59 protein-coding genes (1 of these 59 running past the window's edge) are annotated in these 55,067 nt (G+C 67.3%); 33 read left to right on the top strand and 26 right to left on the bottom strand.

Annotation, left to right across the window (positions count from 1 at the left end; all coding sequences use genetic code 11):
* The 9 genes from VGK20_19290 to VGK20_19250 form a co-directional block, all read left to right on the top strand.
* Positions 1-265, top strand: partial view of a cytochrome P450 gene (locus VGK20_19290; GenBank protein ID HEY2776194.1) — the 3' portion only. The gene continues 956 nt to the left of window position 1, outside the view; 265 of the gene's 1,221 nt are visible here — the last part of the coding sequence; the start codon falls outside the window, past its left edge; its stop codon occupies positions 263-265.
* A 138-nt stretch (positions 266-403) separates the two neighbouring features.
* Positions 404-877, top strand: a complete 474-nt coding sequence (locus VGK20_19285) for a nitroreductase family deazaflavin-dependent oxidoreductase (protein HEY2776193.1) — start codon at positions 404-406, stop codon at positions 875-877.
* Positions 878-966: 89 nt separating this feature from the next.
* Entirely contained in the window at positions 967-1,689 is a 723-nt protein-coding gene (locus VGK20_19280; protein HEY2776192.1) for a hypothetical protein, read from the top strand.
* 183 nt (positions 1,690-1,872) lie between these two features.
* The gene (locus VGK20_19275) at positions 1,873-2,463 is read left to right on the top strand and encodes a thioredoxin family protein (GenBank protein HEY2776191.1); all 591 of its coding nucleotides are present in this window, start codon (positions 1,873-1,875) and stop codon (positions 2,461-2,463) included.
* Between the two features lie 9 nt (positions 2,464-2,472).
* Complete coding sequence (locus VGK20_19270) at positions 2,473-3,132, top strand: DUF6064 family protein (GenBank protein HEY2776190.1); 660 nt, start codon at positions 2,473-2,475, stop codon at positions 3,130-3,132.
* A gap of 243 nt (positions 3,133-3,375) precedes the next feature.
* A complete protein-coding gene (locus VGK20_19265) occupies positions 3,376-3,957 on the top strand; it encodes a Spy/CpxP family protein refolding chaperone (protein ID HEY2776189.1) in 582 nt (193 codons plus the stop codon).
* Positions 3,958-3,988: 31 nt separating this feature from the next.
* A complete protein-coding gene (locus tag VGK20_19260) occupies positions 3,989-4,693 on the top strand; it encodes a response regulator transcription factor (protein ID HEY2776188.1) in 705 nt (234 codons plus the stop codon).
* The gene (locus VGK20_19255) at positions 4,690-5,997 is read left to right on the top strand and encodes a HAMP domain-containing sensor histidine kinase (protein ID HEY2776187.1); all 1,308 of its coding nucleotides are present in this window, start codon (positions 4,690-4,692) and stop codon (positions 5,995-5,997) included. The genes VGK20_19260 and VGK20_19255 overlap by 4 nt, the downstream gene beginning before the upstream one ends.
* A 108-nt stretch (positions 5,998-6,105) precedes the next feature.
* The gene (locus tag VGK20_19250; GenBank protein ID HEY2776186.1) at positions 6,106-6,540 is read left to right on the top strand and encodes an SRPBCC family protein; all 435 of its coding nucleotides are present in this window, start codon (positions 6,106-6,108) and stop codon (positions 6,538-6,540) included.
* A 4-nt stretch (positions 6,541-6,544) separates the two neighbouring features.
* Here VGK20_19250 and VGK20_19245 read toward each other — a convergent pair whose 3' ends face one another.
* On the bottom strand, positions 6,545-6,964 hold the full coding sequence (locus VGK20_19245) for a secondary thiamine-phosphate synthase enzyme YjbQ (GenBank protein ID HEY2776185.1): 420 nt from the start codon (positions 6,962-6,964) through the stop codon (positions 6,545-6,547).
* Between the two features lie 241 nt (positions 6,965-7,205).
* Here VGK20_19245 and VGK20_19240 point away from each other — a divergent pair, with 241 nt between their 5' ends.
* From VGK20_19240 to VGK20_19225, 4 genes are all read left to right on the top strand, one after another.
* Complete coding sequence (locus VGK20_19240) at positions 7,206-8,339, top strand: ABC transporter permease (protein HEY2776184.1); 1,134 nt, start codon at positions 7,206-7,208, stop codon at positions 8,337-8,339.
* Positions 8,340-8,445: 106 nt separating this feature from the next.
* Complete coding sequence (locus tag VGK20_19235; protein ID HEY2776183.1) at positions 8,446-9,189, top strand: ATP-binding cassette domain-containing protein; 744 nt, start codon at positions 8,446-8,448, stop codon at positions 9,187-9,189.
* Positions 9,173-10,150: an MlaD family protein gene (locus tag VGK20_19230; protein HEY2776182.1), complete on the top strand. Its 978-nt coding sequence runs from the start codon at positions 9,173-9,175 to the stop codon at positions 10,148-10,150. Before VGK20_19235 ends, VGK20_19230 begins: the two co-directional genes overlap by 17 nt.
* A complete protein-coding gene (locus VGK20_19225) occupies positions 10,147-10,818 on the top strand; it encodes a PqiC family protein (GenBank protein ID HEY2776181.1) in 672 nt (223 codons plus the stop codon). The genes VGK20_19230 and VGK20_19225 overlap by 4 nt, the downstream gene beginning before the upstream one ends.
* A gap of 71 nt (positions 10,819-10,889) precedes the next feature.
* Here VGK20_19225 and VGK20_19220 read toward each other — a convergent pair whose 3' ends face one another.
* The 4 genes from VGK20_19220 to VGK20_19205 form a co-directional block, all read right to left on the bottom strand.
* Positions 10,890-12,071, bottom strand: a complete 1,182-nt coding sequence (locus VGK20_19220) for a heparan-alpha-glucosaminide N-acetyltransferase domain-containing protein (protein HEY2776180.1) — start codon at positions 12,069-12,071, stop codon at positions 10,890-10,892.
* 8 nt (positions 12,072-12,079) lie between these two features.
* Positions 12,080-13,489 (bottom strand): M20/M25/M40 family metallo-hydrolase, encoded by a 1,410-nt coding sequence (locus VGK20_19215; protein HEY2776179.1) that lies wholly within the window; start codon positions 13,487-13,489, stop codon positions 12,080-12,082.
* A gap of 123 nt (positions 13,490-13,612) precedes the next feature.
* A complete protein-coding gene (locus tag VGK20_19210; protein ID HEY2776178.1) occupies positions 13,613-14,074 on the bottom strand; it encodes a hypothetical protein in 462 nt (153 codons plus the stop codon).
* A gap of 176 nt (positions 14,075-14,250) precedes the next feature.
* The gene (locus tag VGK20_19205; protein ID HEY2776177.1) at positions 14,251-14,883 is read right to left on the bottom strand and encodes a hypothetical protein; all 633 of its coding nucleotides are present in this window, start codon (positions 14,881-14,883) and stop codon (positions 14,251-14,253) included.
* A 259-nt stretch (positions 14,884-15,142) separates the two neighbouring features.
* On the opposite strand from VGK20_19205, the gene VGK20_19200 reads away from it, so the two are divergent.
* Together VGK20_19200 and VGK20_19195 are read left to right on the top strand one after the other, a co-directional pair.
* Complete coding sequence (locus VGK20_19200) at positions 15,143-15,574, top strand: phosphoribosyl-AMP cyclohydrolase (GenBank protein HEY2776176.1); 432 nt, start codon at positions 15,143-15,145, stop codon at positions 15,572-15,574.
* Between the two features lie 16 nt (positions 15,575-15,590).
* Entirely contained in the window at positions 15,591-17,804 is a 2,214-nt protein-coding gene (locus VGK20_19195; protein HEY2776175.1) for a molybdopterin-dependent oxidoreductase, read from the top strand.
* Positions 17,805-17,810: 6 nt separating this feature from the next.
* Here VGK20_19195 and VGK20_19190 read toward each other — a convergent pair whose 3' ends face one another.
* Positions 17,811-18,557, bottom strand: a complete 747-nt coding sequence (locus VGK20_19190; GenBank protein HEY2776174.1) for an isoprenylcysteine carboxylmethyltransferase family protein — start codon at positions 18,555-18,557, stop codon at positions 17,811-17,813.
* A gap of 144 nt (positions 18,558-18,701) precedes the next feature.
* Here VGK20_19190 and VGK20_19185 point away from each other — a divergent pair, with 144 nt between their 5' ends.
* Positions 18,702-19,487, top strand: a complete 786-nt coding sequence (locus tag VGK20_19185) for a hypothetical protein (protein ID HEY2776173.1) — start codon at positions 18,702-18,704, stop codon at positions 19,485-19,487.
* Here VGK20_19185 and VGK20_19180 read toward each other — a convergent pair.
* Positions 19,456-20,172 (bottom strand): hypothetical protein, encoded by a 717-nt coding sequence (locus VGK20_19180; GenBank protein HEY2776172.1) that lies wholly within the window; start codon positions 20,170-20,172, stop codon positions 19,456-19,458. The genes VGK20_19185 and VGK20_19180 overlap by 32 nt on opposite strands.
* Positions 20,173-20,463: 291 nt before the next feature.
* On the opposite strand from VGK20_19180, the gene recQ reads away from it, so the two are divergent.
* Positions 20,464-22,365, top strand: coding sequence for a DNA helicase RecQ (gene recQ / locus VGK20_19175; protein HEY2776171.1), 1,902 nt, complete (start codon positions 20,464-20,466; stop codon positions 22,363-22,365).
* Positions 22,366-22,381: 16 nt separating this feature from the next.
* On the opposite strand, the gene VGK20_19170 is transcribed toward recQ, so the two are convergent.
* Together VGK20_19170 and VGK20_19165 are read right to left on the bottom strand one after the other, a co-directional pair.
* Positions 22,382-22,849, bottom strand: a complete 468-nt coding sequence (locus VGK20_19170; GenBank protein ID HEY2776170.1) for a PaaI family thioesterase — start codon at positions 22,847-22,849, stop codon at positions 22,382-22,384.
* 196 nt (positions 22,850-23,045) lie between these two features.
* Positions 23,046-24,398: a M20/M25/M40 family metallo-hydrolase gene (locus VGK20_19165; protein HEY2776169.1), complete on the bottom strand. Its 1,353-nt coding sequence runs from the start codon at positions 24,396-24,398 to the stop codon at positions 23,046-23,048.
* A gap of 491 nt (positions 24,399-24,889) precedes the next feature.
* Here VGK20_19165 and VGK20_19160 point away from each other — a divergent pair, with 491 nt between their 5' ends.
* The gene (locus VGK20_19160; GenBank protein HEY2776168.1) at positions 24,890-25,282 is read left to right on the top strand and encodes a hypothetical protein; all 393 of its coding nucleotides are present in this window, start codon (positions 24,890-24,892) and stop codon (positions 25,280-25,282) included.
* A 48-nt stretch (positions 25,283-25,330) separates the two neighbouring features.
* On the opposite strand, the gene VGK20_19155 is transcribed toward VGK20_19160, so the two are convergent.
* Positions 25,331-25,927: a thermonuclease family protein gene (locus VGK20_19155; protein ID HEY2776167.1), complete on the bottom strand. Its 597-nt coding sequence runs from the start codon at positions 25,925-25,927 to the stop codon at positions 25,331-25,333.
* Between the two features lie 158 nt (positions 25,928-26,085).
* On the opposite strand from VGK20_19155, the gene VGK20_19150 reads away from it, so the two are divergent.
* Complete coding sequence (locus VGK20_19150) at positions 26,086-27,090, top strand: LLM class flavin-dependent oxidoreductase (protein HEY2776166.1); 1,005 nt, start codon at positions 26,086-26,088, stop codon at positions 27,088-27,090.
* A gap of 7 nt (positions 27,091-27,097) precedes the next feature.
* Positions 27,098-29,386 carry a DUF6077 domain-containing protein gene (locus VGK20_19145; GenBank protein ID HEY2776165.1) on the top strand — a complete coding sequence of 763 codons (2,289 nt, stop codon included), beginning with the start codon at positions 27,098-27,100 and terminating at the stop codon, positions 29,384-29,386.
* Between the two features lie 41 nt (positions 29,387-29,427).
* On the opposite strand, the gene VGK20_19140 is transcribed toward VGK20_19145, so the two are convergent.
* Both VGK20_19140 and VGK20_19135 read right to left on the bottom strand, forming a co-directional pair.
* Positions 29,428-29,688 carry a hypothetical protein gene (locus tag VGK20_19140; GenBank protein ID HEY2776164.1) on the bottom strand — a complete coding sequence of 87 codons (261 nt, stop codon included), beginning with the start codon at positions 29,686-29,688 and terminating at the stop codon, positions 29,428-29,430.
* Complete coding sequence (locus VGK20_19135) at positions 29,654-30,274, bottom strand: ferritin-like domain-containing protein (protein HEY2776163.1); 621 nt, start codon at positions 30,272-30,274, stop codon at positions 29,654-29,656. Before VGK20_19135 ends, VGK20_19140 begins: the two co-directional genes overlap by 35 nt.
* A 272-nt stretch (positions 30,275-30,546) precedes the next feature.
* On the opposite strand from VGK20_19135, the gene VGK20_19130 reads away from it, so the two are divergent.
* The 3 genes from VGK20_19130 (at position 30,547) to VGK20_19120 (ending at position 32,506) form a co-directional block, all read left to right on the top strand.
* Positions 30,547-31,194 (top strand): TetR family transcriptional regulator, encoded by a 648-nt coding sequence (locus tag VGK20_19130; protein HEY2776162.1) that lies wholly within the window; start codon positions 30,547-30,549, stop codon positions 31,192-31,194.
* A 124-nt stretch (positions 31,195-31,318) separates the two neighbouring features.
* On the top strand, positions 31,319-31,639 hold the full coding sequence (locus VGK20_19125) for a GYD domain-containing protein (GenBank protein HEY2776161.1): 321 nt from the start codon (positions 31,319-31,321) through the stop codon (positions 31,637-31,639).
* A gap of 234 nt (positions 31,640-31,873) precedes the next feature.
* Positions 31,874-32,506, top strand: a complete 633-nt coding sequence (locus tag VGK20_19120) for a hypothetical protein (protein ID HEY2776160.1) — start codon at positions 31,874-31,876, stop codon at positions 32,504-32,506.
* 66 nt (positions 32,507-32,572) lie between these two features.
* On the opposite strand, the gene VGK20_19115 is transcribed toward VGK20_19120, so the two are convergent.
* The 3 genes from VGK20_19115 to VGK20_19105 all read right to left on the bottom strand — a co-directional run bounded on the left by VGK20_19115 (position 32,573) and on the right by VGK20_19105 (position 35,246).
* Entirely contained in the window at positions 32,573-34,054 is a 1,482-nt protein-coding gene (locus VGK20_19115) for an aldehyde dehydrogenase family protein (GenBank protein ID HEY2776159.1), read from the bottom strand.
* Positions 34,055-34,221: 167 nt separating this feature from the next.
* The gene (locus tag VGK20_19110) at positions 34,222-34,410 is read right to left on the bottom strand and encodes a hypothetical protein (protein HEY2776158.1); all 189 of its coding nucleotides are present in this window, start codon (positions 34,408-34,410) and stop codon (positions 34,222-34,224) included.
* Between the two features lie 26 nt (positions 34,411-34,436).
* On the bottom strand, positions 34,437-35,246 hold the full coding sequence (locus VGK20_19105; protein HEY2776157.1) for an SDR family oxidoreductase: 810 nt from the start codon (positions 35,244-35,246) through the stop codon (positions 34,437-34,439).
* A gap of 156 nt (positions 35,247-35,402) precedes the next feature.
* On the opposite strand from VGK20_19105, the gene VGK20_19100 reads away from it, so the two are divergent.
* Both VGK20_19100 and VGK20_19095 read left to right on the top strand, forming a co-directional pair.
* Positions 35,403-36,314 (top strand): haloalkane dehalogenase, encoded by a 912-nt coding sequence (locus VGK20_19100; GenBank protein HEY2776156.1) that lies wholly within the window; start codon positions 35,403-35,405, stop codon positions 36,312-36,314.
* A 13-nt stretch (positions 36,315-36,327) separates the two neighbouring features.
* On the top strand, positions 36,328-37,377 hold the full coding sequence (locus VGK20_19095) for an SDR family NAD(P)-dependent oxidoreductase (GenBank protein ID HEY2776155.1): 1,050 nt from the start codon (positions 36,328-36,330) through the stop codon (positions 37,375-37,377).
* A 1-nt stretch (position 37,378) separates the two neighbouring features.
* Here VGK20_19095 and VGK20_19090 read toward each other — a convergent pair whose 3' ends face one another.
* The 8 genes from VGK20_19090 to VGK20_19055 all read right to left on the bottom strand — a co-directional run bounded on the left by VGK20_19090 (position 37,379) and on the right by VGK20_19055 (position 44,196).
* A complete protein-coding gene (locus VGK20_19090; GenBank protein ID HEY2776154.1) occupies positions 37,379-37,903 on the bottom strand; it encodes a TerB family tellurite resistance protein in 525 nt (174 codons plus the stop codon).
* Positions 37,904-37,923: 20 nt separating this feature from the next.
* On the bottom strand, positions 37,924-38,268 hold the full coding sequence (locus tag VGK20_19085; protein ID HEY2776153.1) for a DUF59 domain-containing protein: 345 nt from the start codon (positions 38,266-38,268) through the stop codon (positions 37,924-37,926).
* A 92-nt stretch (positions 38,269-38,360) separates the two neighbouring features.
* On the bottom strand, positions 38,361-38,822 hold the full coding sequence (locus VGK20_19080) for an SUF system NifU family Fe-S cluster assembly protein (protein HEY2776152.1): 462 nt from the start codon (positions 38,820-38,822) through the stop codon (positions 38,361-38,363).
* Entirely contained in the window at positions 38,822-40,075 is a 1,254-nt protein-coding gene (locus VGK20_19075) for a cysteine desulfurase (protein ID HEY2776151.1), read from the bottom strand. The genes VGK20_19080 and VGK20_19075 overlap by 1 nt, the downstream gene beginning before the upstream one ends.
* Positions 40,072-41,490, bottom strand: coding sequence for a Fe-S cluster assembly protein SufD (sufD, locus tag VGK20_19070; protein ID HEY2776150.1), 1,419 nt, complete (start codon positions 41,488-41,490; stop codon positions 40,072-40,074). The genes VGK20_19075 and sufD overlap by 4 nt, the downstream gene beginning before the upstream one ends.
* The gene (sufC, locus tag VGK20_19065; GenBank protein HEY2776149.1) at positions 41,457-42,215 is read right to left on the bottom strand and encodes a Fe-S cluster assembly ATPase SufC; all 759 of its coding nucleotides are present in this window, start codon (positions 42,213-42,215) and stop codon (positions 41,457-41,459) included. Before sufC ends, sufD begins: the two co-directional genes overlap by 34 nt.
* An 11-nt stretch (positions 42,216-42,226) precedes the next feature.
* Positions 42,227-43,687: a Fe-S cluster assembly protein SufB gene (gene sufB, locus VGK20_19060; GenBank protein ID HEY2776148.1), complete on the bottom strand. Its 1,461-nt coding sequence runs from the start codon at positions 43,685-43,687 to the stop codon at positions 42,227-42,229.
* On the bottom strand, positions 43,684-44,196 hold the full coding sequence (locus VGK20_19055; GenBank protein HEY2776147.1) for an Rrf2 family transcriptional regulator: 513 nt from the start codon (positions 44,194-44,196) through the stop codon (positions 43,684-43,686). Before VGK20_19055 ends, sufB begins: the two co-directional genes overlap by 4 nt.
* A 329-nt stretch (positions 44,197-44,525) precedes the next feature.
* Here VGK20_19055 and VGK20_19050 point away from each other — a divergent pair, with 329 nt between their 5' ends.
* The 4 genes from VGK20_19050 (at position 44,526) to VGK20_19035 (ending at position 47,200) form a co-directional block, all read left to right on the top strand.
* Positions 44,526-44,909: a nuclear transport factor 2 family protein gene (locus VGK20_19050; protein ID HEY2776146.1), complete on the top strand. Its 384-nt coding sequence runs from the start codon at positions 44,526-44,528 to the stop codon at positions 44,907-44,909.
* Positions 44,910-44,977: 68 nt separating this feature from the next.
* Positions 44,978-45,445, top strand: coding sequence for a PaaI family thioesterase (locus VGK20_19045; GenBank protein HEY2776145.1), 468 nt, complete (start codon positions 44,978-44,980; stop codon positions 45,443-45,445).
* A 13-nt stretch (positions 45,446-45,458) separates the two neighbouring features.
* Entirely contained in the window at positions 45,459-46,553 is a 1,095-nt protein-coding gene (locus tag VGK20_19040) for an alcohol dehydrogenase catalytic domain-containing protein (protein ID HEY2776144.1), read from the top strand.
* Between the two features lie 110 nt (positions 46,554-46,663).
* On the top strand, positions 46,664-47,200 hold the full coding sequence (locus VGK20_19035) for a gamma-glutamylcyclotransferase (protein HEY2776143.1): 537 nt from the start codon (positions 46,664-46,666) through the stop codon (positions 47,198-47,200).
* A gap of 18 nt (positions 47,201-47,218) precedes the next feature.
* Here the strand turns inward: VGK20_19035 and VGK20_19030 are convergent, their stop codons facing one another.
* From VGK20_19030 to VGK20_19020, 3 genes are all read right to left on the bottom strand, one after another.
* The gene (locus VGK20_19030) at positions 47,219-47,758 is read right to left on the bottom strand and encodes an inorganic diphosphatase (protein HEY2776142.1); all 540 of its coding nucleotides are present in this window, start codon (positions 47,756-47,758) and stop codon (positions 47,219-47,221) included.
* A gap of 139 nt (positions 47,759-47,897) precedes the next feature.
* The gene (gene eutC / locus VGK20_19025; protein HEY2776141.1) at positions 47,898-48,665 is read right to left on the bottom strand and encodes an ethanolamine ammonia-lyase subunit EutC; all 768 of its coding nucleotides are present in this window, start codon (positions 48,663-48,665) and stop codon (positions 47,898-47,900) included.
* Positions 48,662-50,056, bottom strand: coding sequence for an ethanolamine ammonia-lyase subunit EutB (locus VGK20_19020; GenBank protein HEY2776140.1), 1,395 nt, complete (start codon positions 50,054-50,056; stop codon positions 48,662-48,664). Before VGK20_19020 ends, eutC begins: the two co-directional genes overlap by 4 nt.
* 228 nt (positions 50,057-50,284) lie before the next feature.
* Here VGK20_19020 and egtB point away from each other — a divergent pair, with 228 nt between their 5' ends.
* The 4 genes from egtB to VGK20_19000 are packed head-to-tail and all read left to right on the top strand — an operon-like array spanning position 50,285 to position 55,038.
* Positions 50,285-52,606 (top strand): ergothioneine biosynthesis protein EgtB, encoded by a 2,322-nt coding sequence (egtB, locus tag VGK20_19015; GenBank protein HEY2776139.1) that lies wholly within the window; start codon positions 50,285-50,287, stop codon positions 52,604-52,606.
* A 44-nt stretch (positions 52,607-52,650) separates the two neighbouring features.
* Positions 52,651-53,631: a hypothetical protein gene (locus tag VGK20_19010; GenBank protein ID HEY2776138.1), complete on the top strand. Its 981-nt coding sequence runs from the start codon at positions 52,651-52,653 to the stop codon at positions 53,629-53,631.
* Complete coding sequence (locus VGK20_19005) at positions 53,628-54,419, top strand: ATP-binding cassette domain-containing protein (GenBank protein HEY2776137.1); 792 nt, start codon at positions 53,628-53,630, stop codon at positions 54,417-54,419. The genes VGK20_19010 and VGK20_19005 overlap by 4 nt, the downstream gene beginning before the upstream one ends.
* Positions 54,420-54,429: 10 nt before the next feature.
* Positions 54,430-55,038, top strand: a complete 609-nt coding sequence (locus tag VGK20_19000) for an ABC transporter permease (protein ID HEY2776136.1) — start codon at positions 54,430-54,432, stop codon at positions 55,036-55,038.
* Positions 55,039-55,067 lie beyond the last annotated feature (29 nt).

Here is a 55,067-nt window from a genome sequence, read left to right as displayed (position 1 = left end):
GACCATCCTCGGAGCTGCCAATCGCGACCCCGCACGCTTTGCCGAGCCGGACCGACTCGACGTCCGCAGGCAGGGCATCGAGCCGCTTTCGTTCGGCAGCGGAATTCATTTCTGCCTCGGCGCCAGCCTCGCCCGCGGCGAAGCCGTCGCGACGCTTTCGCGCCTTCTCGAACGTTTCTCCCGCATCGAGGCCGCCGGCCCGGCGCGTTTTCGCGACCAGTTCGTGTTTCGCGGGCTCGAGTCCCTCGAGATCTCCTGCTGCTGAGCGCTTCAGCGCCCGCGGCGCTGCTGAGCGCACCGGCGCCTGCGGCGCCTCGATATCGGCCGCCCGCCGCATGGCCGTTGCCCGAAGGAGGGGCCGCGGCGTTTGCGGCAGCAGCGGCCGGCAGTAAAGAGGAACACAATGACCCAGGCCACAAAAATGCCGCGTCCGTTTACCGCCAGTGAGGAGAGGATCGCCAAGCCGCTGATCCACGTGATGTCGGCCGTCAACGCCTGGATTTACCGCCTGAGCGGCGGGCGCATCGGCGGGCGCTGGATGTACAACGCGCCGATCCTGCTGCTGGTGACTACCGGCCGGAAGTCGGGACAGAAGCGAACGGCGCCACTTCTCTACCTCGAGGACGGACCCCGCGTCGTGGTCGTCGGCTCCCAGGGCGGAATGGCCGGGGACCCTCAGTGGGTGAAGAACGTCGAAGCGGACGCCAACGTCGAGATCGAGATCGGGGCCACACGGCGTCCGATGACGGCGCGACGGGGGACAAACGAAGAAAAAGAGCGCTACTGGCCGTTGCTGTGCAGGATGTATCCGGACTATTCCGATTACCAGGCGCGTACGACGCGGGACATCCCTGTGCTGATCCTCGACCCGCGCTGAGCCAGCCGCCGCATGAACCAACTCCGTCCCCAATGATCGAACGAAAGCGGTCGCGCCGTCCGAGGACGCGTACCGACCCGGAGGTCCCAATGCTCCACCGTCGCTCGAAAACCGAATCCCGCATGATTGCCGCGCTCCTCGTCGCGGCTCTCGTCGTCGTCCCGTCTGCCCGTGCGGTCGCACAGACCTGCGATCCCAACACCGAAGCGCGACTGAAGTTCCTCGAGTCCCGCCTCGACGAAGGAAAGCGCGCGATGGACTGGTGGTGGGGAAGCTGGATGAGCGTCTTCTCGATCGGCGTCGGCTACGAGACCTATAAAGCGATCACGCAGCACGACGACGGCCGCCAGGCTGCAGCCGGCTTCCAGGCGGGAAAGAGCGCCGTCGGAATCGCTCAGCTGCTTTTGCGGCCACATGCCGCGATCTACGGCTCCGCACCGATGCGCTCGATCTCGAAGGCCACGCCGCAGGGGTGCGCCGAGCGCCTCGCGCTGGCCGAGAAAACCCTTCGCGAACAGGCGCAGATCAGCCACATGCGGTATTCGTGGAAGCAGCACCTGACGAGCCTCACGCTCAATCTCGGCGTCGGCCTCGGAGTGGCGTACGGTTTCGGCGAAAGGAAAATCGGATGGAGGGACTTCGGCATCAGCGAAGTTTCGGCCGAGGCGCACATCTGGACGCACCCGACGCGGGCGATCTCGGACTGGGACGACTACCAGAGCCAGTTCGACGGACGGCCGGCCGCGATGGATCCGCCCGAGTTTCACCTGGCGGCAGTCCCCGGCGGCATTGGCTTCGAGTACGTTTTCTAGCGGGACGCAGGGGACCGGCACGGATGTCGCGAAGCGGGCTCGCGCCAGCGCGCGAGTTGCCATGAACTTCCGTACCGGTCCTCGTCGCCGCCTCCCGCGAAAAATCCCTTTCTGTCGCACACCGCGACCGCGCGCCGGTTGCGGGTTGTGCCTGTCCCCAATTTCCGCTTTGGGATAGGCACGATGGTGCAGACGGCGTCCGACATGCTCGAGCTCGGGACGGCGGCGCCGGATTTCCGCCTCGTCGATGCCGTCGGCGGCCGCACGTTCTCGCTGGCCGATTTGCCGCAGCGGCTTCCGCTGCTCGTGATGTTCCTCTGCAACCACTGTCCGTTCGTCGTGCACGTGCGCGACCAGTTCGCCGAGCTGCAGCGCGACTACGAAGGGCGCATCTCGATCGTTGCGATCAACTCGAACAGCATCGCCAGCCATCCGCAGGACGGGCCGGAGCACATGCGCGACCTGGCCACCCGTCTCGGCTGGAAATTCCCGTTCCTGTTCGATTCCACGCAGGAGGTAGCCAAGGCGTACCACGCGGCGTGCACTCCCGATTTCTTCCTGTTCGAGAGCTCCGGCGGTCAGTGGCGCAGCCTCGTCTACCGCGGGCGCCTCGACGCCAGCCGCCCTGGCAGTGGCGTCCCGGTCACCGGCAACGAGCTTCGCGCCGCAATCGACGCGGTGCTCGACGGGCGCCACGTCGATTCGGACCAGCACCCGAGCATTGGCTGCAACATCAAGTGGGCGCCCGGCAACGAGCCCGACTACTTCGGCTGAGGCGGCACGATGCCGCTGCCACTGAACGTCGGACGCGACGAATTCCTCGGCGTCTTCACCGCGTACAACCAGGCGCTGTGGCCGGCGCCCGAAATCCTGAGCCTCATCGCGTTCGGCACCGTCTGCCTCGCGCTGTTCCCCGGACCTCGCCGCGACCGCGTTGCCGCCGCGCTGATGTCGCTGCTGTGGGCATGGTCGGGGCTGATCTACAGCAGCGGGTTCCTGAGCCGCATCACTCCGCTCGGCTATCTCTTCGGAGGGATCTTCGCGCTCCAGGCCGCATTCCTGCTGCATTTCGGCGTGCTGCGCCATGACGTGCGCTTCTGGGCCCACAACGGTCCGCGCCACCTTGCCGGCATCATGCTGATCTTCTATGCGCTCGTCGCCTATCCTTCGCTGGCGGCGCTGCTCGGTCACGCGCATCCGACGTCGCCGAGCTTCGGCGTGCCGACGCCCGTCACGATCTTCACGTTCGGAATGTTGTTGCTCACGCGTGCGCCTTACGCGCGCGTGCTTTTCGTCGTGCCGCTGTTCTGGACCATCATCGGCACCTGGCTCGCGTTCGAGCTGAGGATTCGCGAAGACATCGGGCTGATCGTCGCGGCCGCGCTGGTGCTGACGATGACTCCGACCGAGGACGACCCGGACTCGATCCAGACGGTCCAATGAGTCCCACAGCTCGCTGCGGCACCTTTTCGCGGCAGCCTGGATCCCCGGCGACGGTCGTGCTCCCCAAGCCGGCCGTGCCCCCCAAGCCGGCTCGACAGTCGTGCAACTGGCGGTGATTTCCCGTCACCTGTGGCGCCCACCACTGCGCTTCACGAAACTTTACCTTTGCGACGAACTCGAGAAGCCAGGCTCCGCCACGATGCGCTCGCCTGTGAGGGCATCGACGAGAAAGGAGACGCAGCAATGAACGACACGACGATTCCCGCTCTTCCCCCTGCTTCCCATACGCCCGCGGACGACGAAGCCCCGCCCTGCACGATCCGCCAGAAGCGCCGCGGCTTTGCCGCCGGTGTCGTGCTCGGCATCCTCGGTGCCGGCCTCATCGGTTTCGCGATCGGCGCGACGATGCCGGCGGCCGAGGCCGCTTTCGGTGCCCTGGCAGGGCCGCGCTCCGGCGGCGACGGCCCGGTGAGCGCCGAGGACGCCCGCGACCGCGCCGACTTCGTCGTCTCGTTCGCGCTGCGCCACCTCGACGCATCGACCGGCCAGCAGGAGAAAGTCCAGAAGATCGTCGACGGGGCCGTGAGCGACCTGTTTCCGGTCGTCGAAAGGCACCGCGCCGCGCGCGAAGAGCTGCGCTCGGTGCTCTCGGCGGCCTCGATCGACCGCACCGCCATCGAGAACATCCGCACGCAGGAGATTTCGCTCGCCGACAACATGTCGAAAATCGTCGCGTCGGCGATCGCCGACAGCGCCGACGTCCTGACGCCCGCGCAGCGCAGCGAGCTGCTCGAAAGGCTGGACCGCTTCCGCCGCCGCTCCTGAGCAAGTACGCTGGCCCCGGACGGAGACCGACGTGGCCGAGCGAATCCTGATGATCGAAGACGACCGTGCGCTTTCGGCGATGGTCGCCGAGTACCTGGCAAAAAGCGGCATGGAAGTCACTGCGCGCGGCGACGCGGCTTCCGGCCAGGCCACGCTCGCCCGTTCGGAGTTCGACGCCGTGATCCTCGACGTGATGCTGCCCGACGGCGACGGGCTCGACGTGTGCCGCGCGATCCGCGCGAAATCGTCGGTGCCGATCCTGATGCTGACCGCGCGCGGTGAAGAGACCGACCGCATCGTCGGACTGGAGCTCGGGGCGGACGACTACCTGCCCAAGCCGTTCAATCCCCGCGAGCTGCTCGCGCGCCTGAAGGCGGTGCTTCGCCGCGCAGGCGCAGCGGGGCGCGCACCGGATTCGGTGTTGCGGTTCGGCCGCCTCGAGATCGACCGTGACGCCCGCGTCGTGCGCATCGACGGCGCCGAAAAGACGATGACCGGCTACCAGTTCGATCTTCTGTGTGCGCTGGCGGAAAACGCCGGACGCGTGATGACGCGCGATACCATCATGAACCGCGTGCGCGGCAGCGAGCACGAGGCCTTCGATCGCAGCATCGACGTGCACGTCTCGCGCATCCGCGCCGCCATCGAGGACGACCCGCAAAGCCCGCGCCGGCTGCTGACGATCCGCGGCACCGGCTACCTGTTCGCAAGACGCCAGGACGAGGACTCGCGGTGAGCCTTGCCGCGGCTGCCGGCCGCCACGGCATGCGTCACCGGCTCCACCTGCAGATCTATTTCGCGCTCGTGATGGCGCTCGGCCTGTTCGCGCTCGCAACCTGCGTCGTGTGGTGGATCGCGCCGCGCGACCGCGAGGCCGACATGTTCCTGGCCGGCGTGGCCCAGCTCGTCGGCGATGCGCTTCCCGGTGCGGACCATCCTGCTGCCGAGCAGCAGGACGCGCTCTCGCGGCTGGCGACCAAGTTCGGTGCGGACCTTACCCTGCTCGACCGCGGCGGCGCCGCTGTCGCCAGCATCGGCGAAAAGCTGGAGGCCCCCCGCCTGCCGCTGCGCGGCGGCGACGACGGCAGCGGCATCGGCCACTCACCCGGACATGGAATGGTGGCCGTGCTGGCATTGCCCGACGGGCGCCGCCTGCTGGCCGCCCGCGACAGCGAGCACCCGTACCGCCCGTTCCGCGCGCTGCTGATGATCGTGATGCTCGCGGGCGCGCTCGCGCTCGCAAGCCTGCCGGTCGCGCACCGACTGACGCACCGGCTGGAAAGGCTTCGCAGCGGCGTCGACGATCTCGGACGCGGCGACCTCAAGGCGCGAGTGCCGGTCGAAGGCCGCGACGAAATCGCCGACCTCGCGCGCAGCTTCAACCGTGCTGCCGAGCGGATCGAGAAGCTCGTCCACGCGCAGAAAGACGCGCTGGCCATGGCATCCCACGAGCTGCGTTCGCCGCTGGCACGGATGCGCGTGGCCATCGAGCTGGCCGGTGAGAGCACCAGGCCCGAGGTGCGCGAACGCATTGCGCACGACATCGACGAGCTCGACGAGCTGATCGGCGAGATCCTGCTGGCAAGTCGGCTCGATGCGTCGCCGCAGCTCGAGCGTCGCGACGAGGTGGACCTGCTTGCGCTCGTTGCCGAAGAAGGAGCGCGTGTCGGCGCCGACGTCGGGGGGAGCGCCGTGTCGCTTCGCGGTGACGCGCGACTGCTGCGACGCCTTGCACGAAACCTGTTCGAGAACGCGCGCCGTTACGGCGGCGGCTCGGTGATCGAAGCCGAAGTGCACACAACGGACGGCATCGCGACTCTTCGCGTGCTCGACCGGGGACCGGGAATTCCCGTCGAAGAGCGAGAGCGGGTATTCGACGCGTTCTACCGGCGAAGCGGCACCAGCGAAGGCGAAGGCGGAGGAGTCGGCCTCGGCCTGGCGCTGGTGCAACGCATCGCGCTCGGGCACGGCGGCTCGGCGCGCGCGTTGCCGCGCGACGGCGGCGGAACCATCATCGAAGTGGCCTTGGCAATGGCGTGACGATCGTCGCGAAGCTGGGTCAAGACTCGTCCCCGGCCGGGCCGGAGCCGTGGCACCCGTCGCAGGCGCCGTTCCGAAGACCCGCGCGCGTTTGCTAGAGTCCGCGCCGTGACTTTCGACGAACGCTTCGAAACCAGCGCGTCACCCGAGCTGGCGTTTCCTTACCTGGCCAACCTCAACAACGCCCCCGCCTGGGACCCGAGCATTCCCAAGGTGGAACAGATCATTCCGGGTCCCGTCGGCCTCGGGACACGGTTCTTCGTGACCGTGCGCATGTTCGGGATCACGAATGTCTTCGAGTACCACGTCGAGACCTGGGAGCCCGACCGTCGCGCCGTGCTGTTGGGCCGCGGCACCACGGCCACGGCCACCGACACCATCGTCGTGACGCACCACGGCGGCGGCTCGCGCGTGCAGTGGACCGTCGAGGTTCACCTGCGCGGCCCCTTGCACCTCGTCGAGCCGGTTGCCGCGGTGTTTTTCAAATTCAACGTCCGGCGAGCGATCGCGAACCTGAAGCAGAAGCTCGACCAGCTCGCGTAGCCATTCACTCGCCGATCACGTGCAGGTCGACGCTGCGGCGAAAACGACCGCGCCGGTGCTCGAACACGTAGATGCCCTGCCACGTTCCGAGCCGCAGCTCTCCGGCGACGAGCGGAATCGAAAGCTGGGTTGCAGTCAGTGCGGCGCGGATGTGCGCCGGCATGTCGTCGTCGCCTTCGGCGGTGTGACGGTAAAGACGAGAGTCCTCCGGGACGAGCCGCCGCAGAAACGCGTCGAGGTCGCTGCATACGTCCGGATCGGCGTTCTCCTGGATGAGCAGCGAAGCCGAGGTGTGGCGGATGAACACCGTCACGATGCCTTCGTCGATCCCGGTTCCCTCGAGCCACGCCAGCACGCGACCGGTGATCTCGACGAGCCCCGGCTGCCGTGTCTCGACGTCGATCGTCGTAAAATCCTGGCGCACGGATGGAGGACATAGCTGCGCCGCTGCCAGGGACAAGCGGGCGAAACCCGGGTCGGGTGAGCAGGAACGGCATGCAGCGCCGTGGCGATGCAGCTGTCGGAGGGTTTGCCCGAATCCGGGCGCGGCTGCGCATCCACGGGCCCGATGCTTGCCGCCTCCGCGCCGGTCCGGCGGCAGCCCGGCTTGCCAGTCGGTCTGACGGCCGATATCTCGTGGAGCGGGTGCGCAAGCGCCCTCCCCCATGGAAAATCCCGCTTCCGCGATCCAGGTTTCCACTGCCGGCGACGATGCCGCCCTCGTCACGCTGACGGGCGCCTGGTCGATCCAGGGCAGCCTGCCCGCGCCCGAGCCGTCCGCGGACGAGGTCACGCGACTGGGGCGCCGCAGCGCGCGCTACGATGCTTCGCACATCGGTCGCTGGGACTCCGGCCTGCTCGTGTTCCTGCTGCGTTTCGAGCAGCTGCTCAAGGACAAGGGGATCGCGATCGATCGCGGCGGCCTGCCCGAGGGCGTGCGCGGCATGCTGCACCTGGCCGAAATCGTCCCCGAGCGCGAGGGGGCGCGGGCGACCGCCGACGAAGAGAACCTCGTCGCACGCTTGGGCGTACGCGTGACTGCCGTTGCCGAAGGAGGCTTCGAAGCGCTCGAGTTCCTCGGCACCGTCGTCCTCGCATTCGGCAACCTTCTGCGCGGCCGCGCGCGCGTGCGCCGCTCCGACATCGCACTGTTCATGCAGGAGGCCGGCGCAGAGGCCCTGCCGATCGTGACGCTGATCAGCTTTCTCGTCGGCACCATCCTCGCGTTCGTCGGCGCCGTCCAGCTGCAGCAGTTCGGCGCGACGATCTACGTGGCCAACCTCGTCGGCGTGGCGATGGTCCGCGAGATGGGCGCGATGATGACCGGCATCGTGATGGCCGGCCGCACCGGGGCGTCTTACGCTGCGCAGCTCGGCAGCATGAAGGTGAACCAGGAAGTCGACGCGTTGTCGACGATGGGGATCTCGGCGCTGGAGTTCCTCGTGCTGCCGCGCATGATCGCGCTGGCCCTGATGATGCCGCTCCTGTGCCTCTACTCCGATGCGGTCGGGATCGTCGGAGGTGCCTTCGTCGGCGTACTGGGCCTCGGGCTGTCGCCCGTGACCTACTACCAGTACACACAGTGGGCCGTGTCGCTGAACGATCTCTTCGGAGGTATCGTCAAGGCCAGCGTCTACGGGATCCTCATTGCGCTGTTCGGTTGCCTGCGCGGCATGCAGTCGGGCACCAGCTCGTCGGCCGTCGGCGACGCGACCACCAGGGCCGTCGTCAGCAGCATCGTCGCGATCATTTCGGCCTGCGGCCTGTTCGCCGTGGTATTTTATGCCCTCGACATCTGAAGTGCCGGCCTCCGCGACCGAAAACGCACCGGCCAACGGGGCGGCTCCCGCACCGAAGAAACCGGATATTGCCGAAGACGCGCGCATCACCGTCGTCGACCTGACGATGGCGTTCGGCGATTTCGTGCTGATGCACGACCTCAATTTCACGGTCCGGCGTGGCGACGTCTTCGTCGTGATGGGAGCGAGCGGCTGCGGCAAGAGCACGCTTCTGCGACACATGATCGGGCTGCTCGAACCGGCCAAAGGCGAGGTCTACTACGGGGACCGCAGTTTCACTCGTGCATCGGCCGAAGAGCGCGAGCAGATGCTGCGCGGCTTCGGCGTGCTCTACCAGAGCGGCGGCCTGTGGAGCTCGATGACGCTGGCGGAGAACGTCTCGCTGCCGCTGACCGAGTTCACGACGCTCGGCCCGGCGCAGATCCGCGAAGTCGCCTCGCTCAAGCTCGCGCTGGTCGGGCTGGCCGGATTCGAGGACTACTATCCTTCGCAGATCAGCGGCGGCATGCAGAAGCGCGCCGGGCTGGCCCGCGCAATGGCGCTCGACCCCGACATCCTGTTCTTCGACGAGCCGTCGGCGGGGCTCGATCCGATCAGCTCGCGGCTTCTCGACGAGCTCATCCTCCAGCTGCGCGAAAGCCTCGGCGCCACCGTCGTCGCCGTCACCCACGAGCTGGCGAGCATTTTCACGATCGCGACCAACAGTATTTTCCTCGACCCGGAGACGCGCACGATGATCGCAGAGGGCAATCCCCGCGAGCTGCGCGATTCGTCTCCCGATCCGAAGGTGCGCCGTTTCCTCAATCGCGGCGACGGCAGCGAGGAGGCCGGACATGTCCAAGAAAAGTAATCCGGCGGCCATCGGCGCTTTCGTCATCGGCGCCATCGCGCTCGGCATCATCGGACTGACGGTCTTCGGCTCCGGTCGCTACTTCCGCGAGACCTACAAGTACATCCTCTACTTCGAGAGCGACGTCAGCGGGCTCTCGGTAGGCGCGAACGTCAAGCTGAAGGGCGTCCAGATCGGCACCGTCACCAGCGTGCTGCTCGGCGTCGGCGACATGGCCCAGCTTTCGGGCCCCCGCGAGAAGTTCTACGTCCCGGTGATCATCGAGCTCGACGCCGAGAAGACCGCGAGCCTCGGTGCGCAAGCCAAACCGAACCCGGAGACGATCAACGCGCTGGTGATGCGCGGGCTGAGGGCCCAGCTCGCTTCCGAGAGCCTCGTCACCGGTGTGCTCTACGTCAAGCTCGACCTGTTCCCGCTGACCAAGGGCCTGCGCCTCGGCGACGAGCTCGGCGCGCCGTACCCGGAAATCCCGACGCTGCCCACCCCGTTCGAGGAAGTGCAGCTCAAGGCCGCGCAGTTCTTCGCGGACCTGCAGAGGATCGACGTCGAAGGTCTCGTGGAGAATTTCAAAGCGACGCTGGCATCGGCCAACGATATCCTGCAATCCCAGGACCTGAAGGCTGCCATCGCCCACCTCGACGAGACGATGAATACGCTCGACCAGGCCCTCGCCAGTTTCCGCGACACCTCCGATACCGCGCGCGCGGTGCTCGACCCGTTGCGCAAGGACCTCGAACCGACCTTGGCCGACCTGAGATCGACGCTGGTCGAGCTGCGAGGGGCGGCCAAGAATACCGGAAGCGTGCTGCAGCCCGATTCTCCGCTCGTCGTCGCGCTGCAGAAGACCCTCGACGATGCGCAGACGACTGCGAAGACCGTCAAGGACCTGGCGGCGCTTCTCGAGCGCCAGCCCGACGCCCTCCTCAAGGGCAAGGGAGAACCCAAGGTGAAGCCGCAATGAAACACCGCACGAGGCTCCGGTACCTGCGCTCCTGCGTCGTGCTGCTCGCCGTCCTGGCTGCCGGCGGCTGCACGCTGCTCAAGCCCGCGCCGGACAAGTCGCGGTACTTCGTGTTGTCGTCGCTGCAGGCGAACGCCGGCGCGCCCGCGGCCACGCATCCGGAAGTGCGCATCGGACTCGGACCGGTCAACCTGCCCGGCTACCTCGATTCGCAGGGGCTGGTGCGCACCGGCGACGGCACCGTCGAGTACGTGCACGATGCATTCTGGGCCGAGCCGCTGGCGTCGGCCTTTCCGCGCGCTCTCCTGTATCGAACCGCAGCGCGCATCGGCACGACCAACGCGGTGGCATATCCGTGGTACTCGACGACGCGCGTCGACTGGAAAATCCCCGTCGACGTGCTGCGCTTCGACGCGCTGGCCGACGGGCGCGGCGTGCTCGTCGCGCGCTGGCGCGTCGAGCGTACTTCCGACGGCGCGGTCGTCGCGGGATCGCAGTCTTCGTTCGAGGAGGCGGGCGGCAGCGATGCGGCCCAGGTAGTCGACGCCCTCAGTCGCTGCGTCGACCACCTCGCCGACACAATCGCCGGGGCCGTCATCGGCGCGGCGTCGGCGCCAGCGGCAACCTCACCGAAGAAAACCGCGAGGCCGACGACGAAAAAACCCTAGCGAGATTGTCGGAGCGGCAGGTTCGACTCCCTCCACGCCTCACTCCCGGCTCGACCGCTGCCATCGCGCCATCAAATGTAGCGCGCCCACCCCTGCTTGTGGGCCGCCTTGTAGCGCCCGTACGCGCGACAGGCCGGATACAGTACCGCGACGACGGTAGTCGCACCGAGGAAGGCAGCCGGGATGCCGAGCTTGTGCTCGACGCCGAGAAGCTGCGCGGCAGTGACGAGCAGCGGGAAGTGCAGCAGATAGAAGAACATCGGCGTGCGTCCGAGCACCAGCAGCAGGCTGGCCGGCCGCGGCGCGCGCGTGGCCGAAAGCGCGAAGAGGAGGGACAGCAGCACGAAGCAGATGCCCAACTCGAGAGTGTCGAACGCGAGGCTCGGCGGATACTTGCTGACGTGCAGCCACTGCACGACGGACGCGTCGTCGCGGTAGAGCGCCATGTTGCCGTAGCCATCGAGACCGCGGACGACGGCGAAACACAGCAGCAACGCGCCTCCGGCCGCAAGCAGTTTGCGCGCCAGGTCGACCGCGGTCTGCGGATTCCGGATCAGGTAGCTGCCGAAGCACCAGCCGAGCAGCATCAGCGCCAACCAGTGCAAGGTCGGATAGCCGATGAACAGATGCGGAGGATTGCCGGGAACGAAGAGCAACATCGCCCACAGTGGCGGCCGTCCGCCGTACGAGCCGAGCAGAACCCCGCAGACGAGCTCGAGGCCGAGCATCATCGAGACTGCCAGCACCAGGGCGAGACGGTCGCCGAGCCTTCGCAGCGGGATCATCAGCAGGTAGCTCGTGCCGATCGCGTACAGGACCTGGAAAAGGTACTGGCCCTTCGGCATCACGAAGTACGAGATCCACAGCTCGAACGCGGCGATCACCACGCCGCGTGTCAGCATGTAGCGGTCGACGTCGCGCTGGGTTTTTCCGCTCGAGAGCTCCTTTCTGACGGAGAACGCGAGGCCGGTGCCCGCGAGAAATACGAAAGTCGGCGCACACAGGTGCGTCACCCAGCGCACGAAGAACTGGTCGGCCGCGATCGGCGTACCCGCATGCCAGGAACCTGCGCTGTCGCCGAATACCCTGCCGGCGTTGAACGCGTCGGAGCTGTGGTCGAGCGCCATCAGCACCATCACCAGCCCGCGCATCCAGTCGAGAGCGACGAGGCGGCCGAGTGGAGACGGGGCCGCACTCGCCCGCGGTGCAGGCGCTGCCGGTTGCAATACCGTCGGGCCCGCGTTCGCCGTCACAGTCGGGCTCATCGACCTGCGGCCGGCGCCGGGGCCGTGCTCCAGGTGTCCTCCCGGTCGGCGACGACGAACGCCATCGTCGCCAGCGCAGCGACGGTTTTGCGCAGCTGCGCCGGATCGATCTTGTCGAGGGTGTCGGCCACCGAGTGGTGCACGTCGAAGTAGTGCTCGCCATCGAGCAGGACCCCGAACAGAGGAACCTTTTCGGGCTTCATCGCGGAGACGTCCTCGCCGGAAAAACCGGGGAGCACCGTGTCGGCGCCGACCGGGGCGAGCAGCGACGCGATCTCGCGCGCCTGGCCGAGAAACGGCTGGTCACCGTCGGTCATGAATCCTCGCGGCGCGCCGGCTCCCGAGTCGATCTCGAAAGCCGCGACGTGATGCGAGAGCTGGTCGCGATGGTCAGCCTCGTATTGCGCAGCGCCGTGCACTCCGTTCTCCTCGTTGGTGAACAGCACCGCGCGGATCGTGCGGCGCGGCTCCAGGCCGAGCTTCCGCAGAGTGGCAAGCGCCTCCATCACGACGACGACGCCGGCGCCATCGTCCTGGGCTCCCTGCCCGACGTCCCACGAATCCAGATGGGCGCCGATGACGACCACTTCCTGCGCGAGGTCGCGACCCGGAATCTCGGCGAGCACGTTCGCGGACTTTGCGTCAGGCAGCATCCGAGGCGACATCGCGAGGTGAACGAACGGCTTGTCGCCGCGGCGGACGAGGCGGTGCAGCAGCTCGGCGTCTTCGACCGAAATCGCCGCAGCAGGGATCTTCGGCACGTCTGCCATCGGCGGATCGGGGTAGCGCATGTAGCCGGTGTGCGGGCTGCCGAGGCTTCGGGCCGTCAGCGACCGCACCAGCACGGCCCTCGCGCCGAGCGGCGCGGCACGCATTGCACCCGTCGTGCGATACGGCAGCGCCTCGCCGTAGTTGCGGCCCGCGCTGCCCTGGCTCGCCATCGGATGATCGAACAGCACGATCTTGCCTTTCGCTTCGGCCTTGCGCGACTCCAGCTCGTCGAACGAACCGACGACCATCACCGGCGCCGTGAGGCCTTGTGGCGCCGTCGCGACGCTTCCGCCGAGCGCCAGCAGCGACAGTGTGCGCTGCACGGGCGTCACCACGGTCGCGGACGCCGCGCCGCGAACCCAGTGGGGAACCTGCACCGGCTCCAGCGTCACGTTCGCCTGGCCGTCGGCGACGAAGCAGTCGCGAGCCCACTGGACCGCATGCTCCAGCGCGGTCGAGCCCGACAGGCGCGGGCCGATTTTGTCGGTGAGATAGCCGAGCCGCTCGAACGCGCGGTCGCTGGCGAGGCTCGCGTCGCGGATGCGCCGGGCGACGTCGACGTACGGGGCGGCGAGTGGGCTTTTCGTTGCGTCGATCGATGGGACGGCGGTGGCAGCCGCGCCATCGCGGGGCATCGTCTCGCCTGGCTTCGGCGGGAAGGACGAGGCCGAACAGCCTGCGAGCGCAACGACCGCTACGAAGCAGACCCCGCGGCTTCTCGCGAAGGGATTCACGACACCTCTATTCATATGCGACCCTCACGTTGGCGCATCAAGATTCACGCTAACCACGAGGACTCGCTCGATCTCACAGGACCCTGGCGACGACGTCGCGGAGCAGATCCCGGAGAACCATACTGAACCGTTCGCAATCATGACGCCTCGCCCATTGGCGAAAAAGTCGTCGAAACGTTGCGAGAGTATTCGGGCTCTTATGTCTGGTGTGAAGATCCGATTGACGCCAGCTAGAAAATCCGCGCGCTGTCCGACGGTCATCGAGTTACTCGAAGAGTGAACGAAGAGGGGAAAGGACATGAGATCTGCCAATCGATCACCATTGCCACTGCGAATGACATTCTGGAGTTTTTCGAAAAACGTTCGCGCTTGGGTTTCGCTGAGACCCGCGACAGCAAAACGATTCGGCTCCTCAGCGGCTGCGGACGCTGTCAGCAGAAGAGATGCGGCGCCGAGAATCACAAAGAGTCGAAGTATCTCGTTCAATTTGCCGTCCAACGACTGAAGTAACCGGCGGCCGCTACTGTCGCCAGAGTCGAGCTGGACGTCCGCCCGGCTGGCCGGTTGAGTGAAAAACTAGGCATTGCGATGTACCGACGTTCTCCGCGCGAATCTAGCCAGGGCCGTGAGAATCTCTGAAAACCTCTGATGAGTTTAGAAGTTTACTGCGCGACGGCCCACGGCAGATTCGCAACTAGGGCTTCCAGCCTCGACTCAGCCTCAGCACTGCATGAGTCCGGATAGGTGAATCGGAACTTGAGAAACCACTGGTGTCGATAGACGAACAGCCGAAGCTCGGAGAACTCGCCCGACTCATGAAACGTGAACGAGGAGCCGCGTAGGACTGTCCCGACAACTGGCGTCGTGGAAGCGGCAATGACGGGCGACTCTAGAGTCGGGTGATACTTCTCGATCGCCGCCATACCTCGGGCGAATTCCTGCTCGAGCCAGTTGCCCTCAATCGAGGCGACCGCGTTGGGCGAAGCACCGATGAAGCTCATGGGTGGAGTTGGGTACAGGTAAAATGTGGCAACGATAAGACACTCCGGTCGTCGGTCGTTGTACCCAATGCCAACGTTCGTCCCGAGTGTGTCGTATTGGTAGGCGGTCACGCGCTGAAAGTGATCGTACCACTCAGCGAATTTGAGCCCCGACGCCTCATGTACGAGCGAGCCGGGCCGATTGAAAAGAACAGGCTGATCGACCGACTGAGATTCGGGAAGATCGTTGAGGTGATAGACCGGACAGCCGCTGAGCCCGACGAGCGTGCCGAAGATTAGAATCGTGCGAATCATCCCACTGCCTAACTCCAAATCTCTTGACCCGCTTAACGCGATACCGCCGCGTTGACCCGGTCAGTGTATTCCGCCTGCGCACCGCCTGAAGGAAGGGAAACCCCGTACGGGAGCCCTGCTTCGATCACCGCCCGTAACATCCCGGTCCCGCTACGCCGCCCCGCCGATTCCCCGCCGCCAGCGCCGCGGGTGACTCGTCTCCGCTCCTCCGCTACAACGACCGGCGCTGCGCCCGGATCACCCGCGCACCAGGAGCCCCATGTCCGCGCAACTCGAAGCGAAACTCGAAGAAGGAACCGGTGTCCAGCTCGATTTCGCCAAGCTCGCGAAAATCGGCGAGAAGGGCCAGCACGTCGTCCCGGTCGTTCTCCAGGATTCCGAGAGCAAGGACGTACTCTACATCGGCTACGTGAACGATCTCGCGCTCGCGGAAACGCTGAAGACGCGCCGCGCGGTGCTGTGGTCCACCTCCCGCAACGAGCTGTGGCGCAAGGGTGAAACCTCCGGCGACGTGCTCGAGCTGGTCGACGTGCGGATCAACTGCGAGCAGAACTCGCTGCTGTACGTCGTGCGGCCCACGCGCGGCGGCTGCTGCCACACGAAAGACTCTTCGGGCCGCACGCGCCGGACCTGCTATTACCGCCGCCTCGATTCGGAGTCCCAGGCCGCCTTCCTCGACGGGATGCGCTGAAGCGCGACGAGAAGAGATGAAGGAGACGCGCCACACCTTCTGCCGCATCTGCGAGGCCCTCTGCGGCCTCGAAGTGGACGTCGAAGAAGGACGCGTCACCGCGATCCGCCCCGATGCCGAGCACGTTGCCACCAGCGGTTTCGCGTGCGCCAAGGGGCTCAAGCAGCACCGCATGTACGATTCGCCCGACCGGCTGATGTACCCGACCAAGAGGGTCGGAACGAGCTGGCAGCGCATTTCGTGGGAGCAGGCCAACTACGAGATCGGGCAGAAAGTCCGCGCGATCAGCGAGGACACGGGGCCGGACTCGATCGCGATGTACGTCGGCACCGCTGCCGGCTTCGGCGTGCTGCATCCCGCCTTCGCGCAGGGCTTCATGACCGGGCTCGGCAGCCGCAGCATGTATTCGTCGGCAACCCAGGACTGCGCGAACAAGTTCGCCGTGGCACGCCAGGTCTACGGGTTCCCGTTCACGCAACCGTTTCCCGACCTCGACCGCACCGACTGCCTCGTGATCACCGGCGCCAACCCTGCGATCTCCAAGTGGAGCTTCCTGCAGGTCTCCAACCCCATCAAGCGCCTTCGCGACATGGAAGAGCGCGGCGCGAAGATCTTCATCGTCGATCCGCGCCGCACCGAAACGGCCAAGGTTGCCGGCGAGCACGTCTTCATCCGGCCGGGCACCGACGTGTTTTTCTTCCTGGCGTTCCTTCGCGAGCTCATCGCCACCGGCGGAGTCGATCGCGCCCGCGTCGCCGCGCACATGCGCGGCTTCGACGATCTCGAGAAAATCGCCGAACCGTGGACACCGCAGCGGACGGCAGAGGTTACGCAGATCCCGGCCGAAAAGCTGCAGGAAATGGTCACCTGTTACCGCAAGGCCGCCGGCGCCGCGATGTACTGCTCCACCGGCGTCAACATGGGCGGCAACGGCTCGCTCGCGTTCTGGATCCAGGAGTGCATCAACGCCGTTTCCGGAAACCTCGATCGCAGCGGCGGCACCCTGGTCGGGATGGGCGTCACCGACTTCATCGCGTTCGGCAAGAAGACCGGCACGCTGCTGTCGAACCACGAGTCGCGCGTCGGCGGCTTCCGTTCGACCAACGATGCATTTCCCGGCGGCATCCTCGCCGATGAAATCCTGACTCCGGGCCGCGGCCAGGTGCGGGCGCTGTTCGTCACCGGCGGCAACCCTCTGCTGACCATGGCCAACAGCGCCAGGCTGCGCGATTCGTTCGCCAAGCTCGAGCTTCTCGTCACGCTCGACATCTTTCGTTCGGAGACGGGGCAGCTCGCGCACTACAACCTGCCGTGCACCTCTCCGCTGCAGAGACCCGACCTTCCGTTCATCTTCCCGTTGATGCTCGGGCTGCAGTCGAAGCCCTACCTCCAGGCAACCGACCGCGTCGTCGATCCCGAGGGCGAGCAGCGCGACGAAGCGACGATCTACCTCGACCTCGCCCGCGCCAGCGGCGTCAGCCTGTTCGGATCCAGGCCGGTGCAGGCCTCCCTCGAATTCGCGCGCAGCCTGAATTCGCTGCGAAGCAAGGACGCGCAGCCGTCGGTGCCGCAAAAAGCGCTCCTTTCGGCGATCCTGCGCGCCACGCGCCAGGGCGGGTTCCGCAAGCTGCTTCGCGAAAAGCACGGCCGCCCGCGGCCGGATCACCAGGCGGGAACCTTTCTCGGCAAGCGCGTGATCACCGAGGACCAGCGCGTGGACCTCGCGCCGCCGGCCCTGGTCGCGCAGGCGGCCAAGCTCGAATCGGACTTTGCATCCGAGCGGGAAAACGCCAGCAAGCTGAAGCTGATCACGCGCCGCGCAGTGACCACGCACAACTCGTGGACCCACAACCTCGAAGAATTCGTCGACGCCGACCGCGTGACGAACTATCTCTACATGCATCCCGACGACGCGGGGCGCGCCGGCCTCACCGAAGGCGCACTCGCCGACGTCACGACCGACACCGCCACCGTGCGCGTGCCGGTGCGCCTGCTGCCCGAGCTGATGCCGGGCACCGTCGCGCTGCCGCACGGCTGGGGCCACCAGGCCGCGACCGGCCTTTCGGTCGCGAGCAAGACTCGCGGCGTCAACGTCAACCTGCTGTCTCCAGACGGGCCCGGGCGCATCGAAAAGATCTCCGGAATGGCGCACCTGACGGGTTTCGTCGTCGACGTGCGGCCGGCAAGCGGCCCGCTGGAGCACGACTGGTCGGGCGTCGCGGCGAGTTGACCGGCGTCACAGCCTCGAAGACACCGAAGCCGCGCGCCGTCGCTTCTTTTTCAGCGAACGCAGCCAGACATACGCCGCCGTACCCGCGACGAAAAAGATCGCCCACGCGGGATCCACGTGCGCGGTCCCGCGCTGGAACCAGCCCCTGGCAAGCTCCAGGACGCTGTACGTCACGACGATCGCAAACATCCCCGAGTACTCGCGCTCGGCCGCAAGCCCCCACGAGAACGGCACCGCCGATTTCCTCCACTGCGAAAAGCGGGGAACGAACGCCGGTGTGCGGTCGGCCCAGCGATCGAAGTCGCCGCGAAACTTCTCGCGAAGGAATTTCTCTTCGGCGAACATGATGCGCTCGTAGTAGAGCGCGAACGCGAGCACGCTGACGAGCACGACGAGAAAACTCTGCGTGAACATCGCCACTCCCGTCCATGCAATGAAGTTGCCGAGATACAGGGGATGACGCACCACCGAATACATGCCGGTGGTGTTGAGCGAATCCGCCACCTGCTCGCGCGTGTTGCGTCCCGAAGTACGGGCCGGAGTCTGCCCGACGACAAATGCCCGCAGCGCAAGCCCGGCGAACGAAACGCCGATGCAGAAGAATCCCCAGCGCTCGCCGAGGCTGTCGTCTGCGCTGACGTGCGCGAGGTCGCGCATCGCGACGAGGAACAGCGGAAGGAATACCAGCGGCAGGTAGCTGCGCCACTGGAACAGCAGCGCGCCCGATTTGGCGAATTCCTCCTTCAGTGCCACGTCTGCCTCCCCCGCGCCGCGATTCACCCCGAAGGGCCGCGCCGGCGATTGCCGGCGCCAGATTGCCAGCCGGAAGGGGGAAACTTAAGCGATACCCGCGCCGAACCCGCTTCCCGGCCTTTTCCCGGGAGTTAAGATGACGGCATGAGAACACACCACAGAACCCCATCCGCCCCGTATCGTTCCACCTCGCGCCATTTTGCGACAGGGCATGCAACCGCGGCATTCGCGCTGATCGTCGCGGCGGCGCTCGTGCCGCGGATGGCCGCAGCGCAACAGTACCCCGACCCCGCCACCGGACCCGATACCGGCGCACAGCAGTATCCCGCTGCCGGTCCCGATACGCGCAACCCGCCGTATCCCGCGGCCGGCTCGGAAACGCGTACCGATACGCGCACGCAGCAGTATCCGGCAACCACCTCCGAGACCCGCACGCAGACGCGCACCACGCATAGCCAGGAGCATCCGTGGCGGGCCGCCGGCCACGCGGCCGGGAACACGGCAAGAGCCGTCGGACACGCAACCCACGAGACCATCGACCACGCGGCCGATGCGTCGGCGCGCGCCGTACATCGCGCGACCGGCGACGCTTCGCGCGTCGTGCATGGGACCGACCGAACGGTGCATCGAACGGTGCACAAGACCACGACTACCCATCGCACCACCACCCATCGTACGACGACGGCGGCCACCCGCCCCGTCCACCGCACCGGCGAGGCTGTGCGCGATACTGCCCATGGTGTCGGCAACGCTGCGCACGACACCGCACGGGGAGCGCGCGACGCCGCGCACGACGTGGTGCATGGTCACCCGGGTGAAGCCGCCCACGATGCGGCGCAAGGCGCCAGGGATGCGGGCCACGACACCGCAACCGGCGTGCGTCAGGGAGCCGACGATCTCAACGGGAACGGGACGAACACTGCGCCGTAACGGCGTGGGGCTCGCGGCTGGTCGCGAGCTTCCACAGGTCGGCAGCGATCGACGGGTAGCCACGGTGGCCGACGTCGACCTCGACGTTCTCCACCCCGTCGATCGCGAGCGTGTCGCGTCCGGATGGCTTCTCATTGCTATCCCCGCGCGGATAGAGCCGGTCGAGAACAGCGTCACGGCGTGAGAACACGTGCAGGATGCGGGTGCCGCCGGCAATCAGCCGCGGAAGGCCCTCGAAGCCGGAGGCCGGGGCAGCCGAGCCGGCGAAGACGAGACGGTCTACGCTGCCCGGCGTGATCACGCCGGCGGCGATCGCGTAAAGCACGACGCGACAGCCGAGGCTGAACGCGATCACCGAGATCTCATGGCCCGTCGCGTGCAGCGACTCGACGGCAACGCCGAGCTCGGCTGCACCCGCCGGCACGTTCGCGATCGCCTGGTGCCAGGCGAGCGAGGCCTGCTGGGTTCCGTAAACGGCAGCGTCAACGAGGCCCCGGTGAAGGCTCCTCTTGCGCGCAACGCGGCGCGCCACTTCGATGACGGCGCGGGCGCGCATCTCGCGAAGGTCGCCGCTCGGCCAGCGCACAGGCAGGAAATAGTGCGGCCCTCCGCGCGCGGCGTCGGCCAGCGAGCGCTCAACTGCGCCGCGGGCACCTCCGAAGCCGTGCACGAACAGGACGTTCATCGCCTCACTCCTGGATCCTGGACGCCGGCGCCTGGTCGCTGCGAATCGAATCTGCCGCCCTTGTCGCAGACCTTGATCCGCGCCTTGCAGCTGTCCAGCCTATCCAGCCTATCCAGCCTATCCAGAAGGGTACTACTACGCACCGCCTCCGCCCGCGAGTTCGTCCCCCAGCGCCCAACTGTGGCGGTGCACATCTCCGCGCGACCGCGCCAGTGCGCAGCGATCGCGCTACGCAGGAAACATGCACGCACTGTCATCGCGCGGCGTGCCCCAACGTGGTAGTTCCCCCGAATGGCGGCCAGCGGTTCCATCGAACCCACCAGGTACTCCGACGTTCCAGACGCGGGTGTCTTGCACACCAAATTGCGGGAGGTGTTCGGCTACGACACGTTTCGTCCGCTGCAGCAGGAGATCGTCGCTGCGACGCTCGCGGGCCGCGACGTGCTCGCGCTGCTGCCAACGGGCGGCGGAAAGTCCCTGTGCTACCAACTCCCCGCGCTGCTGCGCCCCGGCCTGACAGTCGTCATCTCTCCGCTCATTGCGCTGATGAAGGACCAGGTCGACGCGATGACCGCCACCGGCGTCGCCGCCACTTTCCTCAACTCGACGCTCGATGAAAACGAGGCCAGGCGCCGCCTGCGAGACCTTCACGACGGCCGTTACCGCCTGCTCTACGTCGCGCCGGAGCGGCTGTTCGCCGGCACGTTCTTCGAGCGGCTGCGCCAGTGGAACGTCGCCGCCGTCGCCGTCGACGAAGCGCACTGCATCTCGGAGTGGGGACACGATTTTCGCCCGGAATATCGTCGCCTGGCCGAGCTCCGCGACCTGCTGCCGGCGGTTCCGCTGCTGGCGCTCACGGCGACGGCAACCGAACGGGTTCGAAGCGACATCCTCGCGCAGCTTCGCCTGCGTGAAGCCTGCGTGTTCATCGGAACCTTCAACCGGCCGAACCTTCACTATCGCGTCGCCGAAAAGGACAAGCCGTCGGCGCAGGTGCTCGCGTTCGTGCGCGCACGTCCGCGCGACAGCGGAATCGTTTACTGCCAGAGCCGCAAGAGCTGCGAGACGCTGGCAGAGCACCTCGTGCGCCACGGCGTGGCCGCCGTGCCGTACCATGCAGGACTCGGCGAGCGCGCGCGCAGCGCAAACCAGGATGCGTTCCTGCGCGACGAGGCGCGCGTGGTCTGCGCGACCATCGCGTTCGGCATGGGCGTCAACAAACCCAACGTCCGTTTCGTCATCCACCACGACCTTCCGAAGAACATCGAGGGTTATTACCAGGAAACCGGCCGCGCCGGCCGCGACGGGCTGCCGGCCGAATGCCTGCTGCTGTTTCGCGCTTCGGACGTCGCCCGCCAGCTCGCGTTCGTCGACGAGATCAGCGACGCGCACCAGCAGCAGGTCGCGCAGGCCCAGCTCCGCCAGATGATCGACTACGGAGAGACAGGCGAGTGCAGGCGCCGGGTGCTGCTCGCCTACTTCGGCGACGCCTCGCCCGACGGCGGCTGCGGCGCGTGCGACAACTGCCTGGAGCCGCACCAGGCGTGGGACGCGACGCTGGCGGTGCAGAAGCTGCTCAGCAGCATTCATCGCGCCCGTGTGAGCGGGTTTCGCGGCGATGCGACGTTCGGCCTGTCGCATCATGCGGAGGTCCTGACCGGTGCCGACACCGAGCGGATCCGCCGCTGGGGCCACCAGGCACTGACGACCTACGGCATCGGCGGCGAATATTCGCGCAGCCAGTGGCAGGCCATTGGCCGCGAGCTGATTCGTCTTCGCTATCTCGAGACCGAGACGGGCGAGTTTCCCACGGTCTTCGTCACCGACGCCGGAATGGAGGCGCTGCGTTCGCGCCGCACGGTGATGCTGACGAAGGCTCCGCCTCCGCGATCGCGGAAAGAGGCGGTAGCTTCTTCCCCGCGGCCCTCGAAAGGGCCCGCCGGCGAGATTGCCTGTGACGAGGCCTTGTTCGACAGGCTGAGGATCCTGCGTCGCAGCCTCGCCGATGCCCAGTCCGTGCCCGCCTACATCGTCTTCGGCGATGTCACGCTGCGCGAGATGGCGCGAGATCTTCCGCTGACACGAGCGTCGCTCTCGGCGATCACCGGGGTCGGGCAGAAGAAACTGGAGCAGTACGGGGAGGCTTTCCTCGAGGCGATCCGCGAGCACGCGGGCGCGCTCGACGGCGCGTAAGCGCGGCGTTCGGTCTTTACGCGGCTGGGCGCACCTCCGCCTTGTGGTCGAGCTTGTATGTCACCGTCGCGCGCGCGATCGCCTTTTCTCCCGTCCCGCGCACGTCCACCTCGATCACCTGCACCGACTTGCCTCGCTGGATCACGGTGGCCGTTGCCACGAGGTCCGTCGCGACGGCGCCGTTCAGGTAGTTCAGGCTGAAGCCGATCGTCGTTCCACGGGGCGAGCGCGACAGGTCGGCGCGGGTCCACGCTGCCGCAGTCGCCGCGACGTCGACGAGCGCAGCGATCGCGCCGCCGTGCACCAGATCGCCGATCGTCGTCACCTCCGTGCGAAACGGCAGCCTGGCGCGCACCAGGTCGTCGGCGACCTCGACCAGCTCGATTCCGAGCAGCGCGGCCAGCGGCGATGCGACGATGGCGCTGCGCACGACGTCGGTCATCGGGTGTTCCTGGGTGGCAGCGGCGTGGCCGGTCTTGTTCATTGGTCCAGCTCCTTCGGGTCGATGCGGCCATTGTGGCTCGCACCGCGGCCGCGACAAGGACCACTGCGGCGTCGCTGGAAGGAGCCGGTCGCGGTAACCAGCGGGCGGGCGCGGCGTCGAACCATTGCGCGACCGCACGCGCCGACAATCGGCTAGCCCACCGGGCGTCGCCAGCGGAGCGAGCCGACCGCCAACTCTACCCGTGCGATGCCAGCCGCCGCACGACCTCGAACAGCACTTCGGTGCCCAGCCGCATGTTGGCGACGCTGATCCTCTCGTTGTGCCCGTGGATGGTCGCAAGCTCCTCGCGCGTCAGCAGCGCCGGCGTGAACCCGTAGGCCTGCGCGCCCGCCGCGCGGTACGCGTGCGAATCCGTGAATCCCGGCGAGAGCAGCGGCATCAGGAACGAATCCTCGCCGAGCTTCTCGCGAACGACCTCGGCCGCGATGCTGACGACCGGCGTATCCATCGACGACATCCCGGAATCGTGCTGGTAGACGACGCTCACCTCGATGTCGGGATCGTCGACGATGCGCCGGATCTCGGCAACGAATTCCTTCGGATCCGTCGTCGGCAGCAGCCGGCAGTCCACGGTGGCCTCGGCAGCGCCGGGAATGACGTTGATCTTCTGTCCGGCGTGCACGCTGGTGATGCTCACGGTGTCGTGCGTGATCGCCGACAGGTGCGCGTCGACCGACGTCAGCATCGAAAGCGTCGCCTCGTCGCGCGGATCGAGGTCTTCGGGCAGGTAGCCGCGCTGGGCCAGCGTGCGCAGCATCGCTTCGACCGCCGGCGTCAGCACGGCGCGCCTGTCGGCCGCCTCGACTCGCGCCAGCGCCTTGACGAGCTTGACCAGCGCGTTTTTCGAGTGCGGAACCGAAGCGTGGCCGGGCAGCCCGGTCGCGCGAAAACGCAGCCAGCAAGGGGATTTCTCGCTCGGCCCGATGCCGACGATCTTCGCCTCGCGGCCCATGAACTCACAGAAACCGTAGGCGCCCTCGTTGAAGACGTAATCGGCCTCGAGCACTTCGGGATGCTTCTCGGCCAGGTGATGGACGCCGTAGATGCCGCCTTCTTCCTCGTCGGCAACGGCGACGAACACGAGGTCGCGGTCGAGCGCGATGTGGTGACGGCGCGCGAGCACCATCGTCATCAGCTCCATGACGCCCATGCCTTTCATGTCGAGGGCGCCGCGGCCCCAGATGACGTTCTCGACGACGGCGCCGGAGAACGGGTCGATCTTCCACTGGTCGCGCTCGACCGGAACGACGTCGATGTGCGAGAGCAGCACGATGGGCTTGTTGCCTCGCTGCACCGTCGCCGGCACGCGCGCCGACATCGACACCCGTCCCTTGCCTGCATCGTAGAACTTCGAGTCGATGCCTTCGCGCGCCAGCGCTTCGCGCAGGAAGACGGCCCCGGCTTCCTCGCCGCCGGGAGGGTTCGTCGTATTGATGCGGATGTAATCCGACAGCAGGCTCGTCGCGTGCTCGGTGATCTCGTTCCAGTCGATCGAAAGAGAGGGTCGGGCGGCGGTGGCGACTGTCATGGGGGCGACTCTACGCCACCGCCGGTCCGCTGAGAAATACGAAGGCCCCGACCGGCCGGCGGCCGGAAAAAAAGAGAACGCCGCGCAAGCGGAGGCCTCATCGGGGGATGGCGACCTTGCCCGTCGGCGGCGTTACTTTCGGAACCACGAAGGCTCCCGGAAATTGGAGGGTGCCCCGTGAGGCACCCTCCGCCTTGCTCGCGGCGGCAGTCGCGCGGGCCGCCTGTGCAGATCGATGCAACGGATGTGCCAGACAGGCCCGCAACCGGCGGTGCGCAGCCCGCAGCCTTTTTGCCGGTATGCTGCGATCGGCGGGGCACGCCTCGACTGCGTGGATGCCGTCACCCTGCCTGCACGCCGGGCAATCCGCTGCCGCGAAGTGCGGCAACGGTGCTGGACGGTTGTCTCCCCGGAGCGTAGAGGTTCACAGAGGCGACCTTGCAGCGTCGCCGACGGAGGTTGCGATGCGATTGGCCGTGCAACTGGCAGCGATGTCTGTCGCCTGTCTCGTGATGAGCGCACCTGCGGCGAGGGCCGCCGACTGGACTCCGGCAAAATGGGGCGACGAGCAGACGCTTCAATTTCGCACCGACTGCCCGGGCGAAGGCGAGCACTGGTCGTACGTCTGGGTCGCTGTCATCGACGGCGACCTCTACGTGCGCCTCGGCTCCCAGGCCGCCTCGCGCGTCGACTGCAGCAGCACGAAGCCGATGACGTCGATCCGCATCGCCGGCGCGCAGTTCGACGACGTCGAGATGATCCAGTCTCCGCAGATGGCCACGCGTGTGGCCGATTTCATGGCGAACAAGTACTGGCTCGACCTCGGCGTGCGTTACATGAACCACCCGTACACGATGAAGCTCGTGCAGAAATCGTCGGCCTGAAGTCACCTCGAAGACCGGCGCAGATTCGTCGAAAAACCCCGTCCGCGATCAGTGCTCTGTCGCTTCGTGACGGTAGTCCCAGGGCTTCTCGAAGTTGCCCTGCCACACGCCGCGACCGAGCTTGTGCGCGAGGTCCTCTTCCTTGACGTAGTCTTCGCTGTAGCGCCGGTATGCCAGCGCCATCCCTTGCTCGACGAGGAACTGCCCGAGGTCGCCCTTGCGCGTGCGGCAGACGGCGACGACACGCCCGTAGCGATCGATGTCGCGGCGCGTGCACTCGACGGCCTGCTCGCTTATTTCGCGCGCCAGCTCCTCGCGCGAAATCACGCCGCAGCCGTAGTGCGTCCCGTCGGCCTGCTGGCACATCTGGTCGCGCTCGGGCGCGTCGATGCCGAAGAGCCGCACGCGAAGACCGTTGAAATCGAGCGTATCGCCGTCGAGGACCAGGGGATTGCCGCGGATCACTTCCGGCGCGCTCTTCGGATCGTCGGTAACCTGCGGCAGTTTGGGGTGCACCGTGGCACGGCCGAGCGCGAATGCGACCATCGCCACGAGAAGCACGACGACGCCGCGTGCGTAGGGCGACGGGCGGCGCCGCGCGCGGCGCGGTCGCGTTTTCACGCTCGAAGGGTCGGGCATTTTCATCGACGCGCTCTCCAACCGTCCATCGTCATCGCACGAGTGCACAGCATAGGCGACCGCCAGCACCTCTGTCACGTCTCCATCGCTTGACTCCCCGGTCCTGCCCTCCTTAAGTGGCTCCCTCGTTGCGCGGCCCGCTTCGCCGCTCGAGGGAGAACGCCGTGGCCGAACGCTCGGGGCTCGTCGCCTTCTGGAAGAACTACAACCGCAAGCAGGTGCTGCGTCACGCCCAGGAGGCGGACGAGCTCGGCTACGACTCGTTCTGGATTCCCGAGGCCTGGGGATACGAGGCCTTCAGTCTGCTCACGGAAATCGCGGTACACACCCGGCGCATCAAGCTGGCCACCGGCATCGTCAACGTGTTCAGCCGCTCGCCTGCGCTGCTGGCGATGCATGCCGCCACTCTCGACGAAGTCTCCGAAGGGCGCTTGATTCTCGGCCTCGGAACCTCGGGGGAGAAGGTCATCGCGGGATTCCACGGCGTACCCTACGAGAAACCCCTGACGCGGCTGCGCCAGTACATCAAGGTGATCCAGTGCCTGATTGCGGGTGAGCGCCTGAGCGACGCGGGCGTCGACCTTTGGGAGTTTCGTCACTTCAAGCTGGCGATGACGCCGGTGCGCGAAAGGATCCCGATCTTCTGTGCCTGCCTCAACGACAAGGCCATCCGCATGGTCGGGGAGCTGGCCGACGGATGGATGCCGACGTTCTGGCCGTGGCAGCAGCTCGAGAGCGGTGTGGCGATCCTCGCCGAAGGCGCGGCCAAATCCGGGCGCGACGTCAAGGACATCGCCGTGGCGCCGTTCACGACGGTGATCCCGATGCCGGACAAGGAGATGAGCTACCATTCGGCAAGGGGCATCATCTCGTTCTACGTCGGCGGCATGGGCGTCTACTACCACGACATGCTTTCGCGGATGGGATACCGCGAAAATTGCGACCTCGTGCGTGACCTGTACGTGGCGGGGCAGAAGCCCGAGGCCGCCGCGGCCGTCTCGCCGGAGCTTCTGGACGCGCTCGTGATCGCGGGCGAGCCCGGCTTCTGCCGCGAGCGGCTCGGCCAGTGGCGCCGCGCCGGCGTCGACCTTCCGATCCTCGGCCTGCCCACCGACATGGGCCCGGAGATCTGCTCGATGTACCTGCAGATCATGGCGCCGGCGGCCTGAGCCGCCAGTGCTTGCCGGAGCGCTCGCCGACGCCGCTTCCGGCGCTGCGATCTTCCTCCTGCCCGGCGAAGTCGTCCTCGCCGCCGCATCGGTGCGCGGCAGGCCCCTCGAACAACTCGCGCTCTGCTTTGCCGTCTCGCTCGCGCTGCTGACGGCCGCGTTCGCCTGCTGCCTGATTCTCGGCACTTCGATCGCCGCGGGCTCGGCGAGCCTCGCGGCCGTGACCGCGCTGGCCGCCGTCGTCGCGCGAAGAATCGCCGCGCGCGGCGCAGCAGAGGAAATCCACGAGACGCCCGGCAGGCCGGCGAGCTTCGCCGCGCGGATCCTGTTTTCGCAACTGCTCATCGTGCTCTGCGCCGCCGCCGTCTTATTCGCGCCGGTCGGCAGCATCGACCGCTGGTGGTATCTCGCGTACGTCCGCAGCTACGCAAGCACGGCAGTGCTCACGCTGGCCGAGCCTTTTCTCGGCAGCGGCCAGGTCTTCGCACGATTCGCCGTGCATCCATGGCTGTTCGGCCTTGCGCTGTGCTCGCATCTGTCGGCGACCGATCCGGTCGCCGTCTACGAGCGCATGGCGCCGGTGCTCGTCGTCCCTGCCGCGATCGGAGCGGCGCAGAGCCTGGCCGCAGCGTTGTTCGGGCGCGGATCGCGCGGGCGGCTCTGCGTCCTGGCAACCGTGCTGCTGTGGAGTGGCGGCCTCGTGCCCGTGCTCGCGCGGGCGGGCGAGGACAAGATCCTTGCGGCATCCGTGCTGTTCCCGCTCTGCGTCTCGATGTTCCTTCGCTGCATTCGCACTCCGACACGTTCGCCGATCGACCTGGCGCTGCTCGCGCTCGTCTGCGTCGCCACGGCGGCGGTCCATGCACTGGCGTTCGCGTTCGTGCTCGTCGCGCTGCTGCCGTTTGCGCTGCTCGTCGCCGCCGCAGCGCCGGATCGCCGCCGTATCCTCGGGGCCTGCGGCGCGATCCTGGTCGTCGTCGCGCTTGCACCGGCCGCCGAAGGCCTCGTCGTACGCTCGCGTCTCGATGACATCGGCGCCGATCTTCGCTCTCCCGATCATCCGGTCGTGCGCGTGCACGAGGGGCGCGAGCGATTGATCCTGCTCGACTCGGGCGGCTATGTCGTCACGCCGCGCCTGCTGCTGCACCCTGTCGCGCTGCTCGCGCTGGCCGGAATCGTCATCGCGGCGCGTCGCCGCTCGCTGCTCACGCCATCGGGAAACGCGGGCGAAACTCTCGCGCATGACGCCGTCACCGGGGCCTACCTCGCGACGACGACGCTGGTACCGCTCGCGCTCGCCTTCGTGCCGCCGCTGCCCGCGCTGGCCGGCAGCATCATTCCTCCGTGGATGGTCTACCGCGTGCTGTGGATCCTGCCGCTCGCGCCGCTGGCGGCCATCGCTGCCGATGCATTCGGCTCGCGCATCGCGCGCGGCGAGCGTGCGGCCGCGCTGCTGCTGGTCTGTCTCGGGCTTCCGGGCGCGTTCGTCGCTGCGCACGATCACTTCGCCGACGTGCGCGCGCGGCTGTCACCGCCGGCAGACCCTGATTTCCAGGGTCTCGTCGCAGCCGTCGCCGCTCTGCCACCCGACTCCATCATCGTTGCGGCACCGGAGCTGGCCGAACGCCTTCCCGCACTGACCGGCCATCACGTCCTCGCTGCGCTCGACCGCTCGACAATCGTGTTCTGCGGCTCGCGCGCCGTTGGCGAAGCACGCTTGCGCGCCCGCTCTGCGCTGCTCGACGGCGATCCCGATGCGGGCGCACTCGAGCGGGCGGCGGCGGTGACTGCGACACACGCAGCGTTCGATCCACGGTCGCGGCTGCTGCCGCGCTGCAGTTCGGTGCTGTACTCGGCAGGTGCTTACGCGCTCTGCGTCGTCGATGCGTCGCCGGATCCGCGCTCTCGGGTCGTGCTGCAGTCGAAGGACGACAAAGGTTTGCAGACGGTGGTCGAAGCCGCGTGCGCACCGGCAATGCCGATGACGGGCCGCAACCCGTGGCTGGCTGCACCGCCGGCGAGAGCGTGCCACCTCGATTTGACCCGGCTTCATGGTCGCGACGACCTGGTGCTGCGCGTGGATGGCGCGACGGCAAGGGCCGTCGACGAGCTGCGAGTCGCGGTTCACTCCACCGACGGAAACGCTCCGACGATGCTGGGCTCATCGAGAATCTCCGGCAAAGGATCCGTCGTCGTGGAGTTGCCGCGCCTCGACACGGACTCGATCGACATCGAGGTTTCTTCGTCGTTCCTTCCCGTCGTCAACGTCCGGCGCGTCACCGTCGAAGCGCCGTAATACCGCGGCGAAAGAGCGAAAGACGCTCGGCGGGACTCCGTTCAGGCGGCGCCGCGCACGTCCACCGGCCAGACGTCCGCCATGTCGTCCCCACGCACGCAGTGGAAGTGGTCGTAGAGGTTTACCGTCGGGTCGCAGTGCGGGACGACGCACTCGACGGCCGAGCCGAGCGCCAGCGCGTCGAGGTCGAGCACGAGGCAGGGAGTGACGAGGCGTTGCCGCGAGCCGGCAATGCCGATCAGTACGGAATTCGGCGAGCCGGCGATGTCAGATGCCGACGGCGTTGGCGACGGGCTCTTCATCGGAGAACGAAAAGCCGAGCCAGCGCCGTTCGTCTTCCTTGAACTCTTCGAAGACTTCTAGCTCGATGTGGCGGTAGCGTCCGAGCTGCGCGCGCGCTTTTTCTTCGCCGCCGTGCTGCCTCGCCATCCGGAACATCCACTCTTCCATCCACGAGATGTGCCACTTCTCGTCCTTGGTGAGCTCGTCGAGGACTTCGCGCGTGATGTCGTCGCACCAGCGGCTGGCCGCATGCTCGGAGTAGCGACTGACGGATCGTTCTTCGACGATCACCGTGAGCGCGAACAGGTCGACGATGTTCGCAGGAAAGCCGAGCTTCTTTCCGAGGCGTCTCTGGTAACCGTCGGGAACCTCGACCGGCATGCCGCCCAGCTGGCGAATGCGCTTGGTCCACAGCCACGCGTGGCGCGTCTCGTCGGCGATGTGGCGCGAGAAGAGTACCTGGGCTTCGGGGTCCTTTTCCCTCTGCGTCATCTTCATCAACAGCGATGCGCCGCGAATCTCGGCGTCGCGGTAGAAGCTGAAGATCCGGATGAGGGACTCGGTGCTCGGGGCGCCGGGACCGGTAACTGTCGAAAGCAGGTTCATAACCCTTGTCGGTCGCTTATATACGAACGGCCGGGGCCACAGAACCTTCAAGCGCATTATGTGATGTGCATCCACCTCGTCCGGGGAGGCCGAACCCCAACCCGGCCGCCCAAACACCTGTTTCTTGGTGCGTTCGGGGAAGAATACCGCGTGCTCCGGAGGGAAACGCGCGGCGGGTCACGGGAGTGGAAACACGCGCCCCGTCGATTTTAATTAGCGCACGATCGTGCTTTTATAGTCTAAAGTACGATCGTGCCGTAAGATGCCGGATCATGCCCAGGCGCAGCCTTGCCGATTCTCTCCAGACCCGCGAGGCGATTCTGGCCCGGGCCGTGGACCTCGCATCAGTCGAAGGGCTGGCGGGCCTGACGATAGGCCGCCTGTCGCGGGCACTGCCGATGAGCAAGAGCGGCCTGTTCGCCCACTTCGGCTCCCGCGAAGAGCTGGAGCTTGCGGTGGTTGAGGCCGCTGCCGCAATGTTCGAGCGCGAGGTCCTGGCCGGCGTGGACAGCGCGCCGCCGGCGTTGGCCAGGCTCGCGAACATCGCGCTCGCATGGCTCGGCTACATCGAAAAGGGACTGCTGCGCGGCGGCTGCTTTTTTGCCGCCGTCGTTCCCGAGATCGACGACCGGCCGGGCCGTGTCCGCGACCGGGTTGCGACGCTGGTCACGTCGTGGACGGACCTGCTCGCCGTCGAGGCCGGGCGCGCAATCGAAGAGGGGCACCTCAGCGGCGAGCCCGAGGCTGGCGAAGTCGCGTTCGAGCTGCACGCGTTTCTCCAGGAGGCCAACCGGCGCTTCCAGCTGGCCGGTGACGCAGCCGTCTTCGCCTTCGCCGCCCGCGCCATCGAGCGGCTCCTGGCCCAGTCTGCCACCGAGTCGGGGCGTTCCATCCTCGCCGCCTGCTTCGGTTCGCGCTGAAACCGCGGACGAGTAAACACTGCGACCCCACGCGCGCAATCCCCGACGCTGTCCCGGCTCGCGCGACGACAGCCCGCAACGACGACCGCGAAGACACCCACGAGACACCCGAAGGAGAACTGCGATGCCGAAATACCTTTTCGAAGTGGATTACACGGCGGAGGGAACCAAGGGGCTGCTGAAGGACGGGGGCTCCAGACGTCGCAAGGCCGTCGAGAAAGCCGTCAGCAAGCTCGGCGGCAAGGTCGAAGCGTTCTATTTCACGTTCGGCATTCGCGATGCGATCGTGATCGCGGAGCTGCCCGACAATGCGAGTGCGGTAGCGATGTCGCTCGCGGTGAGCGCGACGGGCTCGGTTGCCTACAAGACGACGGCGCTAATCTCCCCGTCCGAGGTCGACACCGCGGCAAAGAAGAAAGTCGCGTACCGGCGCCCCGGGTCCTGAACGCGCGGCAGGACCGCCGCGGCTGCAGAGAACCGGCGCCAAGTGCACCGTTCCGCTCCGCCGCGTCCGTGCAAGGTTTTCATTCGAGGAATTGAGAACCTACTCAGAAGTTCGCGAGGACTGCTTCTTCCCATATCGACGAAGCGCATCGACGTCCCGGCGATGCGCTGCTAGCGTGGTCTGCCGATTCGTCGGGGCGCAGCAGCGCACCGCGAACGAGGGGAGAAACCACCGATGGGACTGTTCCGCACCGCAACCGCGCTCGCACTGGCGGCAGCGCTCGTCGCTGCCGCATCGCCCGCACTCGCGCAGACGACTGCCCAGGAATGCCTCGCCGCGCAGCAACGCTACTCCGGCGGAGCCTGCAAGGGCATCGCGCATTGCTACGCCAAGGCGATGTCGAGCGGCACGGCGCTGAGCCAGGACTGCATCGCCAAGCAGAAGCAGAAGCTGGTGACGGCGGCTGCAGCGGTCGAAGCGGTTGCCAACTGCCTGGTCAAGGGCATCATGCCGAGTGTCGGAGATCAGCTCACCATGGGCGACGACGACGTTGCCAGCAGCCTCACGCTGGCCGGCGGCCACTGCGCGGCGGTCAAGATGGGATCTCTCGGGAAGGCCTGCGCGAGCTTCTTCCGCTGCAACGCGACTGCCGATGCAAATTCGACGACGCTCGATCCGCTGTGCATCCAGCCGCCGGCCCAGCGACTGAGGAACGCGTTCACGAAGATCGAGGCGACCGGCAGGTGCGTGACCAAGGGCGACGAGTCGACGCTCGAAGGCAAGATCGCCAACCTCGTCGACTCGGTGCACACCGAGCTGCGAGGCACCGGCACGACGACGACGACAGCGACAGCGACGACGCTCTGACCGCGCAGCGCCGCCGCGACGCTACAAAACCTGCAGCGTCGTGCGGCGCCGCCGCGATCCGTTGCGCTACAGAGCCACCCAAACCGCCTTGGTCTGCGTGTACAGATCGAGCGCGTGCGAGCCGAGCTCGCGGCCGATTCCGCTCTCCTTGTAGCCGCCGAACGGCACCCCCGCGTCGAACACGTTGTAGGTGTTGACCCAGATCGTACCCGCTTTCAGGGCCCGCGCTGCACGATGGGCCTTCGAGATGTCGCGAGTCCAGACGGCAGCGGCAAGGCCGTAGTTGGTCGCGTTGCCCTCGGCGATCGCTTCGTCGATGTCGTGGAACGTCAGCGCGGAGACGACCGGACCGAAGATCTCCTCTTTCGCGATCTTCATCTCCGGCTTGACGCCGGTGAAAATCGTCGGCTGCAGGAAGTAGCCCTTGTCCTTCGCGCGGCTCCCGCCGGTGACGAGCCTGGCGCCGCCGCTCTTTCCCGCATCGATGTAGCCGAGGATCTTCGTGAACTGCTCTTCGCTGACCTGGGCGCCCATCTGCGTTGCCGGGTCCAGCGGATCGCCGACGCGAATGGTGCGCGCGTGCTCGGCGAGTTTTTCGATGAACTGGTCGTGCACCGATTCCTCGACGAAAAGGCGGGATCCGGCGCAGCAGACCTCGCCCTGGTTGAAGAAGATCCCCTGCAGCGCGCCACGGACTGCCGCGTCGAGGTCGGCGTCGGCAAAGACGATGTTCGGCGACTTGCCGCCGAGCTCGAGCGACACGCTCTTCAAGTTGCCCGCGGCCGCCCTCTGGATGATGCGGCCGACTTCGGTCGAGCCGGTGAATGCGACCTTGTCGACGTCGCGGTGCTCGGCGATCGCGGCGCCCGCCGTCGGCCCGAAGCCGGTGACGATGTTGACGACACCAGGGGGGACGCCGGCCTCCAGCAGGATTTCGGCAAGGCGCAGCGCCGTCAACGGCGTCTGCTCGGCCGGCTTGAGCACGCAGGTGTTGCCGCACGCCAGCGCCGGCGCGAGCTTCCACGAAGCCATCAGCAGCGGGAAGTTCCACGGGATGATCTGCCCGCACACCCCGTGCGGCTCACGCAGCGTGTAGGCGAAGAACGAATCGGCCACCGGGATCGTCTGGCCGAAAACCTTGTCTGCCCAGCCTCCGTAGTACGCGAACACTTCGGCGGCCTGCGGAATGTCGACGTTGCTCGTCTCGCCGATGGGTTTGCCGTTGTCGAGGGTCTCCAGGCGCGCAAGCTCGTCCTTGTGCTCGAGGATGAGGTCGGCGATGCGCAGCAGCAGGCGCCCGCGCTCGCGCGCCGTCATTTTCGGCCACGCGCCCGAATCGAACGCACGGCGCGCGGCGGTCACGGCCTTGTCCACGTCGACTTTGTCGCCTTCGGCAACGTCGGTCAGTACCGCTTCGGTGGCGGGATTGACGGTCTCGAACGTTTTTCCGCTGGCCGCCTCGACGAACTTGTTGTCGATGAACAGCTTGCCGGTGTTGCGTGCGGTGGCGGGAAGATCGGCGCGAAGGTCTGCTGCGGTTGCGGCCATGGAAGTTCCTCCTGCGTGTCTGTCTGGCTGGCTCGATGGCTCGGGTTGTTCCGGCGCCGCGCGCATTGCCCTGCGCACGGCGCGACGAGCGACGCTACGTCCGCGCCTCCGGGCCGTCAAGGGCGCGCACCCGGGCGCGATCGCGACCGGATTCGCCGCTTCCGCGCTCACTGCTGCGGCAGCGCCAGGAACTCCGGCAGCGTCTCGGCGCTCTCGGCAAACTCGCGCCAGGACGGATGATCCGCTGCAACGACCACCTGCGGAATCGTCAACTGCGGAAACGGAACGTGACGGCCGCCGTGATCCCCGTCTGGAGGTCGCACGTAAGGCGAATCGGGCATTCCGACCAGTTGCATCCTGACGCTCCTCGTCGTGGCGATCTTCAGAGGAAAGGCACACGCCGCCACAGCCGGCGCACGCCGAACTGCAGCAGGCCAGGCGCTACCCGCGAGGCGATGTCGATTGCCCGCGTGTCGAGCCCGACGAGCACGCGGGAGCGCCGCGCGCGGATCGCGCGCACGATGTGGCGCGCAACCACTTCCGGTGCCGTGCCGCGAGCGAGGTAATCCGCTTCGCGCTGCTGCTTGAGCGGGTCGACTGCGAAGCCGCTGCGAACGATCGCCGTCGCCGTCGCACCCGGATAGACCGCCGTCACCGACACGCCGCTGCCGTACAGCTCGGCTCCGAGCGCCTCGGTGAACGCGCGGGCCGCGTGCTTGGAAGCCGCGTAGGCGGCTTTGGTCGGCAGCGACAGCAGCGCGAAGTCGCTCAGCACGTTGCAGATCGCCGCGCTCTGTCCTTGCGCGGCCGCGGCCCTCAGATCGACGAGAAACGCGCGACAGCAGTAGACGATGCCCCAGAAGTTGACGTCCATCGTGCGCTGCAGCGCTTCGATCGGCATTTCCTCGATGAGCCCTGCCGCCGACACTCCCGCATTGTTGACGAGAATGTGCACCGTGTCGTGAGCGCGGACGACGCTCTCGCGAATCGCCGCGACATCGGCCTCCCTTGCCACGTCTCCGAGATGAGCGGTTGCTCCGGGAAGGGACGTGGTGATCTCGTCGAGGCCCTCGCGGTCGATATCGACGAGCGCCAGCGAATAGCCCTCGCGGTGAAACTCGCGCGCCAGCGCTCGCCCGATGCCGCTGGCGGCGCCGGTGATGACGACCGTGTCCTTCGCGCTGGCCGGCATCGCGCGCGAGAGTCGAATATCCGGCGCGAAGAGTCCACAGCGGCGCGCAGGCCGCCGGCCATGCTCGCCGCCCGACTGCGGACGCCGCAAAGGCTCGGAAAACCCGCGGCCCGGACCATTTGCCCCGTGCGCGGCGTCCTTCTACGCTGCGCCGCGATGAACATTCTTCGCACTCCCGACGACCGATTCACCAACCTTGCCGGCTATCCCTTCGCGCCCCACTACGCCGACGTCGCCAGCGGCGACGGTGGAAAGCTGCGCATGCACTACGTCGATGAAGGCCCGCCGGCTGCCGCGCCGGTGCTGCTGCTGCACGGCGAGCCGTCGTGGAGCTACCTGTACCGCAAGATGATTCCGCCCCTTGTGAGTGCAGGGCATCGCTGCGTCGCACCCGACCTGGTCGGCTTCGGAAAATCGGACAAGCCGGCCGATCGCAGCTCCTACACCTACCAGAGTCACGTCGACTGGCTGCGCGAGCTCGTCGTCGACCGGCTCGATCTCAAGCACGTCACGCTCGTGTGCCAGGATTGGGGCGGGCTTCTCGGTCTTCGCCTGGCCGCCGAGCACGCGGATCGCTTCGACCGCATCGTCGCCGCCAACACGTTTCTTCCCACTGGTGATGCGTCGCCGGGCGAAGCGTTCTTCGCGTGGCGCAAGTTCTCGCAGGAAGTGCCGGTGTTCCCCACTTCGCGCATCCTGCAGGGCGCGACGGTGACCGAGCTCAGCGATGAAGTGCTGCGCGCCTACGACGCGCCGTATCCCGACGAGAGCTTCAAGGCTGGAGCGCGGCAGTTTCCGACGCTCGTGCCCGCGACGCCGCAGGATCCCGCCAACGGGCCGAACCGCCGCGCGTGGGAAGTCTTCGACCGGTGGACCAAGCCGTTCCTGACCGCATTCAGCGACAGCGATCCGATTACGGCGGGCGGCGACCGCGGCTTCCAGCAGCGAATTCCCGGGTGCAAGGGTCAGCCGCACACCACGATCAAGGGAGGCGGCCATTTCCTGCAGGAAGACTGCGGGGAAGAGCTTGCCGCGGTGACGGCCAGCTTCATCGCGGCGATGGGCTGAGGACGGCACAGCCATGGTCGAAGCCAGCAACGGGAATGCGCGCGAGGCGGGCAACATGAGCGCGCGCGAGGCGCGCGACACGAGCGCGCGCGGCACGCGCACGGTGCTGGTCACCGGCGGCAATTCGGGTATCGGCTACGAGTGTGCGCGGGCGCTGGCCAAGGCGGGGCATCACGTCGTCATCGCGAGTCGCAGCCGGAGGGCGTCGGACCAGGCGGTTTCCCGCATCGCTTCCGAGGCGGGCAGCGACCGCATCGAGGCGATGGAGCTCGACCTTGCGTCGCCCGAGTCCATCCGCGAGCTGGTGGCGGCGATCGACGCGCGCGATCTCGCGCTGGAGGCGCTCGTCTGCAACGCCGGCCTGCAGTTCACGAAGGGGCCGGTGCTATCGGAAAAAGGTTACGAGCTGACGTTCGCCGTCAATCACCTCGGCCACTTTCTGCTCGTGAACCTGCTGCTGTCGCGGCTTCTCGCCAGCGCGCCGGCGCGTATCGTCGTCGTGTCGTCCGGCGTGCACGACTCGAAGCGTTTCACCGGAATGCCCAAAGCGAACGTTACGGACATGCAAACGCTAGCCGCCACCGGCTGCGCGTCGCGCGAGCGCTTCAACGGCGGCCTTGCGTACGTCAACAGCAAGCTGTGCAACCTCTGGTTTTCCTACGAGCTGGCAAGGCGGCTGGCGGTGGCCGGCATCGGCTCGGGCAACCAGGTGCTCGCGATCAACGCCTTCGACCCTGGCCTGGTCCCAGGCTCCGGGCTCGCCCGCGAATATCCGGGCTGGATGCAATTCGTCTGGAGCCAGGTCATGCCGGCGATGGCCGCCGGCCTCACGCGCTTCGTCCCCAGCATCAGCACGGCGGAAAAATCCGGCGCCGCGTTGGCGCAGCTCGTTCTCGATCCGCGCCTGGCTGCGCCCGGCGCGCGATACTATCCGTCGCACACGCGATGGTACGAGTCGCCGTCGTCCGACCAGTCGTATGACGCCGGCCGCGCCGGCGAGTTGTGGGAGGCGAGCGTGGGGATGAGCGGGCTGGCGCGCGGGGAATCGCCGCTGCTCGCGTAGCTCACTGCCCGGGCATCCCCTTCAGCACCGCCAAATATTCGCGGTACCTGCTGCGCGCGTTGACGACTTCCTCGCGCGGGAGCTGCAGCTCGGCGCAGATCCGTACGATTTCGTTGTCCTCGGCCGTCGAGATCGACTGGTCGGCGGCCGACACGGCGAACAGGCAGTCGAGCAGCGCGAGTTTCTCATCGCGCGTCGCGAGCTTGCTGAATTCCCGAGTGACGAGGAAGTTTTCGGTGCCGCCGAAAAGCGCTTCCTGGCTCTTGGCGATCTGCAGCACGAGCACGGCCTGCTCCTCGGACAGGCCGCCCTTTTCCATCACGATGCGCTCCATCTCGCGCGCTTCCTCGTCGCTGATCACCAGATCGGTGCGCGCGACGCGGCAGAGCAGGAACGCGAACGCCGCGATGAATCGCGCACGCTCCGGGTCCATCGCATCGAGCGACGCGACGATCTTGCGCACGGTCTGGGTATCGGCAGACGAGCTCGAAGGCGCGGTATGGCCGAACATCCGGAGGATCGACATCGGGGTTCCTTCGCCGCCTGTCAGTACATGTTGAGCTGCAGGCGCGCCGACTCGGTCATCATCGCCGGGCCCCACGTCGGCTCCCAGACCAGGTCGACGACGACGTCGGTCACTCCGTCGATCATGCGCAGCACTTTCTCGACCGTTCCCGGCATCGAGCCCGCGACGGGGCACGCGGGAGTCGTCAACGTCATCGTGACGCCGACTTTTCCTTCAGGACTGATGTCGATGCTGTAGATCAGGCCCAGCTCGTAGATGTCGACCGGGATCTCCGGATCGTACACCGTGTGCAGGGCATCGATCACGAGCTGCTCGAGCTTGTGGCCGTCCACCTGGCCGGACGCCGGCGCCGCAGTGGTGGCCATCGGCGGGGTCGCCTGAGGGGACGTTGCAGGCACGTCGGGCTGCGATGCAGGGACGGTTTCCGCGGCAGGGGTCTGGATCGGAGTTGCCATCGTCATTCCGTTTTCGCGACCTCGGTCGCGTGTCCTTCCAGCGCGTTGTGCAGCGTGTGCCAGGCCAGCGTCGCGCACTTGACGCGCATCGGGTACTGGCGCACCCCTTCGAACACCGCAAGCTTGCCGAGCTCGACGCTGTCCTCGCGCGCGACGTCGTCGTCGCGTCCGGTCACCAGCGCCGTCGTCTTTCGAAACAGCGCGAGCACCTCCGGCAGGCGGCGTCCGCGCACGGCTTCGGTCAGAAGCGATGCCGATGCCTGGGAGATCGCGCAGCCCTGTCCCTCGAAGCTGACGCCGTCGACGAGGTCGCCGTTCATCTTCAGGTGCAGCGTGATCCTGTCGCCGCACAGCGGGTTGTGCCCGATCGCATCGTGCGTCGCGCCCGGCAGCGGACCGAAATTCCGCGGGCGGCGCCCGTGGTCCAGGATCAGCTCCTGGTAAAGGTCGCGAAGGTCCGACATCAGCGAAACAGCTCCCGCACTTTTGCGAGCCCATCGACGAGGCAGTCGATGTCCTCCGTCGTGTTGTAGACGGCGATCGATGCGCGCGCGGTGGCCGCCAGGCCGAACCGGTGCATCACCGGCTGCGCGCAGTGATGGCCGGTGCGAATCGCGATGCCTTCGCTGTCGAGGATGGTGCCGATGTCGTGCGGATGGATGTCCCCGATCACGAAGGAATGAACGCCGGCCTTCGCGCGCGCGGTGCCGATCATCCTCAGCTCCGGGACCGACATCAGCGCTTCGGCGGCGTACGCGAGCAGCACGCTCTCGTGGGCGGCAATGCGGTCGCGTCCCACCGACTCGATCCAGTCCACGGCGGCACCGAGACCGATCGCGCCGCCGACGTCCGGAGTGCCCGCCTCGAACTTGTGCGGCGCGACGTTGTACGTGGTCTTCTCGAACGTCACGTCGAGGATCATTTCGCCGCCGCCCTGCCACGGAGGCATCGCATCGAGCAGCTCCCGGCGTGCCCAGAGCGCGCCGATTCCCATCGGTGCGTACATCTTGTGACCGGACAACGCATAGAAATCGCAGCCGAGCGCGGCGACATCGACCGGAGCATGCGCGACCGCCTGGGCTCCGTCGACGACGACTTTCGCGCCGGCCTCGTGCGCGAGGCGGCAGATCTCCGCGACAGGCAGGATCGTGCCGAGCGCGTTGGAGACGTGCGCCACCGAGACGATCTTCGTGCGCGGGCCGAGCAGGGACGCGAACGCGGCCATGTCGATCTCGCCGCTGTCGAGCACCGGCACGACGCGAAGCCTGGCACCGCTCTTTTCGCAGACCATCTGCCACGGCACGATGTTCGAGTGGTGCTCGAGCCCGGTCAGCAGCACCTCGTCGCCGGCTCCGAGCACGGACATCCCGTAGGACCACGCGACGAGGTTCAGTGCCTCGGTGGTCCCGCGCACCCAGACGATCTCCGAAGGATCGCTGGCACCGATGAAGCGCGCGAGCTTGGTGCGCGCCGCTTCGTAAGCGACCGTGGCGCGCTCGCTCAGCGTGTGCACGCCGCGGTGCACGTTCGCGTTGTCGTGCTCGTAGTAGCGCGTGACGGCATCGAGCACGGCGCGCGGCTTCTGGGTGCTGGCCGCGTTGTCGAGATAGACGAGCGGCTTGCCCGAGATCTTTTCACGGAGGATCGGGAACTGGGCGCGGATCTCGTCCACGTCGAGAGACACGCGCGGCCCGGGCTGACGCAGCGCAGTCGTCATGCGGCCTGCCCCTTCGCGGCCGTCCCGAGCGCACGAATGCGCTCGCCAACCATCGCCGTCAGCGCGTGGCGAAGCGTTTCGGGCACCACCGACTCCACGACCTCGGCGGCGAAGCCCGCGACCAGCAGCCTGCGCGCTTCGCGCGGATCGATGCCGCGCGACAGCAGGTAGAACAGCGCGCTCTCGTCGAGGCGGCCGACGGTGGCTCCGTGGTTGCACACGACGTCGTCGGCGTAGATCTCGAGCTGGGGCCGCGTTTCGGCCACCGCGCCTTCGCCGAGCAGAATGCTCGGGTTCTTCTGCATCGCCCTGATTTTCTGCGAGCCGGCACGCACGAGCACTCTTCCGGTGAACACGCCGCGCGATTTGTCGTCGAGGATGCCCTTGAAGAGCTGGTCGCTGCGCGTGTGCGGCGCGCAGTGGTCGATCGTCACGTGGTGGTCGACGTGGCGCGAGCCGTCCATCGCATACAGTCCCGACATCCGGCATTCGGCCTGCTCACCCGCCAGGCGCACGGTGAGCTCGGTTCGCGACAATGCCGCGCCGAACCCGAAGGCGTGCGATACGAAATTGCTGCCGGGTCCCTGTTCCACCTCGACGCGCGCGACGTGGAACGAAGACTTCGCTTCGTCCTGGATGCGAACGTGACCGAGCACGGCCCCGGAGCGGAGCACGACTTCGCTCGCGGCGTTGGTCAGGCACCGCGCGCCGTCCTCGCCAATGTAATGCTCGACCACCAGTGCCGAGCTGCGGGGCCCGGCGATGACGACGTTGCGCGGATACGCGACGAAAGGCCGCTCGCGCCGCGTCGCAAGGTAGACGACGTGGAGCGGCTGTTCATTGATCGCTCCTTCGGCAATCTCGATGACCGCACCGTCGTCGAGAAAGGCGGTGTTGAGAGCGGCAAATCCGTGGGCCGCAACCGGCAGGTAGCGTCCGAGCCACGGCTCCAGTTGCTGAGGATCGGTCGCCAGGCGCTCGCGAAGACTCGACAGTCGCACCGAAGCGCCGGCGACGCTGCCACCGGGCCGCGACAGCGAAGCGCGAAAGTGCCCGTCGACGAAAACGACGAGGGGAGCGTCGGCGGTGATGCCCGAAGCCTGCGAAACGAGCGGCCTCAGCCGACTGTCATCGACGGCGGCGGCCTCGGAATCGAGCACGGGTTCCAGCCGGTCCTTCAGCGCCGGAAGGATGTTCGTGTACTTCCAGTCCTCGTCGCGAACTCCGGGAAAGCCGGCGAGCGCGAAGGCGCTGATCGCGTCACGCCTCAGCGCGTCGAGCCACGCGGCGCCGCGGCCGGGCAGACCTTCACGCAGGCGCTCGAAATCGCCGGTGAATGCTGCTTTCGGATCGGCCGTCGCCATGGTCTCGTCCTTTTCCGTCACGCCGCAGGCGCTGCCTGCTCCTCGATCCACGTGTAGCCGCGCTCCTCGACCTCGAGCGCGAGGCCGGGGCCACCGGAGCGCACGATCCGTCCGCCGGCCAGCACGTGCGTGAAGTCGGGCTTCACGTAGTCGAGCAGGCGCTGGTAGTGCGTGATCAGCAGCATGGATCGCTCGGGCGAGCGCACGCTGTTGACTCCATCGGCGACGGTGCGCAACGCGTCCACGTCGAGACCCGAGTCGGTCTCGTCGAGGATCGCCAGGCGCGGCTCGAGCATCGCCATCTGGAAAATTTCGTTGCGCTTCTTCTCGCCGCCCGAAAAGCCTTCGTTGACGGAGCGGTGCAGCAGCTCTTCGCTCAGCCCTACGATCTTCATCTTCGCGCGCGCGGCCTGCAGGAAGTCGACGGCGTCCATCTCGGACAGGCCGCGGTGGCGGCGCTGCGCGTTGAGCGCGGCCTTGAGAAAGTACGAATTCGCGATGCCCGGCAGCTCGACCGGATACTGGAACGAAAGGAACACTCCCTCGCGAGCCCTCTCGTCGGCCGGCATCGCGAGCAGGTCGCGCCCCTGGTAGAGCACCTCGCCCGCGGTGACGCGGTAAAGGTCGCGGCCGGCCAGGATCTGCGCAAGCGTGCTCTTGCCCGAGCCGTTCGGCCCCATGATCGCGTGCACTTCGCCGGCGCCCACCTCGAGGCTGAGCCCGCGCAGGATCGGCTTGCCGTCGATCTCGGCGTGAAGGTCGCGGATGGAAAGCATCGCAGCTTCGCTCATCCGACCGCCCCTTCGAGGGTAACGCCGAGCAGCTTCTGGGCCTCGACGGCGAACTCCATCGGCAGCTCGCGAAACACCTGCTTGCAGAAGCCGTTGACGATCAGCGAGACGGCGTCCTCGGCCGAGAGGCCGCGCTGCTGGCAGTAGAAGAGCTGGTCCTCACCGATCTTCGAGGTCGAGGCTTCGTGCTCGACCTGCGCCGTGCGGTTTCTCACGTCGATGTACGGGAACGTGTGGCAGCCGCAGCGGTCGCCGATCAGCAGCGAATCGCACTGCGAATAATTGCGAGCCCCGTCGGCGCCGGGCGCCACCTGCACCAGGCCGCGATAGCTCTGCTGGCCGTGGCCCGCCGCGATGCCCTTGGACACGATGGTGCTGCGCGTGTTCTTGCCGATGTGCAGCATCTTGGTGCCGGTGTCGGCCTGCTGGTGGTTGTTGGTCACAGCCACCGAATAGAACTCGCCGACCGAATGGTCGCCCTGGAGGATGCAGCTCGGGTACTTCCACGTGATCGCCGATCCGGTCTCGACCTGGGTCCAGGAGATCTTCGAATGGGCGCCGGCGCACTTGCCGCGCTTGGTCACGAAGTTGTAGATGCCGCCGCGGCCTTCCTTGTCGCCCGGATACCAGTTCTGGACCGTCGAGTACTTGATCTGGGCGCGCTCGTGCGCAACCAGCTCGACGACCGCAGCGTGGAGCTGGTTCTCGTCGCGCTTGGGCGCCGTGCAACCTTCGAGGTAGCTCACGTACGAACCCTCGTCGGCGACGATCAGCGTCCTTTCGAACTGTCCGGTGTTCTGCGCGTTGATGCGGAAGTACGTCGACAGCTCCATCGGGCAGCGCACGCCCGGCGGGATGTAGCAGAAGCTGCCGTCGGTGAAGACGGCCGAGTTGAGCGCCGCATAGAAGTTGTCGGTGATCGGCACCACCGTTCCGAGATACTTGCGAATGAGGTCGGGGTGGTTCTGCACGGCCTCGCTGAAGGAGCAGAAGATCACTCCCGCCTCGGCCAGCTTCGCCTTGAACGTCGTCGCAACCGAGACGCTGTCGAACACCGCATCGACGGCCACGCCGGCGAGCAGCATCTGCTCGTCGAGCGGAATGCCGAGCTTGTTGAAGGTGTCGCGAAGCGCGGGATCGACCTCGTCCATGCTCTGGAGCGACGGCTTCGCCTTGGGGGCCGCGTAGTAGCTGATCGCCTGGTAGTCGACCGGCGCGATCTTGAGGTGGGGCCACTTCGGCTCGCCCTCGCTGCGTGCCATTTTCATCCACGACCGGTACGCCTTCAGGCGCCAGTCGAGCATGAAGTCGGGCTCGCCTTTCTTCTTCGACAGCAGGCGGATCAGGTCCTCGCTGAGGCCGGGCGCGACGATGTCACTCTCGATGTCGGTGACGAAGCCGTACTTGTAGTCGCCCCGCTCGGAGACGAAGTCTCTTGCGTCCTGGCCGCCGCTCATCGCGCAGGCTCCGGGGCGGACAGGGACGCAGCGCCCGCCAGCGACGCGGCGCGCGGCGCCGACGTGTCGCGCGCGAGCCACGCGTGCAGCATTCCTTCGTTGCGCGAAAGGTCAGTCAGCGAGATCGCCGACAGCGCCGTCTTCAGGATGCCGTTGACGTTGCGCCACAGTGCGCGGATCGAGCAATCCGTCGAATGCATGCAGCTTCGCTGGGAGCCGGTGTGGGCGTCGCAGAACTTTTCCTCGTAAAGAGGACCGCCGAGCTCTTCGAGCACCTGCCAGACGCTGATTTCGGACGCCGGCCGCGCCAGGTGGTAGCCGCCGGCGGCGCCGCGGGTGCTCTCGACGAAACCCTGGTTCTTGAGCGTCCGCATCAGCTTGGCGGCGTACTCGAGGCTGAGCCCCTCGGCGGCGGCGACCTCCTGGGTTCGCATCGGCTCGCCGGACTCGTGCATGGCCACCCGCAGGAGGCAGCGAAGTCCGTACTCTTCCTGGGCTGTGATGTGCATGAGGCGACCATTTCCATACCATACAGAAAAGTCAATATTTCTTCGACGGGGCGCGGCAAGGTCTATTCGCGCTGTTTTCCCCGCTCTTTCGGCGTACGGACAAGCCCCCCTTTGGGGTGGGCCCGAAAGCGCTTCGTCGGCTTCGCAGGGCCCGGCGCGCCTTCGAGGCCGGCCGCACCGCGCCGCCTCCGGGCCTGGCGCTGCGCCGCGTCCGAGCGCGGCACCTGCGCCGCGCCGTACGCGAGACCTGCGCCATGCCCGCGCGCGGCAGTTGCAGGTTTCGACGGCCGGCCCACCATATCCACAGTTCCTGCTGCCGAGGTGCGTCCATGAACGACATCGAAGCTTTCGCCCGCTACGCCGCGGCATTCGAAGCGGCCTTCGTCAGCGATGACTGGAAGCCCGTTCGCGAGTCTTTTTCCGACGACGCCGTCTATGAAGTGGCAGCCGGCCCTCCGTTCGGCGGCACCTGGAGCGGTCGCGACCAGATCGTCGATCACCTCATCGAATCGGTGAACTCCTTCGACCGGCTCTACGACGAGAGACTGCTCGAGCCCCTGTCCGGCCCCGAAATTCGCGACGGCGCCGTCTTCGTCGCGTGGGCAGTGACGTACCGGAAGAAGGGCGAGCCGGACCTGCGAGTGACGGGCGAGGAGAGAGCCTGGATCCGCGACGGCAAGATCGTGAGGCTCGAGGATTCGATGCCGGGCTGACGGCGCCCCTCGACTCTGCCTCACGGACGGCGCAAAACGCGGGCAACCGGCCCGCAGGAGCAACGTCCGTGAGCAGCGCCGCCCCAGAGTTTCCCGAATTCAACCCGAAGATCGCCAGCGCGATGGTCGCCGCCAGCGACAAGATCGGCGGGCTCCCCGGCTATCTCGGCGTCACCATCGACGAGATCACCCCCGGCTTCCTGCGCGCGAGCATGCCGATTCGCGAAGAGCTGCTGACGATCATGGGCGCGATCCACGGCGGCGTGATGGCCGGCCTCGTCGACCATGCGCTCGGTTGCGTGCTCTATCCGTTGATGAAGCCGGGCCAATGGGCAGCGACCACCGAGTTCAAGATCAACTACCTCGCAGCGGTCAAGAGCGGCACGCTCGTTGCGGAATCGCGAGTGCTCTCCTGCGGACGACGCTCGGCCGTGGTGCGCGTCGACGTGAGCAACGGAGCAAAGCTCGTCTGCGTCGCGCAGGGAACACTGCTGATCTCCGATCCACCTGGATCCGCCGGCAGTCGAAAAGACTGATGGAGATCGCGTCGTGAATTCGCGCGCGGTCGTGCAGACCGGGCCACGCGCCCTCGAGATGCGCGACATCGAGGTTCCCGACATCGACGCCGACAGCGCGATCCTTCGCGTGGAAGCGTGCGGGATCTGCGGTAGTGATGTCGAGCAATACGACGGATTGCTGCCGGTGCGCATGCCTCTGGTGCCCGGCCACGAGCCTCTCGGGATCATCGAGCGCATCGGCGACCGCGCGGCCAGGCGCTGGGGAGTCGACGCCGGCGACCGTGTCGCTGTCGAAACATTGATTCGCTGCGGGAACTGCCGCGATTGCGTCGCCGGCGACTACCAGCTCTGCCGCGGCCGCGGCACGATGTTCGGGTACGCCTACGTACCGTTGTCGCATCCTCCGGGCCTGTGGGGCGCGTACGCCGACTACATGTACCTGGATCCGAACACGCTGCTGCACAAGATCGACCGATCGATTCCGGCCGAGCTCGCGGTGATGTTCAATCCTCTCGGCGCCGGCTTTCGCTGGGCCGTCGAGGCCGGGGAAGTGGGGCCCGGCGATACGGTGCTGATCCTCGGGCCGGGACAGCGCGGCCTCGCGAGCGTCATTGCATGCCGCGCGGCTGGCGCCGCAAAGATCATCGTCACCGGTCTTGCGCGCGACGGGGCCAAGATGGCACTCGCGCGCGAGTTTGGCGCCGATGCGACGATCGACGTCGAGAACGAGGACGTGCGCACGCGCGTCAAGGAGCTCACCGGCGGGCGCGGAGCCGATGTCGTCGTCGAGGTCTCGGCGAACGCGACCGAGCCGGTCGCCGAGTCGCTGCACTACGTGCGTCCCGGCGGGCGCATCGTCCTCGCCGGCGTCAAGGGCTTCAAGAGCGTGCCCGACTTCATCAGCGACCTCATCGTCGTAAAAGAGATCCAGATCCGCGGCGTGCTCGGCGTGACCAGCGCCGCGTATCGTTCGGCCATCCGGCTGATCGAATCCGGCACGGTGCCGCTCGCGAAGATGCACACGCACGATTTCCCGCTCGAGAAAGCCGAAGAGGCGATCCTGACGCTGGCTGGGCGCACCGGCGGCGCGGCGAGCATCCACTCGTGCCTGCGGCCGGGGATGTAGCCGAGACGCCGACCTGCGACCGGCGTCCGTTCCGGTTCGAGGCCGGCGTCGCAAAAAACCTGAGGCATCGCGCGCGACCTTCGCCCGGCTGGCTGATATCATCGCGAGCCGTGTCCGGATCGACGTGGATCTTCGGCTACGGGTCGCTCCTGTGGAAGCAGGAGTTTCCATACGATGTCGCGCTGCCGGGCTTCATCCATGGCTGGGAACGCCGCTTCTGGCAGGGATCGACGGATCATCGAGGAGAGCCGGGGGCGCCGGGCCGTGTGGTCACGCTGGTGCGTCGCATCGGCGCAGTCTGCCGCGGCGTCGCGTTCCGGCTTCGTGACCATGAGCGCGACGACGTGCTCGCGCACCTCGACCATCGCGAGCGGGGCGGCTACCGCAGGGTCCGCACCCGCCTGTTCACCGCGCCCGACTCGAGCGTGCAGGGGTTGATCTACATGGCCGACCCGCGCAACCCGAACTATCTGGGACCGGCTCCTCTTGACGAGCTTGCGGCGCAGATCCGCGCCGCCAGGGGCCACAGCGGCCCGAACGCCGAATACGTGTGCCGGCTCGCCGATTCGCTGCGCCGTCTCGGCGCCGAGGATCCCCACGTGTTCGAGCTCGAAGCGGTGCTGGGCGCCGGGCAGCCGCAGCAATGAGCATCGTCCGCGGCCGTCTCAACGCCGGCCGGCACCGCGCTCGTAGCGGCCGCTCGCCTTGCGGATCGCGCGCTGGGCGGCTTTCGCGCTCTTCCAGCCTTCGATTTTCACGCTCTTGCCCGTCATTTCGATCGCGGTGACGAAGAACTGTTCGAGCTCCTCGCGCATTCGTTTCGAAATGTCACGGACGTCCTCGTAACGGCGGTCACGCCGCGGAACCAGGATGATCCTGTCGTTGCGTATCTCCGCCTCGCCCTTGCCGTCGCGCTGGACCATCGAGACCGCACCGATCGGCGAAGTTTCGATGACGACGCCCGGCCAGGTCGCAACGTCGCTCAGCACCATCGCGTCGAGCGGATCTCCGTCCGCAGCCGTCGTGCTCGGGATGAAGCCCCAGTCGTACGGATACGCGACCCCGAGCGGCAATGCGCGCTGGAACACCCATGTCCTCAGGAGCGGCTCGAACTTCAGCTTGACGAGCGATCCGCGCGGCGCCTCGACGACGACGTGGACGTCGCCGTTCTCGTTGCAGGTCGGAAGATTGGTCAGGTCGGACACCACTGCGCCTCATCACGTCGATGTCCATCCAGTCAGCATATTGCAGTCGCGTCGAGACCCCCTGCCCCCGCGGCGGCGCGGAAACCACTGTGACGGCGCAGCAGCGTCGCACCCGGCGGGGCAGCCGCCTGCGCTACGCTCAACGAGAAACGGGGACTTCTTCCTGCTTCAGCGCGACGCCGGTAAGGCGTCTTTTCGTCGCCTCGCCGACGAGCCATGCGATTCGCGCCGCTGCATCGGCAGGAATCAGGCCGCCGCATCGGATGTTCGAGATGCAGTTGCGCCGCGAATCCGGCGTGCCGGGCCGCGGCGCCCACGTCACGTAACAGCCGAGGGAGTCGGCGGCCGACAGGCCCGGTCGCTCGCCGATCAGCACGACGACGAGGTCAGCGCCGAGCGCTTCGCCGACGGGATCGCCCACCGCGACGCGTCCCTGCTCGACGAGAGCCACGCAAGCGACGCGAGATCCTTGCGCCTCGAGCGCAGCGACGAGAGGTTCGACGACGGCCACGGCGTTGGTCTGCACGGCCTCTGCCGAGAGCCCGTCGGCGATGACGATTGCGATGCGGTTGCCGCCGGCCTCCGCGAGCGACGCAAGGCGCGAAAGGGACGCATCGTCGAGAAGCCGTCCCAGGTCGGGCCTTCGAAGGTAGGTGGCGCGGTCGGGCGCGCGGCTGTGCAGGCGCACGGTCACCAGGGAGCGGGCGCCGAGCGCAGCGGCCAGCGCATCGAAATCGACGGCGGTCCACACGGCGTCGCGTGCGCGCGCGTGGTCACCGACGAATGCAAGGTGGGCGCGCGTCGGCAGGCTCGCTCCGGCGCGCCCGAGTGCCACGCGCGCCGCGGTGTGGCGGCCGAGCACCTCGCGCGAGATCGCCGCGGGAATCACGCTCGGCAACCGGGTCACGGCGCACTCTCGATTGCCGCCAGCGCGCCCTCGAGCGCGCGACGGTCGGGATTCGCGAGCAGCCTGCCACGGTCGTCGGCCAACCCCATGCTCGCGAGCCATGCCTCGAATTCGGGTGCGCAGCGCCTTCCGGTGAGCGCGCGCACCGCGAGCACGTCGTGGTGGGACAGGCTCTGGTAGTTCAGCATGACGTCGTCGGCGCCGGGAACGGTGATGACGAAGTTGACGCCGGCCAGCACGAGCATTGCGAGCAGCGAATCCATGTCGTCCTGGTCCGCCTCGGCGTGGTTCGTGTAGCAGACGTCGACGCCCATCGGCACGCCGAGCAGCTTGCCGCAGAAATGATCCTCGAGGCCCGCGCGCTGGATCTGCTTTCCATCGTAGAGGTACTCGGGGCCGATGAATCCGACGACGGTGTTCAGCAGCAGGGGGCGGAACGCACGAGCCACTGCGTAAGCGCGCGCTTCCATCGTCTGCTGGTCGACGCCGTGGTGGGCTTCGGCCGAAAGCGCCGCGCCCTGTCCGGTTTCAAAATACATCACGTTGTCCCCGACGGTGCCGCGCCGGAGCGACAGCGCAGCGGCCTGCGCTTCGCGCAGCAGCGCCAGCGTGACGCCGAAGCCGGCGTTGGCCTTCTGCGAGCCGGCAATCGACTGGAAAACCAGGTCTACCGGCGCGCCCCGCTCGATCGCTTCGATCGCAGTCGTCACGTGGCCGAGGCAGCAGCCCTGGCCCGGAAGGCCGAGCCTGGTGCGAATGTCGTCGAGGAGCGTGACGATGCGCACGTAGTTGGCGACACCGTCTCCTGCGGGGTTCACGCCGATCACCGCGTCGCCTGCGCCGAGCAGCAGACCGTCGACGATTGCCGCAGCGATGCCGCGGCTGTCGTCGGTCGGATGATTCGGCTGAAGACGCGTAGCGAGCCGGGCGCGAAGCCCGATCGTGCCGCGGAAACGCGTGACGACTTCGCAGCGCGCCGACACCACCGCGAGGTCCTGCAGGCGCATCAGCTTGGAAACCGCGGCAACCATCTCCGGCGTCAGTCCAGGCGCAACCGCGGTCAGGCTTTGCGAGTCGACCTGGTCGCCGAGCAGCCACTCGCGAAGCTCACCGACGGTCAGCGATGCAACCGGCGCAAACGCAGCAGCGTCGTGCGTGTCCACGATGAGGCGTGTGACCTCGTCCTCTTCGTAAGGCACCAGCTCGTATTCGAGGAACTCCTTGAGCGGCAGGTCGGCGAGCGCGGACTGGGCCGCGAACCGCTCGGTCGCCGACGCGGCGGCAATACCGGCAAGGTGATCGCCGGAGCGATCGGGCGAGGCTTTCGCGAGCAGGTCCTTCAGGTCGCGAAAGACCCAGCGCGTACCACCCACCGTCGTCGCGTATGCCACCGCTGGTTTTCCCCGTCGTGCGCCGGGCTCCGCCCGCTGCGCAAGTACGCGCCACGACGGGCGTTGCCGATGCAACCGACTTGATTGTCGGCAAGGCGCGCCGCCCACGCAATGCGGCCAGGCCACGCAACCGTGCTCGCTCGAAAGGATACAACACGAGGGGCGCCGCCTCGGGTGGGAGGCCGAAGGAATTGACTGCATCCACAAGCCGCCATAGAGCGGCCCGCGATGTCGGGGCCGTTGCAGAGCGCCCACCGTGTCGGCCGCGTCGCCGCCTCGCAGGCGGATCTGGTGCGCGAAGCGTTCGCCAGATCGGTAATCCGCGGCCTCGGCGATCGTCCACGCTGGCTGAGCTGCCGCTACCTTTACGATCACCGCGGCAGCGAGATCTTCGAGCACATCACCGAGCAGCGCGAGTACTACCCCACTCGCACCGAAGCGGGGATCCTCGCACGCGAGGCGCAGCGCATCCGCGCGGTGTGCGGCGCAACGACGCTCGTCGAGCTCGGTGCCGGCAGCGCCACCAAGACGCGTCATCTGCTCGATGCCTGGACCGCCGGGCCGCATCCGCGGCCGGTGGCCCGCTACGTGCCGATCGACATCAGCCGCACGATGCTGGCCGCGACCTGCGAGGCGCTTCGAGCAGAATTTCCGGCCCTGGCCGTCACGCCGCTTGCCGGCTCCTACGAGCAGGCGCTTCCGCGGCTTCGCCGCTTCTCTCCGGTGACGCTGCTCTTTCTCGGCAGCAGCATCGGCAATCTGAATCCCGATGAGCTCGGCGAATTTTTCACGATGCTCACGGCCAACCTCGCCGACCGCGACCAGCTGCTTCTCGGAATCGACCTCGTCAAGGACACCCGCGTCCTCGAGGCGGCCTACAACGACGCCGACGGATGGAGCGCAGCGTTCACGCTCAACCTGTTCTCGCGCATGAACCGGGAGCTCGGCACCGAAGTCGACGTTGCATCGCTCGAGCACGTCGCGCGCTGGAACGAGGAAAAATCGCGCATCGACATTTTCGCGCGCGCGCTGCGGCCGGTCGTCGTCACGTTGCCCCGATGGAAAAGGCAGTTCCGCATCGAGGCCGGCGAGGAAGTGCTCGTCGAGATCAGCCGCAAGTTCCGTACCGAGCAGATGATCGCCGATGCGATGCGACACGGGTTCGGGCACGTCGAAACTTTCACCGACCCCGACTGCCTGTTTGCGCTGCTGCTGCTGCGCTACCGTGCCCATGCGGACCGGCCGGCGCGCCTTCGCGAGCGACTGCGGACAGAGCTGCAGGAACAACGCGAACGGACTCTCGAGATCGTCGCGCCTCTGACGCCGGCCGGCCTTACGTCGCAGCATTCGCCGATCCTGAGCCCCGTCGTCTGGGACCTCGGCCACATCGCGAGCTACGAGCAGGAATGGGTGTACCGGACGGCGTCGCGCCGCGGTACCGCCGACGTGCCGGCGTACGACGCCGGCATCTACGATCCGATCCGACATCCTCGCCGTGTTCGCGGCTCGCTGGCGCTTTCGAGTGGCGCACAATGCCTGTCCGACCTCGAGGCTGCACGCGACGCGACGCTGGCACTGCTCGATTCGGCGCCGCTGACTTCCGAAGACCCGTTGCTGCGCGACGGCTACGTTTTTTCGATGATCGCCCAGCACGAGGCGCAGCATGGCGAGACGATCCTGCAGGGGATCCAGCTGACGAATTTCCCTCAGTACGAGCCGTCGCGGCGCATCGAGACTCAGCCACCGGCCTGCGCCGCCGGCAGCGGCGAAGAAGTGCTCATCGCGGCCGGCCCGTTCACGATGGGAAGCGACGATCGCAGCGCGGCCTACGACAACGAGAGGCCCTGCCACATCGTCGACCTGCCGTCGTTCTGGATCGACGCGCACCCGGTGACCAACGAGGTGTTCGCACGCTTCGTCGAAGACGGCGGTTACAGGCGTCGCGAAATGTGGACGACCGAAGGATGGCAGTGGCTGCGTGAATCGGGCGCGAATCATCCCGCCGGATGGAGACGCGAGGGCGACGGGAATTGGAGCGAGCTTGCCTTCGGCCGCAGGGCGCCGCTCGTCGCGGATCGTCCCGTGGTTCACGTCTGCTGGTACGAGGCGGTCGCGTGCGCGCGCTGGCTCGGGAGAAGGCTGCCGAGCGAGGCCGAATGGGAAAAGGCGGCCGCCTGGGACCTCGAGCGCGGCGTCGCGCGACTCTATCCCTGGGGCGACAGCGAACCGTCGCCCCACCGCGCCAACCTCGACCAGCGCACGTTCGCGCCGGCTGCCGTCGGTGCGTATCCGCAAGGTCGCAGTTACTACGGCTGCGGGCAGATGCTCGGCGACGTCTGGGAATGGACGGCAAGCGATTTCCTGCCGTATCCCGGGTTCCGCGCCTTCCCGTACCCCGAATACTCGCAGGTTCATTTCGGCAGCGCGCACAAAGTGCTGCGCGGCGGCTCGTGGGCCACGGCATCGATTGCGATCCGCAACACATTCCGGAACTGGGACCTGCCCCAGCGCCGCCAGATCTTCGCAGGTTTCCGCTGCGCCCATGATTGATCCGGCCGGGTGCCTTCGCTCCGCCGGCCGTCAGGGAGGGAGTCTTGGCTGAGGCTCCGAGCCCTCTGCGTGCGAAGATCGAAGCACTTCCCCTGGCGATCCACTGGCTGACGGTCTGCATCCGGACCGTGCCGATGCCGTCGTATCCGGGCGGCGAGAGGCCTTCGGCAACGATCATCGTCGGAGGCGACGGTGAACGGGGACTGGGCGAGCACGTCGGCTGGAGTGACGCGGATCATTCGCGCTTCGCGGAGGCTGTCCAGAAGCTTCCGATCCGTCCCGAAACGACCGTTGGACAGTGGAGCGGGCTGGCAGGCGATCTGCCTGCGTATGATCGCGCAGCCATCGAAGCGGCAGCGATCGATCTTGCGCTGCGCCAGCAGCACACCAACCTGTTTCGACTGACAGCAGTGGACCCGCGCCCGGTGCGTTATGTGCTATCGTTCGCAAGGATGCAGGACCCGGTTCGCGAAATCACCGAGGGCTTTGCCGGTCCTCTCGAGGTGAAGATCGATCTCGACCCTGCGTGGCCGGACTCGGTGCTGAAGGACCTCGCCGCACTCGGGCGCGTCGCGGTGCTCGATTGCAAGGATGCGGGCAGCGTCGAGGACGCCGAGCGCGCATGCGCGCTGGTTCCCGGCTGCCGCATCGAGGATCCACCGTTGCCGCGCGAGCGCTGGTCTGCGTCGCTGCGCGCGCGTTTTGCCGCCGACAGTCCCGTCATCAGCGCCGAGGCGCTCGAGCATCTCGTGCCGCGACCCCTTGCCGTCAATATCAAAGCGCCGCGCCTCGGAGGCGTGCTCGAGGCGATCGACTGCATCGCACGCGCCAGGACGCTCGGCATCGAGCCGTACATCGGCGGAATGTTCGAGGCGGGCGTCGGTCGCAGCCAGGCGCTGGTGCTGGCCGCGCTGGCCTGCCCCGAAGGGACCAACGACGTCGCTCCTCTGGTCGGATCCGCCGGGCGGCCCCTGCGCCTGGACGTCGATGCGCGAGCGCCGGGATTCGGAGAGCACGCCCGGTGAACGGCTTCGTCGAGTTCGATCGCACCGTGTTCGCGCTCCCCGACGGCCGCCACATCCTCGACGACTTCTCGCTGTCGGTACCGGCCGGCCAGACGCTTGCGCTGATCGGTCGCAGTGGCTCCGGAAAGACGACGGCGCTGCGGCTCGTCAACGCGCTCTTGCTGCCGACGTCCGGCTCTGTACGCGTGGGCGGCGTCGCGACCACCGACCAGGATCCGATCGCGCTTCGCCGTCGCTGCGGTTACGTGATCCAGGAGGTCGGGCTGTTTCCCCACCTCGACGTCGCACGCAACGTCGCGACGGTTCCCGAGCTCGAGGGCTGGTCGCCCGCCAGGATTCGCGAGCGCACCCACGAGCTGCTGGCGATGGTCGGCCTGGAACCCGACACCTACGCAGGCCGGTTTCCGCACCAGCTCTCCGGCGGGCAGCGCCAGAGAGTCGGTGTCGCCAGGGCGCTGGCGGCCGATCCGCCGCTGCTGCTTCTCGATGAGCCTTTCGCTGCCCTCGACCCGATTACTCGCCGCGAGCTGCAGCAGGAGTTCCGTGAGCTTTCCGTTCGTCTCGGCAAGACGGCGGTGTTCGTCACTCATGACCTGGCGGAAGCCGCGAGGGTCGCCGACCGCGTCGCGCTCGTCGTCGAGGGCCGGCTCGTCGCCGATGGCAGCGTCGCCGATCTTGCGGCCAGCACGCACGACGAAGCCCGTGCTTTCATTGCCGCAAGCGAATGGGGCGTGCGCAGCGCCGGTGCAGGCACCGACGCCGATGCCGGCCGTGCGGCCACACCCTGACAGGACGGAGATGGCCGCCGAGATCCTCGCCGCGACGCTGCGTCACATCCTTCTCGTCGCCATCTCGGTCGGCGTGGCGTGCGTCGTCGCGATTCCCCTCGGAATCGTGCTGACGCGCCGGCCGCGCTGGAAGAGCCTCGTGCTCGGCAGCGTCTCGGTCGTGCAGACGATTCCGAGCCTCGCTCTTTTCGGGCTGCTGATCCCGCTGCCGTGGATCGGCGGCATCGGCATGCGCACGGCACTGGTGGCGCTGACGCTGTATTCGCTGCTCCCGGTTCTTCGCAACACCGTTGCCGGAATCGACGGCGTGGACCCCGCGATACGCGAGGCCGGCCGCGGAATGGGAATGACCGATCGCGAGCTGCTCGTCCGCGTCGAGCTTCCGCTTGCCGCCGGCGTGATCCTCGCTGGAATCCGTCTGGCGATCGTGATCGGCATCGGCCTGGCGACCATCGCCGCGGCGATCGGGGCCGGAGGCCTCGGCGTGCTGATATTCCGCGGAGTGGCGATGCTCGACGACAAAACCATTCTCGCGGGCGCCGTACCGGCGGCCCTGCTCGCGCTGGCCGCCGACGCCGGCCTCGGTGCGATCGAGCGCAAGCTGAGGATCCCGCGGTGAGCCTGTGCGCTCTTGCCCCGCTGGTTGCG

This window comes from Candidatus Binatia bacterium (assembly GCA_036493895.1).
Taxonomy (GTDB): Bacteria; Desulfobacterota; Binatia; order UBA1149; family CAITLU01; genus DATNBU01.
This window is presented reverse-complemented; position numbering and strand designations above follow the sequence as displayed.

Bases quoted from the DNA above. Each gene is read 5' to 3' on its own strand.
- VGK20_19285 (HEY2776193.1), top strand. From the start codon at position 404: ATGACCCAGGCCACAAAAATGCCGCGTCCGTTTACCGCCAGTGAGGAG.
- VGK20_19280 (HEY2776192.1), top strand. From the start codon at position 967: ATGCTCCACCGTCGCTCGAAAACCGAATCCCGCATGATTGCCGCGCTC.
- VGK20_19275 (HEY2776191.1), top strand. From the start codon at position 1,873: ATGGTGCAGACGGCGTCCGACATGCTCGAGCTCGGGACGGCGGCGCCG.
- VGK20_19270 (HEY2776190.1), top strand. From the start codon at position 2,473: ATGCCGCTGCCACTGAACGTCGGACGCGACGAATTCCTCGGCGTCTTC.
- VGK20_19265 (HEY2776189.1), top strand. From the start codon at position 3,376: ATGAACGACACGACGATTCCCGCTCTTCCCCCTGCTTCCCATACGCCC.
- VGK20_19240 (HEY2776184.1), top strand. From the start codon at position 7,206: ATGGAAAATCCCGCTTCCGCGATCCAGGTTTCCACTGCCGGCGACGAT.
- VGK20_19235 (HEY2776183.1), top strand. From the start codon at position 8,446: ATGGCGTTCGGCGATTTCGTGCTGATGCACGACCTCAATTTCACGGTC.
- VGK20_19230 (HEY2776182.1), top strand. From the start codon at position 9,173: ATGTCCAAGAAAAGTAATCCGGCGGCCATCGGCGCTTTCGTCATCGGC.
- VGK20_19225 (HEY2776181.1), top strand. From the start codon at position 10,147: ATGAAACACCGCACGAGGCTCCGGTACCTGCGCTCCTGCGTCGTGCTG.
- VGK20_19215 (HEY2776179.1), bottom strand. From the start codon at position 13,489: ATGCCCCGCGATGGCGCGGCTGCCACCGCCGTCCCATCGATCGACGCA.
- VGK20_19205 (HEY2776177.1), bottom strand. From the start codon at position 14,883: ATGATTCGCACGATTCTAATCTTCGGCACGCTCGTCGGGCTCAGCGGC.
- VGK20_19200 (HEY2776176.1), top strand. From the start codon at position 15,143: ATGTCCGCGCAACTCGAAGCGAAACTCGAAGAAGGAACCGGTGTCCAG.
- VGK20_19195 (HEY2776175.1), top strand. From the start codon at position 15,591: ATGAAGGAGACGCGCCACACCTTCTGCCGCATCTGCGAGGCCCTCTGC.
- VGK20_19185 (HEY2776173.1), top strand. From the start codon at position 18,702: ATGAGAACACACCACAGAACCCCATCCGCCCCGTATCGTTCCACCTCG.
- VGK20_19180 (HEY2776172.1), bottom strand. From the start codon at position 20,172: ATGAACGTCCTGTTCGTGCACGGCTTCGGAGGTGCCCGCGGCGCAGTT.
- recQ (HEY2776171.1), top strand. From the start codon at position 20,464: ATGGCGGCCAGCGGTTCCATCGAACCCACCAGGTACTCCGACGTTCCA.
- VGK20_19170 (HEY2776170.1), bottom strand. From the start codon at position 22,849: ATGAACAAGACCGGCCACGCCGCTGCCACCCAGGAACACCCGATGACC.
- VGK20_19165 (HEY2776169.1), bottom strand. From the start codon at position 24,398: ATGACAGTCGCCACCGCCGCCCGACCCTCTCTTTCGATCGACTGGAAC.
- VGK20_19160 (HEY2776168.1), top strand. From the start codon at position 24,890: ATGTCTGTCGCCTGTCTCGTGATGAGCGCACCTGCGGCGAGGGCCGCC.
- VGK20_19155 (HEY2776167.1), bottom strand. From the start codon at position 25,927: ATGAAAATGCCCGACCCTTCGAGCGTGAAAACGCGACCGCGCCGCGCG.
- VGK20_19140 (HEY2776164.1), bottom strand. From the start codon at position 29,688: ATGAAGAGCCCGTCGCCAACGCCGTCGGCATCTGACATCGCCGGCTCG.
- VGK20_19135 (HEY2776163.1), bottom strand. From the start codon at position 30,274: ATGAACCTGCTTTCGACAGTTACCGGTCCCGGCGCCCCGAGCACCGAG.
- VGK20_19130 (HEY2776162.1), top strand. From the start codon at position 30,547: ATGCCCAGGCGCAGCCTTGCCGATTCTCTCCAGACCCGCGAGGCGATT.
- VGK20_19125 (HEY2776161.1), top strand. From the start codon at position 31,319: ATGCCGAAATACCTTTTCGAAGTGGATTACACGGCGGAGGGAACCAAG.
- VGK20_19120 (HEY2776160.1), top strand. From the start codon at position 31,874: ATGGGACTGTTCCGCACCGCAACCGCGCTCGCACTGGCGGCAGCGCTC.
- VGK20_19115 (HEY2776159.1), bottom strand. From the start codon at position 34,054: ATGGCCGCAACCGCAGCAGACCTTCGCGCCGATCTTCCCGCCACCGCA.
- VGK20_19110 (HEY2776158.1), bottom strand. From the start codon at position 34,410: ATGCAACTGGTCGGAATGCCCGATTCGCCTTACGTGCGACCTCCAGAC.
- VGK20_19105 (HEY2776157.1), bottom strand. From the start codon at position 35,246: ATGCCGGCCAGCGCGAAGGACACGGTCGTCATCACCGGCGCCGCCAGC.
- VGK20_19100 (HEY2776156.1), top strand. From the start codon at position 35,403: ATGAACATTCTTCGCACTCCCGACGACCGATTCACCAACCTTGCCGGC.
- VGK20_19095 (HEY2776155.1), top strand. From the start codon at position 36,328: ATGGTCGAAGCCAGCAACGGGAATGCGCGCGAGGCGGGCAACATGAGC.
- VGK20_19090 (HEY2776154.1), bottom strand. From the start codon at position 37,903: ATGTCGATCCTCCGGATGTTCGGCCATACCGCGCCTTCGAGCTCGTCT.
- VGK20_19085 (HEY2776153.1), bottom strand. From the start codon at position 38,268: ATGGCCACCACTGCGGCGCCGGCGTCCGGCCAGGTGGACGGCCACAAG.
- VGK20_19080 (HEY2776152.1), bottom strand. From the start codon at position 38,822: ATGTCGGACCTTCGCGACCTTTACCAGGAGCTGATCCTGGACCACGGG.
- VGK20_19075 (HEY2776151.1), bottom strand. From the start codon at position 40,075: ATGACGACTGCGCTGCGTCAGCCCGGGCCGCGCGTGTCTCTCGACGTG.
- sufC (HEY2776149.1), bottom strand. From the start codon at position 42,215: ATGCTTTCCATCCGCGACCTTCACGCCGAGATCGACGGCAAGCCGATC.
- sufB (HEY2776148.1), bottom strand. From the start codon at position 43,687: ATGAGCGGCGGCCAGGACGCAAGAGACTTCGTCTCCGAGCGGGGCGAC.
- VGK20_19055 (HEY2776147.1), bottom strand. From the start codon at position 44,196: ATGCACATCACAGCCCAGGAAGAGTACGGACTTCGCTGCCTCCTGCGG.
- VGK20_19050 (HEY2776146.1), top strand. From the start codon at position 44,526: ATGAACGACATCGAAGCTTTCGCCCGCTACGCCGCGGCATTCGAAGCG.
- egtB (HEY2776139.1), top strand. From the start codon at position 50,285: ATGTCGGGGCCGTTGCAGAGCGCCCACCGTGTCGGCCGCGTCGCCGCC.
- VGK20_19000 (HEY2776136.1), top strand. From the start codon at position 54,430: ATGGCCGCCGAGATCCTCGCCGCGACGCTGCGTCACATCCTTCTCGTC.